Source organism: Nitrosomonas communis (assembly GCF_900114745.1).
In the GTDB taxonomy this organism is placed as follows: Bacteria; Pseudomonadota; Gammaproteobacteria; order Burkholderiales; family Nitrosomonadaceae; genus Nitrosomonas; species Nitrosomonas communis_A.
Window position 1 is genome coordinate 1 of sequence record NZ_FOUB01000020.1, and the last position, 57,671, is coordinate 57,671.

General features: G+C 42.2%; 54 protein-coding genes, 3 tRNA genes and 1 pseudogene. 32 read left to right on the forward strand and 26 right to left on the reverse strand.

Features of this window, described 5'->3' with window-relative positions; translation table 11 throughout:
• Nucleotides 1-294 precede the first annotated feature (294 nt).
• The 4 genes from BM122_RS25960 to BM122_RS09215 all read right to left on the reverse strand — a co-directional run bounded on the left by BM122_RS25960 (nucleotide 295) and on the right by BM122_RS09215 (nucleotide 2,269).
• Nucleotides 295-603, reverse strand: coding sequence for a tyrosine-type recombinase/integrase (locus tag BM122_RS25960; protein WP_074905295.1), 309 nt, complete (start codon nucleotides 601-603; stop codon nucleotides 295-297).
• Nucleotides 604-1,203: 600 nt separating this feature from the next.
• A tRNA-Cys gene (locus BM122_RS09205) sits at nucleotides 1,204-1,277 on the reverse strand.
• A 105-nt stretch (nucleotides 1,278-1,382) separates the two neighbouring features.
• A tRNA-Gly gene (locus BM122_RS09210) sits at nucleotides 1,383-1,457 on the reverse strand.
• 131 nt (nucleotides 1,458-1,588) lie between these two features.
• Entirely contained in the window at nucleotides 1,589-2,269 is a 681-nt protein-coding gene (locus BM122_RS09215; protein WP_074905296.1) for an alpha/beta hydrolase, read from the reverse strand.
• Between the two features lie 72 nt (nucleotides 2,270-2,341).
• On the opposite strand from BM122_RS09215, the gene BM122_RS09220 reads away from it, so the two are divergent.
• On the forward strand, nucleotides 2,342-3,439 hold the full coding sequence (locus BM122_RS09220) for a transglutaminase-like domain-containing protein (protein ID WP_074905297.1): 1,098 nt from the start codon (nucleotides 2,342-2,344) through the stop codon (nucleotides 3,437-3,439).
• Nucleotides 3,440-3,623: 184 nt separating this feature from the next.
• Here BM122_RS09220 and fdxA read toward each other — a convergent pair whose 3' ends face one another.
• Nucleotides 3,624-3,947, reverse strand: a complete 324-nt coding sequence (fdxA, locus tag BM122_RS09225) for a ferredoxin FdxA (protein ID WP_074905298.1) — start codon at nucleotides 3,945-3,947, stop codon at nucleotides 3,624-3,626.
• A gap of 328 nt (nucleotides 3,948-4,275) precedes the next feature.
• Here fdxA and xth point away from each other — a divergent pair, with 328 nt between their 5' ends.
• Nucleotides 4,276-5,070, forward strand: a complete 795-nt coding sequence (gene xth, locus BM122_RS09230; RefSeq protein WP_074905299.1) for an exodeoxyribonuclease III — start codon at nucleotides 4,276-4,278, stop codon at nucleotides 5,068-5,070.
• 215 nt (nucleotides 5,071-5,285) lie between these two features.
• Here the strand turns inward: xth and BM122_RS09235 are convergent, their stop codons facing one another.
• The 12 genes from BM122_RS09235 to BM122_RS09285 all read right to left on the reverse strand — a co-directional run bounded on the left by BM122_RS09235 (nucleotide 5,286) and on the right by BM122_RS09285 (nucleotide 16,348).
• A complete protein-coding gene (locus BM122_RS09235; RefSeq protein WP_074905300.1) occupies nucleotides 5,286-5,666 on the reverse strand; it encodes a VOC family protein in 381 nt (126 codons plus the stop codon).
• A 932-nt stretch (nucleotides 5,667-6,598) separates the two neighbouring features.
• On the reverse strand, nucleotides 6,599-7,039 hold the full coding sequence (locus tag BM122_RS21605) for an AAA family ATPase (RefSeq protein WP_083398427.1): 441 nt from the start codon (nucleotides 7,037-7,039) through the stop codon (nucleotides 6,599-6,601).
• A 38-nt stretch (nucleotides 7,040-7,077) separates the two neighbouring features.
• Nucleotides 7,078-7,449 carry a hypothetical protein gene (locus BM122_RS21610; protein ID WP_143083381.1) on the reverse strand — a complete coding sequence of 124 codons (372 nt, stop codon included), beginning with the start codon at nucleotides 7,447-7,449 and terminating at the stop codon, nucleotides 7,078-7,080.
• A gap of 180 nt (nucleotides 7,450-7,629) precedes the next feature.
• Nucleotides 7,630-7,917 (reverse strand): hypothetical protein, encoded by a 288-nt coding sequence (locus tag BM122_RS21615; RefSeq protein WP_083398429.1) that lies wholly within the window; start codon nucleotides 7,915-7,917, stop codon nucleotides 7,630-7,632.
• A 277-nt stretch (nucleotides 7,918-8,194) separates the two neighbouring features.
• Complete coding sequence (locus BM122_RS09250; RefSeq protein ID WP_074905302.1) at nucleotides 8,195-8,842, reverse strand: DUF2959 domain-containing protein; 648 nt, start codon at nucleotides 8,840-8,842, stop codon at nucleotides 8,195-8,197.
• Between the two features lie 34 nt (nucleotides 8,843-8,876).
• Nucleotides 8,877-9,848, reverse strand: coding sequence for a hypothetical protein (locus BM122_RS25030; RefSeq protein ID WP_074905303.1), 972 nt, complete (start codon nucleotides 9,846-9,848; stop codon nucleotides 8,877-8,879).
• A gap of 12 nt (nucleotides 9,849-9,860) precedes the next feature.
• Complete coding sequence (locus BM122_RS25035; protein WP_074905304.1) at nucleotides 9,861-10,862, reverse strand: diacylglycerol/lipid kinase family protein; 1,002 nt, start codon at nucleotides 10,860-10,862, stop codon at nucleotides 9,861-9,863.
• Nucleotides 10,837-12,060 carry a CDP-alcohol phosphatidyltransferase family protein gene (locus BM122_RS09265; protein WP_074905305.1) on the reverse strand — a complete coding sequence of 408 codons (1,224 nt, stop codon included), beginning with the start codon at nucleotides 12,058-12,060 and terminating at the stop codon, nucleotides 10,837-10,839. The genes BM122_RS25035 and BM122_RS09265 overlap by 26 nt, the downstream gene beginning before the upstream one ends.
• 33 nt (nucleotides 12,061-12,093) lie before the next feature.
• Entirely contained in the window at nucleotides 12,094-13,158 is a 1,065-nt protein-coding gene (gene lptG / locus BM122_RS09270) for an LPS export ABC transporter permease LptG (RefSeq protein ID WP_074905306.1), read from the reverse strand.
• On the reverse strand, nucleotides 13,155-14,231 hold the full coding sequence (gene lptF, locus BM122_RS09275; RefSeq protein ID WP_074905307.1) for an LPS export ABC transporter permease LptF: 1,077 nt from the start codon (nucleotides 14,229-14,231) through the stop codon (nucleotides 13,155-13,157). Before lptF ends, lptG begins: the two co-directional genes overlap by 4 nt.
• A gap of 302 nt (nucleotides 14,232-14,533) precedes the next feature.
• Nucleotides 14,534-15,748: an N-acetyltransferase gene (locus tag BM122_RS09280; protein ID WP_256211975.1), complete on the reverse strand. Its 1,215-nt coding sequence runs from the start codon at nucleotides 15,746-15,748 to the stop codon at nucleotides 14,534-14,536.
• A gap of 135 nt (nucleotides 15,749-15,883) precedes the next feature.
• Nucleotides 15,884-16,348 carry a hypothetical protein gene (locus tag BM122_RS09285; RefSeq protein WP_074905308.1) on the reverse strand — a complete coding sequence of 155 codons (465 nt, stop codon included), beginning with the start codon at nucleotides 16,346-16,348 and terminating at the stop codon, nucleotides 15,884-15,886.
• A gap of 408 nt (nucleotides 16,349-16,756) precedes the next feature.
• Between BM122_RS09285 and BM122_RS09290 the strand changes: the two genes are divergently transcribed.
• From BM122_RS09290 to folE2, 4 genes are all read left to right on the forward strand, one after another.
• Entirely contained in the window at nucleotides 16,757-17,023 is a 267-nt protein-coding gene (locus tag BM122_RS09290; protein WP_256211976.1) for an exodeoxyribonuclease VII small subunit, read from the forward strand.
• Nucleotides 17,013-17,906 (forward strand): polyprenyl synthetase family protein, encoded by an 894-nt coding sequence (locus tag BM122_RS09295; protein WP_074905309.1) that lies wholly within the window; start codon nucleotides 17,013-17,015, stop codon nucleotides 17,904-17,906. Before BM122_RS09290 ends, BM122_RS09295 begins: the two co-directional genes overlap by 11 nt.
• A gap of 46 nt (nucleotides 17,907-17,952) precedes the next feature.
• Nucleotides 17,953-19,797 (forward strand): 1-deoxy-D-xylulose-5-phosphate synthase, encoded by a 1,845-nt coding sequence (dxs, locus tag BM122_RS09300; RefSeq protein WP_074905310.1) that lies wholly within the window; start codon nucleotides 17,953-17,955, stop codon nucleotides 19,795-19,797.
• Between the two features lie 220 nt (nucleotides 19,798-20,017).
• Entirely contained in the window at nucleotides 20,018-20,833 is an 816-nt protein-coding gene (gene folE2, locus BM122_RS09305; protein ID WP_074905311.1) for a GTP cyclohydrolase FolE2, read from the forward strand.
• Between the two features lie 22 nt (nucleotides 20,834-20,855).
• Here folE2 and murJ read toward each other — a convergent pair whose 3' ends face one another.
• Both murJ and BM122_RS09315 read right to left on the reverse strand, forming a co-directional pair.
• Nucleotides 20,856-22,394, reverse strand: coding sequence for a murein biosynthesis integral membrane protein MurJ (gene murJ, locus BM122_RS09310; protein WP_074905312.1), 1,539 nt, complete (start codon nucleotides 22,392-22,394; stop codon nucleotides 20,856-20,858).
• Nucleotides 22,395-23,134: 740 nt separating this feature from the next.
• Nucleotides 23,135-23,210 (reverse strand) — tRNA-Met (locus BM122_RS09315).
• A gap of 118 nt (nucleotides 23,211-23,328) precedes the next feature.
• Between BM122_RS09315 and BM122_RS09320 the strand changes: the two genes are divergently transcribed.
• Nucleotides 23,329-24,501 (forward strand): UbiH/UbiF family hydroxylase, encoded by a 1,173-nt coding sequence (locus BM122_RS09320; RefSeq protein WP_074905313.1) that lies wholly within the window; start codon nucleotides 23,329-23,331, stop codon nucleotides 24,499-24,501.
• A 160-nt stretch (nucleotides 24,502-24,661) separates the two neighbouring features.
• A complete protein-coding gene (locus BM122_RS09325; RefSeq protein WP_371264907.1) occupies nucleotides 24,662-25,498 on the forward strand; it encodes a DsbC family protein in 837 nt (278 codons plus the stop codon).
• A 62-nt stretch (nucleotides 25,499-25,560) separates the two neighbouring features.
• Here BM122_RS09325 and mltA read toward each other — a convergent pair whose 3' ends face one another.
• Complete coding sequence (gene mltA, locus BM122_RS09330; RefSeq protein ID WP_074905315.1) at nucleotides 25,561-26,799, reverse strand: murein transglycosylase A; 1,239 nt, start codon at nucleotides 26,797-26,799, stop codon at nucleotides 25,561-25,563.
• Nucleotides 26,800-27,035: 236 nt separating this feature from the next.
• Nucleotides 27,036-27,782, reverse strand: a complete 747-nt coding sequence (locus BM122_RS09335; RefSeq protein WP_074905316.1) for a Nif3-like dinuclear metal center hexameric protein — start codon at nucleotides 27,780-27,782, stop codon at nucleotides 27,036-27,038.
• Between the two features lie 61 nt (nucleotides 27,783-27,843).
• On the opposite strand from BM122_RS09335, the gene BM122_RS09340 reads away from it, so the two are divergent.
• From BM122_RS09340 to cysM, 4 genes are all read left to right on the forward strand, one after another.
• The gene (locus BM122_RS09340; RefSeq protein WP_074905317.1) at nucleotides 27,844-28,977 is read left to right on the forward strand and encodes a Do family serine endopeptidase; all 1,134 of its coding nucleotides are present in this window, start codon (nucleotides 27,844-27,846) and stop codon (nucleotides 28,975-28,977) included.
• 114 nt (nucleotides 28,978-29,091) lie between these two features.
• Complete coding sequence (locus tag BM122_RS09345) at nucleotides 29,092-30,744, forward strand: MFS transporter (RefSeq protein WP_074905318.1); 1,653 nt, start codon at nucleotides 29,092-29,094, stop codon at nucleotides 30,742-30,744.
• Nucleotides 30,745-30,876: 132 nt separating this feature from the next.
• Nucleotides 30,877-31,173: a ComEA family DNA-binding protein gene (locus BM122_RS09350; RefSeq protein ID WP_074905319.1), complete on the forward strand. Its 297-nt coding sequence runs from the start codon at nucleotides 30,877-30,879 to the stop codon at nucleotides 31,171-31,173.
• 135 nt (nucleotides 31,174-31,308) lie between these two features.
• Nucleotides 31,309-32,193: a cysteine synthase CysM gene (cysM, locus tag BM122_RS09355; protein WP_074905320.1), complete on the forward strand. Its 885-nt coding sequence runs from the start codon at nucleotides 31,309-31,311 to the stop codon at nucleotides 32,191-32,193.
• On the opposite strand, the gene BM122_RS25965 is transcribed toward cysM, so the two are convergent.
• The gene (locus tag BM122_RS25965) at nucleotides 32,170-32,553 is read right to left on the reverse strand and encodes a Bax inhibitor-1 family protein (protein ID WP_371264908.1); all 384 of its coding nucleotides are present in this window, start codon (nucleotides 32,551-32,553) and stop codon (nucleotides 32,170-32,172) included. The genes cysM and BM122_RS25965 overlap by 24 nt on opposite strands.
• 580 nt (nucleotides 32,554-33,133) lie before the next feature.
• Nucleotides 33,134-33,964, reverse strand: a complete 831-nt coding sequence (serB, locus tag BM122_RS09365; protein ID WP_074905321.1) for a phosphoserine phosphatase SerB — start codon at nucleotides 33,962-33,964, stop codon at nucleotides 33,134-33,136.
• Nucleotides 33,965-34,317: 353 nt separating this feature from the next.
• Between serB and BM122_RS09370 the strand changes: the two genes are divergently transcribed.
• The 13 genes from BM122_RS09370 (at nucleotide 34,318) to cyoE (ending at nucleotide 48,794) form a co-directional block, all read left to right on the forward strand.
• Complete coding sequence (locus BM122_RS09370) at nucleotides 34,318-35,808, forward strand: leucyl aminopeptidase (RefSeq protein ID WP_074905322.1); 1,491 nt, start codon at nucleotides 34,318-34,320, stop codon at nucleotides 35,806-35,808.
• Between the two features lie 17 nt (nucleotides 35,809-35,825).
• Nucleotides 35,826-36,263 carry a DNA polymerase III subunit chi gene (locus BM122_RS09375; protein ID WP_074905323.1) on the forward strand — a complete coding sequence of 146 codons (438 nt, stop codon included), beginning with the start codon at nucleotides 35,826-35,828 and terminating at the stop codon, nucleotides 36,261-36,263.
• Between the two features lie 1,036 nt (nucleotides 36,264-37,299).
• Nucleotides 37,300-37,542: a hypothetical protein gene (locus tag BM122_RS09380; RefSeq protein ID WP_074905324.1), complete on the forward strand. Its 243-nt coding sequence runs from the start codon at nucleotides 37,300-37,302 to the stop codon at nucleotides 37,540-37,542.
• A gap of 188 nt (nucleotides 37,543-37,730) precedes the next feature.
• The gene (locus BM122_RS09385) at nucleotides 37,731-37,997 is read left to right on the forward strand and encodes a hypothetical protein (protein ID WP_143083382.1); all 267 of its coding nucleotides are present in this window, start codon (nucleotides 37,731-37,733) and stop codon (nucleotides 37,995-37,997) included.
• 388 nt (nucleotides 37,998-38,385) lie between these two features.
• Entirely contained in the window at nucleotides 38,386-41,145 is a 2,760-nt protein-coding gene (locus BM122_RS09390) for a valine--tRNA ligase (RefSeq protein ID WP_074905326.1), read from the forward strand.
• 969 nt (nucleotides 41,146-42,114) lie between these two features.
• Nucleotides 42,115-42,948, forward strand: coding sequence for a cytochrome c oxidase subunit II (gene coxB, locus BM122_RS09395; RefSeq protein WP_074905327.1), 834 nt, complete (start codon nucleotides 42,115-42,117; stop codon nucleotides 42,946-42,948).
• A 62-nt stretch (nucleotides 42,949-43,010) separates the two neighbouring features.
• Entirely contained in the window at nucleotides 43,011-44,585 is a 1,575-nt protein-coding gene (gene ctaD, locus BM122_RS09400; RefSeq protein ID WP_074905328.1) for a cytochrome c oxidase subunit I, read from the forward strand.
• 119 nt (nucleotides 44,586-44,704) lie between these two features.
• Nucleotides 44,705-45,235, forward strand: coding sequence for a cytochrome c oxidase assembly protein (locus BM122_RS09405; RefSeq protein ID WP_074905329.1), 531 nt, complete (start codon nucleotides 44,705-44,707; stop codon nucleotides 45,233-45,235).
• Nucleotides 45,236-45,289: 54 nt separating this feature from the next.
• Nucleotides 45,290-45,499 (forward strand): DUF2970 domain-containing protein, encoded by a 210-nt coding sequence (locus tag BM122_RS09410; protein ID WP_074905330.1) that lies wholly within the window; start codon nucleotides 45,290-45,292, stop codon nucleotides 45,497-45,499.
• A gap of 31 nt (nucleotides 45,500-45,530) precedes the next feature.
• Nucleotides 45,531-46,379 carry a cytochrome c oxidase subunit 3 gene (locus tag BM122_RS09415; RefSeq protein WP_074905331.1) on the forward strand — a complete coding sequence of 283 codons (849 nt, stop codon included), beginning with the start codon at nucleotides 45,531-45,533 and terminating at the stop codon, nucleotides 46,377-46,379.
• Nucleotides 46,380-46,532: 153 nt separating this feature from the next.
• Nucleotides 46,533-47,246, forward strand: coding sequence for an SURF1 family protein (locus tag BM122_RS09420; protein ID WP_074905332.1), 714 nt, complete (start codon nucleotides 46,533-46,535; stop codon nucleotides 47,244-47,246).
• Nucleotides 47,218-47,799, forward strand: coding sequence for an SCO family protein (locus tag BM122_RS09425; protein ID WP_074905333.1), 582 nt, complete (start codon nucleotides 47,218-47,220; stop codon nucleotides 47,797-47,799). The genes BM122_RS09420 and BM122_RS09425 overlap by 29 nt, the downstream gene beginning before the upstream one ends.
• Nucleotides 47,800-47,900: 101 nt before the next feature.
• On the forward strand, nucleotides 47,901-48,794 hold the full coding sequence (gene cyoE / locus BM122_RS09430) for a heme o synthase (protein WP_074905334.1): 894 nt from the start codon (nucleotides 47,901-47,903) through the stop codon (nucleotides 48,792-48,794).
• Between the two features lie 65 nt (nucleotides 48,795-48,859).
• On the opposite strand, the gene BM122_RS09435 is transcribed toward cyoE, so the two are convergent.
• Both BM122_RS09435 and BM122_RS09440 read right to left on the reverse strand, forming a co-directional pair.
• Nucleotides 48,860-50,227 carry an FAD-binding oxidoreductase gene (locus BM122_RS09435; RefSeq protein ID WP_074905335.1) on the reverse strand — a complete coding sequence of 456 codons (1,368 nt, stop codon included), beginning with the start codon at nucleotides 50,225-50,227 and terminating at the stop codon, nucleotides 48,860-48,862.
• Nucleotides 50,228-50,255: 28 nt separating this feature from the next.
• Nucleotides 50,256-50,840, reverse strand: coding sequence for a BON domain-containing protein (locus BM122_RS09440; protein WP_083398430.1), 585 nt, complete (start codon nucleotides 50,838-50,840; stop codon nucleotides 50,256-50,258).
• Between the two features lie 343 nt (nucleotides 50,841-51,183).
• Here BM122_RS09440 and argB point away from each other — a divergent pair, with 343 nt between their 5' ends.
• A complete protein-coding gene (gene argB / locus BM122_RS09445) occupies nucleotides 51,184-52,077 on the forward strand; it encodes an acetylglutamate kinase (protein ID WP_074905336.1) in 894 nt (297 codons plus the stop codon).
• A 140-nt stretch (nucleotides 52,078-52,217) separates the two neighbouring features.
• On the opposite strand, the gene BM122_RS09450 is transcribed toward argB, so the two are convergent.
• Nucleotides 52,218-52,856: a YbhB/YbcL family Raf kinase inhibitor-like protein gene (locus tag BM122_RS09450; RefSeq protein ID WP_371264909.1), complete on the reverse strand. Its 639-nt coding sequence runs from the start codon at nucleotides 52,854-52,856 to the stop codon at nucleotides 52,218-52,220.
• A 685-nt stretch (nucleotides 52,857-53,541) separates the two neighbouring features.
• On the opposite strand from BM122_RS09450, the gene BM122_RS09455 reads away from it, so the two are divergent.
• From BM122_RS09455 to BM122_RS09475, 6 genes and pseudogenes are all read left to right on the forward strand, one after another.
• Nucleotides 53,542-53,781, forward strand: coding sequence for a hypothetical protein (locus BM122_RS09455; protein ID WP_074905337.1), 240 nt, complete (start codon nucleotides 53,542-53,544; stop codon nucleotides 53,779-53,781).
• Complete coding sequence (locus tag BM122_RS22360) at nucleotides 53,757-54,002, forward strand: hypothetical protein (protein ID WP_143083384.1); 246 nt, start codon at nucleotides 53,757-53,759, stop codon at nucleotides 54,000-54,002. Before BM122_RS09455 ends, BM122_RS22360 begins: the two co-directional genes overlap by 25 nt.
• A 237-nt stretch (nucleotides 54,003-54,239) precedes the next feature.
• On the forward strand, nucleotides 54,240-54,464 hold the full coding sequence (locus BM122_RS09460; RefSeq protein ID WP_256211978.1) for an IS66 family transposase: 225 nt from the start codon (nucleotides 54,240-54,242) through the stop codon (nucleotides 54,462-54,464).
• Nucleotides 54,465-54,597: 133 nt separating this feature from the next.
• Nucleotides 54,598-54,849, forward strand: a pseudogene (locus BM122_RS25970) (IS66 family transposase); the annotation flags it as partial.
• A 452-nt stretch (nucleotides 54,850-55,301) separates the two neighbouring features.
• The gene (locus tag BM122_RS09470) at nucleotides 55,302-55,820 is read left to right on the forward strand and encodes a DUF2780 domain-containing protein (RefSeq protein WP_074905339.1); all 519 of its coding nucleotides are present in this window, start codon (nucleotides 55,302-55,304) and stop codon (nucleotides 55,818-55,820) included.
• Between the two features lie 303 nt (nucleotides 55,821-56,123).
• Nucleotides 56,124-57,455, forward strand: coding sequence for a pyridoxal-dependent decarboxylase (locus BM122_RS09475; protein WP_177198086.1), 1,332 nt, complete (start codon nucleotides 56,124-56,126; stop codon nucleotides 57,453-57,455).
• Nucleotides 57,456-57,671: the final 216 nt, after the last annotated feature.

Below are 57,671 nucleotides of genomic sequence, written 5' to 3' on the forward strand. Positions count from 1 at the left end.
CCCCTTTCTCTGAAAATAATCAGTCTATATCGGCAATAAAGCTAATAACTTTAGAATTTATTTGGCATAAATTAAGAACAGCTATTGCTTTGAATGAGCTATGAATGTGCATCTAATATAAAAAATAATCCCTTATTGATAAAAAGAGAAAATAGTATATGACTATTGAGTAGATAAGCTGATTATTTAACTGCAAAATAAGCTTGTTTTGTTAGAACCAAGCGAAGAAGTGAGATAATAAAATGTTGAAAGTAACTACTTAAGAAGAAATACACGGCGGATTGGAATTTATTTTTATATATGTGTAGAAATGATTGATAGAGCTTCTATTGCTCTGTGTGACAAGGGAAAGGTGCGATTGCTGCCATTTTTGGTATCACCTAGAAAAATAGTACGTTTCACTAAATTCACATGTTGCCATTCTATTTTAAGTAATTCTCCAAGTCTCATTCCTGTTTCGATAGCTACTAAGACAACTAGATAATTAAGAAGCAGGTTTCGTGATTGTTTGCAGGCTATGAGCAGGTGTTCTTCTTCATCCTCTTCTAATCGGCTCGTGCGAGCATTGGATGGGCTTGCGAATATTGGACAATGGATTATCAACTAGTATATTCCATTCTTTCTTGGCAATGGTAAATGCGAAAGGAGAGCAAGTTCTAGCCTGACGGTTCCTGCTGCCACCTCCTTTAAGCGTGTATCTCAATATTTAGTAAAATCAGCAGAAGTTAATGAAGATAAGGTGCATTTAGAAAGCGGATGCTTAAGCCATATATTGATTCGGCCTAGTTCCCTGCTTCTGCCTTTCTTGCTGGGATTACTCATCCCTATAACGAATCAGTACTTCAGCAAGGGTGGTATTTTCTGCACGGCTACAACTTATAAAAATGCCTATATCCATCTCTGATTCTATATTACGAATCCAGATATAAGCATCTTTCTGAACAAGAATGATTTGGAGATAAGTGAATGTCTTTTACGTCTGATTTGAGCATTCTATTTGCCTGATGCAAGCTTACGGACTGTTGCCATATTTCACCTCACTGTGAGTGAAGTATGAATAGCAAAGAATCGAGGAATTTATAATTCAGGTAACTAATTGATAATTAATCAGGAATAATCCGAATACACGTGTGGTACACACGTATTTTAAGTTCCTTATGTCTAACAATTTCAGTATCCTGGCAATCAAAATAAGCTGGATTTTGGAGGCGGGGGTCGGAATCGAACCGGCGTAGACGGCTTTGCAGGCCGCTGCATAACCACTCTGCCACCCCGCCATTCATTTTTTATAATCAGAATGTGGTCTGTATCGTAACACCACGATGAATAATATGATATGGATTATTTATCTATTTGCTAAAAAATCCAATTTATCTCGATATTGGAGCGGGAAACGAGGCTCGAACTCGCGACCCCAACCTTGGCAAGGTTGTGCTCTACCACTGAGCTATTCCCGCAATTTTGAGTTCTACGTACTAACAGCAAACACAATTCAGAAATAAAGAGAGGATTATAAAGATGCTGTATATTTTGTCAAGAAACGCATGAATCAAGTCTTCCTTAAACCGTTATTTTGCGATTCAATGTATCATCGCAAGATTTGCTGTAGCCATTTGCTAATATCGGCGAGCTCCTCAGAACAGACAGAATGCTCCATTGGATACTCATGCCATTCGACTTGGTAGCCGGCCTCTACTAGTTGTTGCCGGGAAGTTTTCGCTAGGCGGATCGGTACAATAGGATCATGGCTGCCATGCGCCATAAAAATGGAGGTGGAGATATTAGCATTATGTGTTTCCTTGGCAAGGGTATGCGCTAACGGTAGATAACTTGATAGCGCCATAATGCCTCCTAATTTGTCTGGGTTACGCAGGCCAACCTGTAAAGCCATGACGCCTCCTTGAGAAAATCCAGCTAATACAATATGGTTAGAAGAAATGCCGCGTTGATTTTCTCGCTCAATCAGTGCTGTGATTGCATGTTGGGAGCGACGAATACCTGCTTCATCTTCATAGTGATTTAAATTTGGAAGCTTAATGTCATACCATGCACGCATAATAAAGCCTTGATTAATGCTTACCGGTTGTTTAGGTGCATGAGGAAAAATAAAACGTATTGCGGTGTCAGGTGGTAGCTTGAGCTCATGTATAATAGGCACGAAATCATTACCGTCAGCGCCAAGCCCATGCATCCATAAAATTGAATGAGTTGGTTGTGCGCCTGTTTCTAGCTCAATTGCAGGAAGTTGCTGTGATAAAGGGGTGGGCATGATAGAGACTGATTGATTCGATTAATAATAAAATTTGTTTTTCAAAAGCTATACAGGTTACAGGAGATGTGCATGAAACGCAGGGATTTTATCAAATTGATCGGTGCAAGTATTACCTTGCTTCCTATCACTCCATCAACTTTTGCGCAAACCACGAGTTCTGGTAAATGGCGCAGTTATCGGTTGTCATATCAAGTGACTTTACCTTCAACGGGCAAGAATGCACGTCTTTGGTTACCACTGCCGGATACCAACGACACGTCTTATCAGTTTACTCAAGGAAGTGTTTGGAATGGTAACGCTAAATCAGCAAAGTTTTATACCCTTCCTCAAACGAATTTTCCAGCATTTTATGCTGAATGGAATAGTGGTGGTGAGCGCCTTGCCACAGTGAGCAGCATCGTCAAGACCGCACAACGACAAATTGATCTACAACATTATAATGTACCAGCCAAAGCAATTATTCATGACAATATCAAACATTTCCTGCAATCTACGCAACAAATGCCATTAGATGGGATTGTGCACCAAACCGCTTCTTCCATTACCAAAGAGAGTAAGAACAGTTCTCCTTTGCAGAAAGCTAGGCTTATTTACGATTGGGTAATTGACAATGCTGCACATGACCAGAGCGTGCGTGGTAGAGGAAAGGGCGATATTAAGCAGATGCTGGCAAGTGGAAACCTGAAAGGAAAGTGTGCGGACATTAATGCCTTATTCGTTGGCTTGGCGCGCGCCTCAGGCATTCCTGCACGGCAGCAATTTGGTATCCGGATGGACGAATCAGTGTTGAACAAAAATTTAGGTAAGTTTGGTGATATCAGTACAGCGCAGCATTGTCGTGCGGAGTTTTACCTTGCCGGTCTTGGCTGGGTACCCGTTGATCCGGCTGGTGTGTGTGAAGTCATCGCATTAGATAACTTGCCTCGCAGTCATGAGCAAATCAACACATTGAGAGAGAAATTGTTCGGCACTTGGGAAATGAATTGGGTAGCTTTTAACCATGGAGAAAATATTACCTTGGGTCAGAATAGCAAAGCAGGAAAAGTACCATTCTTCCTGTATCCACATGCTGAAATAGATGGAAAGCAATTGGATAGCCTTGATCCACAGGCATTTTCATATAAAATTGCGTCAGCAGCATTGATTGGTACAGGAGCAAAACTTTAGATAATCAGAAAAAAACTCGTGCACAGGATAATGAGAAAGTGCCTTTTTGCTAGATAAATTCATTGCCCCTTATAAAGGCTCATCAGGGGCAATGAGTGTTGATGATCTTGAATATTGATTTCTGCTGATGCCGTTGAACAGATAATAATGAGTAAGGCGGCATTAGAGTATACTTAAATACGAGTTAGCGCTCTAGTTTATCCAGTTTGTCCTTAACAGTGGCCCATTCATCAGCATCCAGCGGCGCATCTTTTTTCTCGATGATAGGTTTCCAAATTTTAGATAATTCCTCATTAAGGGCAATGAAACCGCGTTGATTGTCAGGGACATCATCTTCAGCATAAATCGCTTCCACAGGGCACTCAGCTACACATAACGTGCAGTCAATACATTCATCAGGGTCAATTACTAGAAAATTGGGACCTTCGCGGAAGCAATCCACCGGGCATACATCGACACAATCAGTATATTTACATTTGATACAACTTTCGGTTACTACATAAGTCATGATGGAATTCCTTGCGTGGTACTTATAAGATTCAGAATCTTGAATTTTATCAGAAATTGAGGGGGCTCTACTACTCTGTCAGTGGCCTTCTTAAAGAGAGAGTCAGAATAACACTATAAAAGTACATTAATTTAATGTTTCACAAGCAGAACACTTGGTAATTTTTAATATGCAAGGTTATTGCATTGACTCATGTTTATTAAAAATATCTTATACTTATTTGAATAACTTGCTGAATTAATGAATTTTATGCTGTGCATTGTGACAAGTCGCATGCAGAGGATATCATGTGTTCTGCAGAAACAGATGAATAATAAAAATGAAAACTATGAAAATCGTTACTTGGAATGTTAATTCACTAAAAGTTCGCCTGCCGCAGGTCATTAACTGGTTAGTGGCCAATCAGCCAGATGTATTATGTTTACAGGAAACCAAACTGCAAGACGAGTTTTTTCCGGCCGCTGAGATTGCAGCACTTGGCTATCAATCCATTTATACCGGACAGAAAATGTTTAATGGCGTTGCGCTATTAAGTAGGCAAAATGGAGCTGATGTAGTTATGGCAATTCCCAATTTGGATGATAGCCAGAAGCGAATCATCGCGGCGACTTATGGAGGTGTACGCGTAGTCTGTGTGTATGTGCCCAACGGGGAAAGTATTGCATCGGATAAGTATCAATATAAGTTAATGTGGCTAGACGCATTGAACCAATGGCTCAGCAAGGAACTGGAGCAATATCCACGATTAGCTTTGCTTGGAGATTTTAATATTGCGCCGGAAGATCGAGATGTGCATGATCCCGATTTGTGGAAAGGTCAGGTACTTTGCAGTGAGTCCGAAAGAAATGCCTTCCAGGAATTATTGAAGCTCGGTTTCGTTGACAGTTTTCGTTTATTTGATCAGCCAGAAAAGTCATATACGTGGTGGGATTACCGCATGCTCGCTTTCCGCCGCAACAGAGGATTGCGTATTGACCATATCATGCTCAGCAATAAGCTGGCCAGTATCTGTAAAAGCTGCATGATCGATAAGGAGCCCAGAAAATTGGAACGGCCTTCTGATCATAGTCCCGTTATAGTTGAAATTGCCCAAAACTTGGAGCAAGCTCTATCGTGCAGCTAACCGGATAATCCTGTAACTGTTCTGGTCAGGTTCGGTCCGGAAAGATTCGAATAGTCCTAATTGAGTGTTTCCGCGTAAGCTGAATCAGAAATCAATGAGCTGATTATCCTCTGTTGCGAGCATAGTGATATAGCGAGCATAGGGATTTATTCAGAAGCGTTTCAGTGCGCTTGCCGACCCTGAGATATTTCTGAGTTATCTCTTCCAGAATAACACTATTCCATCGAATGCAGACCAATCATATTGCCTTCGGTATCAACCACCAAAGAAATAAAGCCGTATTGACCAATGGATTTCTTTTCTTGCATTATTTTTCCTCCAGAAGCGGCCGCACGAGCGGCCGCAAATGCGCAGTCAGTGCACGTAAAATAAATTAATACACTATTTCCACCGGATGAAACGCCTTCCTTCTTGACCAATGCGCCAGTTATTCCTTTTTCATCCTTTACCATCGGAAAAGCCCATAATTCTATTTTCATTTCCGGAGGAGAGTTAAGCTGTTCCAGCTTAACCTCAAAAACAGCTTCATAAAAACGCTTAGCCCGCTCGAGATCTTGCACGTAGATTTCAAACCATCCAACTGGATTATTGCTCATTTGAATATCTCCTAAAAATGCAAATCATGTGTTAACACAAGAATGAGTTCAGGATCCTTGACTTTTTATGAACTACTGATGCTGTCTGTTATCGAGTACCTTATCTAGACTACTGAAGGTAGTTAAGGATAGCAACTAAAAAATGAGAAATTGATATGCAGCAGGTTTTCATGTCCGTCATTAGAAGAGGTGAGGACCGATTATAAAGTTATCCTCGCAGGTTCCACTTTGCTCTCACTCTTTGATGTTCTTAAAAAGGCGATAGAATTACAGTATATGGCATATTATGTTTTTCTAGGCTCTCTTCCAGAGCAGGATGTATATCTCCGTCTTTGGCTGCTTTATTGCTATTTTAGCTATATTTTAGCATTTATTGAGTCATTGCGGCCGTCCCAATAATTTGCGCAAATAAATACGCTCGCCATTACTGACAGGATAAATCCATGGTTGATTTGGGTTGTTATTTAACAAAGGAAGTTTCCCAGATTCCTTGCGAATGCTGCTCTTGCTAGCGTCGTGGAACACAAAGAACCGTCTCTGCCAATGTCTGCAATCTAATTGGTGGAAATTTTGGAGAATGGAGACCGTGTAATCAACGAAGCACTGCGCACTCTTGAGTTGATCTATGTAATCTTTTTTTGAAGGCTGCCCAGATTTTAAGTCAAAGCAAAGAATGTAACCATCATTTTCTAAACGACAGAACAATATAGCATCACAGGCCTTGCGAACGCTATGTCAATCCGAGAAGGGTGTGTTGTGCCCCGCTTTGTCAAAGCATAAAGCAACTGCGGTAGTTCCAACGCCATCGATTTGCATTTTTTGAGGGAAGCCTGTTTTCCATTTTCTTCAATTATGACACAGCCATCTTTGACTAAGTGTAGGCGGTTCCGCCCAAAAAGCTGACCTAACACAGTAAGTCCTTCGCTAGGCATTTATTCTCCCCCGTAACGTATTTCATCCTGGATTTGATTCATTTCGTCGATACTGTCATCGAAGGTAATTGCTTCAAGCCCTAGGTGGGGGGCGATTTTGGCTCGTTCTAAAGTATATTTTGGCTTACGTTTAGTGCCTATGTTTTTGGTCATGTAAAGGGCTACTTGTTCGGGAGCTAAGATTTGAGCTTCTTGATAGCCGAAATCCTTCTGAATCCGTATGTAATGCGGCAGCCTCCGATTAAGCATTATTAGAGTGTTGAACTCTTTTATGATGTAATCGCTATGGGTTGTGACGAATACTTTAACCCCTGTATTGACTAGCTTGGCAAGGAAACGGGCCATTCTTCGCTGATTGACAGGGTGCAAATTTAATTCAGGTTCGTCAATCATGAGCATACTGCCCTTAGCAGCGATGCCGTTGAGCCAATACCAAAGCACGAGGAGGGAGCGTACCGCGCTGGAGGCCTCAGTTAATGCTAGTTTTGTGTTGCGAGGGGCGCGGGGATAAAATAGGTGTTGCCATCCTTAGTGGTGGTGTAGAAACCACCGGCAATCTCTTTGAAATCCTCCAGTAGATCAGGGTGTTCGCTTATTAGCTTGCCGGTATTATCTTCCAGGGATTGAAGTCGATTGACAAAGCGGACATTGTCGTCCACTGGCAGGGCGTAGCCACGTTTGTAAACTGCATCGAACAATGCGGCTGGAGTAATTTGTTGAGCCTTGTCTTTTTCCAGTTGGGAAAGTAAGCCAACAATTTTATTTTTCGTCAGATTTAATTCGTCCTTGAAAATAGCTGCGCCAGTTCGTTCGGCGCTTGCCATAAAAATATTAGGTAGATAAATATCCAATACTGCATCCAACATGACCTGCCGGACAAACTCTTCCAGAGTGTATTGAGGCCATGGTGACTCTCCGGGTTCACGAAGTGCAGCAACCTCAATTTCAGGTTGTCCCGCGGGTTTTTTTGCAGTGAATATGACCTTTCCTTGGTCACTAATGGATTCTGATTCATAATTTCGATAGATCCATTAGTCAGTTAGAGGGATTTCGAATGACAGAGTAGTATCCACAAATCTTTGTTCTGGCGTTGCTAGGGCAAAGGGCAGATAGGCTTTCCATTTTTCAGATGTTTTTTTTCGTATTTCATCCCAGTGCGCAACAAAATTGTCTTGCAGATTAACTTTTAGTACGCCATTTTCATGCAAACTGCGCATGTCAGTATTCGGGATAGTCCATTCTACCAATCCTCGCCATTTCGCCAATAGAGCATAGGTAGCATAAGTGACGTAAGTCTTGCCAGTATGTTGAGTCCGCATACGATAGTCAGCGGTGACAACTCAAGTATAGCATGATCAACTGCACCAAGATTTTTAAAGGTAAACTTCATTTTTTGCCGCTCCTACAATGCATCTTGTTATCTAATATCTAGAAAAGTTATATCTTGCATTCGTTAAAGAAATTAGAGCTCAGGCTAGCCATAAAGACAGTTGTTCTGGATTTTTATAAAAGAATAAAGCGACCTGTTCAATCTGAGTGAAGTGCAGCTTTGAAATAACGTTACTATTTGTTAATCGTTGATCAGAACTTATTTAATCACTTTTTCTCCATAGTCTTGATAAACGCATTGGCTTCATTAATGGATTTTTCCATCGAACTAATGAGTGAGGATACATCAGACTGGAGTGTACCTAGTTCTCCCTTCAATGAGGCGATTGCTTGTGCGTTCAGGTTATGTTTGAGGTACATGACCTGATCTTTGAATACCATTAGCACCGGTTGAAGTTTGCTTTCTGCATTTTTCATGGTGGTGATCAGCTGTTGGTAGTGCGCTTGGGTGGCTAATAGCTTCTGCTGGCTGCTGCGTTTGAGTGATGCGTTAGAATATTGGGCGATTTCCTGTTCCCATTCGTCAAACAATGCCTGAGAGACATCTTCGATGGCAGCAATGCGATCGCTGACTTCGTTTGCCTTGGCGACGCTGGCTTCATATTCGCTGTTTAATTTCTTGTAGACTACTTCCAGGTCGCCACCTTTGAAGTTGGTCACGGCGGTGAACTGCTCCAGAGCTGATTTGAACTGCTCTTTGGTTTCTTCCTGGGTGTCACGCGCGTTTTCCACTCGATGCACTAGCACATCGCGCTTAGGAATTCCGATTTTTTCCAACCCACTGTAATAGAGGGTGGAGCAAGCAGCCAAAGAAAATAGTAGCAAGCAAGCGAAGAAGCGAGATAAGCTCATCATGATGTTTTCCTCAAAAGAATCAGTCAATGAAAAATTAACGGAGGATCCCCCGCCGCAGCATTTGCCACATGACCTTGAATCCCCACAGGATCGGGTAGCGTCGTAGCATGGGTGTAACTTCAACCCGAACACCGCTATGGCGTTCTATTTTCCACGCAGCGTAGTTGAGGTAGTCATGGAATGTCAATGTGGCTTTACTCAAGCGTAATATCGAGAGAATTCTTCCCTGCCAGCGCCTGAGACGCCAGTACAAGCGGGCTCGTCGGTTATCTGATGGCGTGGCCTGACAGTAATAATGCCCATCGGTTTGAACAGTCAGCAGGCCGCTTAAAGCGGGCAAGGCGGCAGCCGTCAACCGTTCATAATTATTAAGACTAAGCTGAGCGAGGTGACGTGCACGCGTGATTCGTTCGGCGCGTAGTTCTGCTGCGTAAGTTAACATCAGACCCTGAGTCCAGATTTCTTCAGTATTTAATGCGTGTGCTTCAAGTGCTAACAGGCTGGATTTCAGGAATTTTACGACTGCTTGCGCCATAGCCACATTGACGCGTTGACGGATGAAATCATTGCGCGCATAGAGTAATCGCGCCGGTTGAGCGAAGCGTGCCCAGAGATAGGGATGAAACCAGTAAAGATTGCCGTATTCGAAATCGGTGGTTGAGAAGACCGCATACTTGGCACGGAAGATTTTTTCCTGCTGGGTGACTTCCAGATAGAATACATTGGGAGGAAGCCAGGCATTCAGGTAAGCCAGATAGCGCTTAGCGTAGGCATTACGGTAATCATTGACCAGTACGTGGAAATCGGCGATGCCTTCAGATAGATTGCTGGTGTGTAGACAGGAGCCATACAGGATGATGGCATCCAGCGAGTGAGCAAAGCGCTGTTTAATTGCCTCAGCCAGATACTCGAAATCAGGCGAGACTGTTTGGGCATTTTGTGAAGCGATAATTTCTACCAGCGGCGCGGGTGGTTGCTCAGCGTGGAGTACTTTGTTTTTTTTCATCGTTAACTCAAGTTACAGTACGAGAAAGGTAATGGGTCCACTAGCCGAGATACGTAGGGGGCCATGTTGGCGCGAGGCATGAAACAGCTCGCCATCTACGATGTACTCATCATCCAGCGATAATTCCAGCACCTGAGTATTATAACTGACATAGCCGTCTTCCTTCTTGAGGCGATGTCCACGACCTGTGATTAACGGCAAAATCGAGCACCAGAACTTTTTGCTATGTTGTCGAACAAAAGTGACATGCAGAGGTGCTGATTCATATCCCCAATAAGGTCGAATGCCCATCAATAGCTGTTCCAGCGCACTGACCAGAACTAATAAATAGCGCTCCTCGCGCCTTGTTCCTGTTTCGTCTTCGATAGTGATTTGCACCGGTGCCCATTCGGGCTGCGGCTGCCCCAGAAAGGTGCCTAATAAAGAGCGCAATACGATGAGTGTCGTAAAAATATCTCCGGTAATGCCTATTTGTTTGATTGGGCTGCGCGAGAATTTGACTCCGCGCGCAATCAGTCCCAGCCCAAAAAACATGCCATAGATTTTTTCCCGTCCTGTTTGTTCGATACACAATACCGGTCGCTCAACAAGTACGGGAGCTGAACGTGGAGCAGGTTGCTGCAGATAGTGTTTTAAGCGACGCAGGATATGATCCGGTTTGCCGCGGATGCCCAGATCAAGTGCAGTCATATTGGTCGTTCCGCCAGGAATAATAGTCAGAACCGGCCATTGTTCAGACGGTAACCAAGCATAGAGGCGATTGAGTATTCCCTGGAAGGTGCCATCCCCCCCAAGGATGATTAGCCAGTCAATCTTTGCCTGAATGAGTGCTTTTACCGAAGTGTCGAAATCTGCGGCATTCGTGACCACCCACTGGTGAATACCGGGTATCTCCGCCAGTAACTGCTTGATCAGCTTATGACGTTTGCGTGCCTTTCCGCCCAATGGATTGAGAATCAGTCCGACACGGGCTGTTCCTGTTTCCAGGCTATGGATTCGTAATGGCACTATCATTTTTCTCGGCAAGAGGAACGCGGGTGAATACTTTGACAGCCAACTGTTGTCTGTCTCGTATTGGGTCAATTGCTTCCATCCATGATGTTAGTGATCCCTCTAGGCGTCGGGTTTGCCAGGCAACAAGTACCCGCCAGGCGAGAAAAAGTGTGGATAAGCCATGCCAACCAACGACCAATAAGAACCCGATATCTGGTCGGTCAGCAAGCCAACTGGCAGTCATTAGAATCAGATTGGGATTACGCCGGGCAGTAATTAGGCGATTGAACGAATCAATCCGTTGCCACATAAACATGACAAAAGGCGCAAGCCAAAATTCGAATAACCCTTCACAGATACGTCCACCAATGTAACCCACAAATATCAGCCAGACCAATAATTCCAGATTCGCTAGTGGGACTGCAGTTGTCGTTAAACCGACCCCCCAGGCAAAGTACCATAGCGGTGGATGAATAATATCCAGGCCATGATCCATTACATCGCCCAGCCGGCTTGAACTAAGCGTAACGCGTGCCAGTTTTCCATCCACAGTATCTAAGAAAGTCATTAACCATCCCATGATCAGGCCACTTGCATAGTAACCATGCCAGAAGGCAACTCCAGCAAAAATTGCTAATAGCAGGCTGAACAGCGTTACCTGATTGGGCATTATTTTCCAGCGCACACAGAGGTGGGTTGCCCAAAATGCAGGTATTGGCCATAACCATTTGGTGACGAGATCGGTTACGCCTTTATAAGATCCTGCGAACAATTCCCATTCAAGTGCCTCTCGAGCAGCGCAGCTAATCAAGAGTATATAAGGGTGCTCTTTTTTCTTCAGGTTCTGCTGGATACCTAACTGTAAATCTTTCAGAGTGTATTTCTTAATATTAGAGAATGTTTCCATATTTTCCTTACTTAAGGCTTCAAGCAGGGTGGGAACATTTTTTCCGACAGTGCGTATGGCAACGGCCATGCCGCCTTGACTATATAATATGATGTCTTCTTGCAAGTTGATCAAAGCAGCTATCACCCTAGTATCATATAAATGATCGGCGCGTAGCAGCAGTGCAGGCGCATCGCCCGGAATGTCTGCTGGGTTATCAGTCAGATGGGTTTGTTTGAGAGATGCTGCCGTACGTAGCAGCCGTTCGCGGCCACTCAGTCCCCAGAGGCTGGTTTCGCTTTCACCGAGGATATAAATATAAGTTGTCGACATGAACTAAGATTGAAATTGAAATGAGATGAAGAATTAATAAATTCGCCGCAACCACAGAATGGTCAAGGTAATGAGGATTAAACTGGGAAGGATGGATGTCAATACTAGATTCAAATGTAGCAACAAGCCAGCATTAGCAATGATTTGGTCGAGTAGATAAACTCCTACTCCGATCACGGTAGCCAGCGTCAGTTTACCTGCCAACCCCTCACGGACCGAACCGAAAATAAAGGGAATGCCAAGTAATATCATGGCAATGATCATGAGCGCGTTACCTATTTTGCGCCATATAGCCATGAGATATGCATCGGCTTTCTGGCCAGTCTCTTGCAGAAATTCTGTATGTCGTATTAACTCAACCGGGGAAAGGCTCTCGGGAGGCTTGGCCAATGTAGAAATATCTTCCGCTTTAAGAAAGGATTGCCACTCTACGGTGCTGGCAGTGGTTAATGCAATGTTTTTTTCTGTGAATGTTCTGACAGTCACATCATTTAATCGCCATAATTCATCATTGAGATTATCCGCAAACTTTGCGTGCGTATGCGAAGCAAGCAAGTTTTGCTCATTAAAATGCATGATTTCAACATCAACTGCTATATTTCCAGGCAGGATTTCACCGATACGTAATATATTATGCTCATTGCGTGTCCAGATCCCAAGCCCCTTTCCAAGCTCAGCGGTTTTCTCCATTGCGGTAGCCCGCAATGCAATAGCTCTTTGTTGAAGTTGTGGAGCGATGAATTGCTCCATCACAGCGATGATTAGAATTAATGTCATCCCAATGCCAACAGGGACTATACTAAGCCGGGCGGGTGACAATCCTGCGACACGTATGGCCACTAATTCGAGATTAATGGCTAATTTACCTAGCGCACCAACTGTGCCCAGCAGAGCGATAAAGGGCGCAATCTGAATAAACCGGCGTGGCATCAGCATGGCAACATACAGAAAGGCATCTCTCGTCTGATAAGTGCCTTTGCCGACATCATCGAGTTGCTCCAATAAATCGAAGAAACTGAATAACGGTAATAACACTAGAGTAGCGATGGCCATAGCCATTACTATTTGTTTGGCGATATAACGGGAGGCAGTTTTCATCGTTTTCTAAACAATTTTTGTCTTGAGCCAGGCAAAAGCAGTCCAGCGATAATAAAAAGCAGGAGATATAACCACCATATACCCGGTATTGCGGGGACCACACCTTGTTCTACCCATGTTTGAGCCAAGCCGCTGAGATTATAGTAAATAGCAAACACGGTGGCGGCAATCAGAAAGGTTTTGTCGCTTTTGTTTTGACGAGGAGAAAGGCGCGTAAACGAGACAGCAATCAAAGCCAGCAGAATAGTTGCAACTGGACGAGAAAGCCGCCATTGAAGCTCTGCAATATCATGAGCTCTTTCGGATTCCCATAATATACGTGTTGGTGCAGCTTTGCGTCGATGCCACTTTGATTGCTCGTTTTCAGTAAAATAGATCATTTTTTGATATTGAATTGCACTATCGCTATCTTTTGGGTAGGCAAGGCGATAAATATAGCCTTCAAATAATTCGATATGCGGCCGCTGTTCTAGTGATATCTGTTGCCGTTGAATGGCTTCCTTTGCTATTACAATCTCGCTGATACCGTCTTTCTTGATAAAGTGAAATACTTCTTCCAGGCGCATGCTAGAATCATCCTTGGCTTGTACGAAAACCACGCGACCGCTCTTTTCACTGCCATAAAAACGTCCTGCCTGGAAACGATTGGCATTGAGTTCAGCTTCAGCTTGCGCATTGAGAATATAGGTTTCAGCATAAGCCCAGGGGCGTGCATAAAGTGAGAGCACACCACTCATGATGCCTACAGGAACCGCAACCAATAATACTGTATAAAGAACACGGTAATCGCTGAATCCGACAGAACGTAATATGTTCATTTCTTGATCCCTGCTCATTCTACTTAATCCATAAATGACAGAAACATAGAATGAGATAGGGATCAACACTTCTAGAGCAATGATCGTTTTTAGCATCACTAGTTGAAGCATGGCGACCATACCGAGTGTTTCAGTGACCGCGCCAGCCAGTAATCGAGCAATACTGAAGCTAACGAAAAGCCCCACAAGAATGCTGAGTACAGTGAAAAAAGGGAAGAGCAGCTCTCGTGTGATGTATTTCTCGATGATTTTCATTAAATCGGTTTATTTTTGTAAATATTGATCTGGCTTAAATGGAGGGCCGCATAACCAAGCATTCAACCACGGCAGTTATCTAGCCATTCTCTAAATAAGATTTTATCAGCAACCAGTCATCAAGTTTATCAGCATCAATTTCTACCCGTAGAAAGGGTAGAGTAATCGTCTGAACATAAAACCTATTTTCACTGAAACAATTTGCAGCGTGTAAGTATCAAATAAAAAAGCGGATAGTTCTCAGTACTACCTTTTAGCCAAAGGTTTCGTCATTAAAGGCTAAGAGGACTTGCGTTGATCAACTAGAGTGCTTTTTTATAAAGTCGGTATCGCTTATATTCTTTACCACCAATACTTTCGAGGATATTGCGCATAGCTTTGTTATCTTCAAGTATCCAGGACAGTTCGACTTTTTTGATTCCTCTGGCAATCCCGATTTCTCTCGGCGCATTAATCACCGTAAAAGCCAGAGCCATGCCAAGCGGCGTATTGTGGAATTGTTTGCGCACACCCATTAGCGGAATGCGGGCAGTCTGAACCTTGTTGGATTTTAGCTGCCTAATTAAACGAAGCCAGCCTGTCGGAAACAAATTACCATTAAGTTGGGCAAAAATTTCATTAAGGTTGGGAAGGGCTGCCATGAATGCAACAGGAACTTCCTCTACTTCCGCAATTTGGATATATTCACTTGGGACTAGCCAGCGTAGACTGTTACCCAGCTCAGCAAATTCAGATTGGGTAAAAGGGACAAATCCCCAGTTTTCTGACCAGGCATCGTTGAAAATATCACGCAATATTTCCATTTCTTCACTAAATTTATCGCGGCGTAGAGTTCTCAGCTTGATTTGCTTTGAGAATTTCTGAATGACCGTACGCATGATTCTAGGTGGTTCAAAATCAACTGCAATCCAATAGGCTAGGAGATCTTTGGCAGGCTGGTAACCGCATTGTTCCAGTAACGGACCATACCATTTAGGTGAATGCGGCATCATGACAACTGGTGGTGTCTCAAAGCCCTCTACTAAAATACCGCATTCCTGATTGATGGAAAGATTAAAAGGTCCAGTTACATGACGTGTGCCCTGTTCAGCAAGCCAAATTTCGGCGGTATGCATGAGTTTGACAAAGACCTCGCTGTCGTTGACACATTCCAGCGAGCCAAAATGCCCCGTATCTGCGCCATAACGTTGTCTGTGAAGCGTATCCACTTGTGCACTGATTCTACCCACGGGTTGTTTACCTTTATAAGCAATCCAGGCTTGCCACTTTGCATGCTCTAAGAAAGGGTTAAATCTGGAAAAATGCAAGCGTCGTTCCAAGCGAAGGGGAGGTATCCACATAGGATCATTTGCATATATTTGCCAGGGAATGTCAATAAATGTGCTCATCTCACGGTAGGATGTGACAGTATGCATGTAAATAAGGTTATTTTTCTGCCGATCTATTTGTTTACTCATGATATAAAGCGGATCGGCAGTTTCATGCAATATTGCAAGAGCAATGAGCGCATATGGCAATTTCTCATAATGTCAGGTGATGTTGAATGGAATAAACAAAACCGGAGTAAATGTCGGCAAGCTTGCCATTAAAGCTTGTCTGTTTTCAATGATTTGCCTAATTCAGATCAAGTTTATAGAAAACTTTTTTTGCTTTTACCGTTTAAATTGATCAGTATAGGACAACAGATCGGTTACAAGCTGATGAAAGACTTGTTTTGCATCGTGCTCTGCTCCAGATGGCGATGTTGTATCAGCTTGCTTTTCATCAATTGCACCATTCATGCGACAAAAATCATAAAATTTATTCCAGGCGATGTTGTAATCACGCAGCTGATTTTGGGGAATAAAACTTTTCAGACTTTCAAAAGCTTCGCGCATGACAGGTAATCTTGTTCGTAAATGAGCCGAGAGATCTTCCGGCCAGTGCGTGGGAACTGGATATAAGCCAGCAAGTTCCGCTCTGAAAGTAGTGTCATAATAGTCTACGGTATCTGCTCGCCGTCGACGATTAATAATTTCGACGCCAATGGCAATAACGATGATGAAGCCAAGTAATGTAAATGGCCACAACGGTACCATGATGAAATACTTGATAATTTGATCTAGATAATTATCCAAAATTTCCTCGACTTTTAACGTATTGGTTAAATTAGAAAATATAAATACAAAATACTAAATTCTTTGAAGATTAAGCGCTTTGCTCAAGCTTGTTAAGAGAAATTGTAGTCGATATTGCCATAGGATAGCGCACGGATCAATATGATATACCTCGACAATTGCTGTTTGAATCAAGCTATACAAAGATATAGTATACAAAAAAAGCTGGATGGAATAAGTTTTCGAGAGAGATTGATATAGTTTGATTAATCGGGTATTTATTAAATCCTTATGATAAGAACACCAGGAAAGGTTAAAATAGGATTGACCGAGTTATACTGATTGCGATATTTTGTCTGTTTTTAAGCAAAGTAGACCTAACAAACTGTTCTCCTTCGCCCTCCTGGAAAAGTAAAAGAAGAAAGAAGCATGAAAAATAAATCCAACGAAGCAGTTATGACAGCAACCCCACCACAGCCAGATAGTTTTGAAGCAGCATCGACTGAGCTAGAAGCCATTGTCTCCGCAATGGAAGCAGGACAAATGACGTTGGAAGCTTCACTTTCAGCTTATAAGCGGGGAGTGGAATTATTGCATTATTGTCAGACTACGTTACAAAATGCGCAGCAACAAATACGTGTTCTTGAGGCAGATATGCTGAAAGATTTTTCTACATTAGGTATCGATGAACGCTGATTTCCAAGGCTGGGTTAAAAGCCATCAGTTACTAATAGAGTCTTACCTACAAAATCAACTTCCTGCGGAAAATCATGCGCCGAAGCGCTTGCACGAGGCGATGCGCTATGCAGTACTTGGTGGAGGGAAGAGAATTCGTCCATTGCTTTCTTTTGCCGCCGGAGAACTGAATGGAGCAGAAGAATCGCGTGTAATCGTTGTAGCTGCAGCGTTAGAACTGATCCATGTCTACTCGCTAGTCCACGATGATCTGCCTTGTATGGATGATGATACGTTGCGGCGCGGTAAACCTACTTGCCATGTGAAATATGATGAACCAACCGCATTATTAGTAGGAGATAGTCTGCAAAGTTTGGCTTTTCAGTTAATGGCTGAATTCAGTTTGGCAGAGAATCCAAAAAAGCAGCTGGAAATGATCAAGCAACTCGCCCAAGCAGCTGGATCACGTGGAATGGCCGGTGGACAGGCGATTGATCTTGAGAGTGTAGGCAAGATGCTGACTTTGCCAGAGCTTGAATTCATGCATATTCATAAGACCGGGGCACTTATACGTGCAGCAGTGATGCTGGGAGCATGTTGTGGTGATAAATTAAGCGAAGAGCAGCTGAATCGCTTGGATCATTTCGCTAAGTGTATTGGTCTTGCGTTTCAGGTAGTAGACGATGTGCTTGATGCCGAAGCAACGACTGCGGCATTGGGCAAAACCGCAGGTAAAGATGCCGAGCAAAACAAACCAACCTATGTCAGCATTTTAGGCGTGAAGCAGGCTCGTGAATTAGCTAAAGCGCTGCAGCATGATGCTTATCAAGCACTTGAACATCTAGGAAAATCTACTCATCGATTATTGCAGGTAACAGATTTCATTGTTCAGCGTGAGTTCTAATCCTGATTTTTTCTTTTTAATCAGCTAAATTTCTATTTAAGTTTGCATGTACCCATTACTTGATCGTGTTAACGCTCCCACTGACTTAAGAAAGCTGGAGCGTAAACAACTACCACAATTTGCTGATGAGCTACGTCAATTTCTGATTGAATCCGTGGCAAAAACTGGCGGGCACTTGTCGTCGAATCTCGGTACTGTCGAATTAACCATTGCGCTGCACTATATCTTCAATACGCCCTGTGACCGACTGGTATGGGATGTGGGTCATCAAACCTATGCTCATAAGATATTGACTGGTAGGCGTGAAGGAATGGCTAAATTGCGCATGCACGGCGGCATTGCGGGATTTCCGCGACGGGATGAGAGTGTATATGATGCCTTTGGTACGGCCCATTCGAGCACATCTATCAGTGCTGCTTTAGGGATGGCAGTGGCCGCACAATTAGGGGGTATAAAACGGCGCACGATTGCTGTGATTGGCGACGGGGCCATGAGTGCAGGTATGGCATTTGAAGCGTTAAATAATGCTGGCGTAATGGATGCTAATTTGCTGGTGATATTGAACGATAATGATATGTCCATTTCTCCTCCAGTCGGGGCGCTCAATAATTATTTAGCCAAGCTGATGTCTGGTAGATTTTATGCAACGGCTCGTCGTGCCGGTGAGAGGGTATTGGGTGTAGTGCCGCCTGTTCTGGAGTTGGCTAGGCGTGCCGAAGAGCATGTAAAAGGAATGATGACTCCTGGTACGTTGTTTGAAGAGTTTGGCTTCAACTATATCGGTCCAATTGATGGGCATGATCTGGATGTGCTGCTTACGACGCTGAGCAATATCAAACATCTGGATGGGCCCCAGTTCCTGCATATTGTTACGCGCAAGGGTGCTGGCTATCAGCCAGCTGAAGAGGATCCGATTTTATATCATGGGGTTGGGAAATTTGATCCAGGTCAAGGCATTGTTTCCAAATCTGGTAGTAACCCAACTTATACGCAAATCTTTGGCGATTGGTTGTGTGATATGGCAGCTATAGATCCACGCTTGATTGGTATTACACCTGCTATGCGCGAAGGATCAGGCTTGGTCAGATTTTCCCAGGAATATCCGAATCGCTACTTCGATGTGGGAATTGCTGAGCAACATGCGGTGACTTTTGCTGCTGGTGCGGCATGTGATGGGTTGAAGCCGGTTGTGGCTATCTATTCAACTTTTTTACAACGCGCTTATGATCAGTTGATTCACGATGTGGCCATTCAAAATTTACCAGTAGTTTTTGCCATTGATCGTGCGGGATTAGTGGGAGCTGATGGACCTACCCATGCAGGTAGCTTTGATCTAAGCTATTTACGCTGCATTCCGAATATAGCGGTTATGACACCTGCCGATGAAAATGAATGCCGTCAAATGCTTTATACTGCTTACCAAATGAACACGCCCACAGCGGTACGTTATCCACGCGGGACAGGAGTTGGCGTAAAGATACAAAAAGAGATGCAAGTATTACCATTAGGTCGTGGAGAGATTCGCCGTAAAGGTAGCAAAATCGCTTTGCTTGCTTTTGGCAGTATGCTAGCCCCCTGTCTGGAGGCAGCGGAGGAATTGGATGCTACCGTTGCGAATATGCGGTTTGTCAAACCGTTGGATGAAGATTTGGTGTTAGAGTTAGCGGCTACCCATGAATTGCTGGTCACCATTGAAGAGAATACCATTATGGGTGGAGCTGGTAGTGCTGTGATGGAATCACTGGCAAACAAAAAAATGATCGTTAAGCTACTTCAGCTAGGCTTGCCAGATCTTTTCCTTGATCAGGGAGATCCTGCACAAATGCTGGTTGATTGCGGCTTAGACAAAATGGGTGTCATTAGATCCATCCGAGCTAGGCTATCCGAATAGCTGGTAAAGTATATGTCATGACTCCACCTGAGTGAGCTGATGATTTCTATTGATGTTTTTTTTATGGTTTTCATGCTTAGAACCAACTTTGTAAAGGAAGGTCTGACCAAAAAGCACTTACTCAGTTTTGGTTAATTCTTTTAGACCTGACATACGTTGTCATTCTTGAAGGCTTTCAGTAGTGAAGCAGGTTGTCTCTATCTTTCCAAAAGGAATCACCATGAACAAACAAACTGATTTTTCGATTGCTGATGTACAAAGTTCGTTGGATACCCGGCGTATTGCAATCGACAGAGTGGGTATTAAAGCCATTCGTCATCCAGTCAAAGTAGCCGACAAAGATGGTGGCGTGCAGCATACCGTTGCAGTATTCAATATGTATGTCAATTTACCCCATAATTTCAAGGGTACGCATATGTCTCGATTTGTCGAGATATTGAATAGCCACGAACGCGAGATTTCCGTTGAATCATTTGAGGATATCTTGCGGGCTATGGTAACCAGGCTGGAATCCGATTCTGGGCATATTGAAATGACCTTTCCTTACTTCGTTAACAAATCAGCCCCCATCTCTGGTGTACAAAGCTTGTTGGATTATGAAGTAACTTTTGTTGGTGAAATTAAACAGAATCACTATGAATTCACTATGAAAGTGATCGTTCCGGTGACTAGCCTTTGCCCATGTTCCAAGAAAATTTCAGAATATGGAGCGCACAATCAACGCTCTCATGTAACTGTTTCGGTCCGTACCAATAGTTTTGTCTGGATTGAAGATATTATTAAAATAGCCGAAGAGAATGCTTCTTGTGAACTTTACGGTCTGCTCAAGCGGCCAGACGAAAAATATGTCACTGAAAGAGCCTATGACAATCCGAAATTTGTCGAAGATCTTGTACGTGATATAGCCGAAGTGCTGAATAGTGATGATCGTATTGATGCCTATGTGGTGGAATCAGAGAATTTCGAGTCCATTCATAATCATTCTGCCTATGCATTGATCGAACAGGATAAGTGCAACGAGTTGCCCCATACTTAAACTTGCTAATTAACTATCAATATTATTCTTCTCCTTGTCGAGCAAAATCACGCAGGCGGAAACCTAGTATCCATAAGGCAGCGAAATAGGCAACAGCACCAAGGAAAACGACTTGGACCAAGCGTAGTGCGCGCTCCATCGCAGTATTTTGTAACCAGGATAGGTCGCTACCTGCCGCATACCACAGAGTGCCGCTCATTATGGCTAGTGCTGTTAAAATTTTCAGTAAGAATATTGCCCAACCGGGTTGCGGCTGATAAATATCATGATGGCGTAGCTTATAGTAGAGTAACCCTGCATTAAGGCAAGCACCCAGGCCGATAGCCAATGCTAATCCAGCATGCTTCAATGGAAAGATAAAAGCAAGATTCATTAATTGAGTCGCAACGAGTGTGATGACGGCAATTTTGACAGGAGTTTTGATATTTTGTCGTGCGTAAAAACCGGGAGCTAACACTTTTACCAGAATGAGCCCGAGTAAGCCGATGCTGTAGGCGAGAAGCGCTTGGCGGGTCATCCAGACATCTTCAGCTGTAAAAGCGCCATGATAAAAGAGCGTGGCAATAAGCGGTGTAGCTAACAATGCCAGTGCTACGGCTGCTGGTAATGTCAACAGGAAAGTCAATCGTAAACCCCAATCCAGCAGGTACGAGTACTTCTCGTTATTGTGGCTCGCGTAGTGGCGCGATAATGATGGTAACAAGATGGTTCCCAGTGCGACACCGAGGAGGCCAGCGGGAAATTCCATTAACCGATCAGCATAGTAAAGCCACGAAACGCTACCAGTTACTAGCAATGAAGCAAAAATGGTGTTGATCAACATGCTAATCTGCCCTATAGATACCCCAAAAACTGCTGGCCCCATTAGTTTGAGCACGCGCCATGCGCCGGTATCCTTTGATTTCAGATGAAAACGGGGCATTCGTTTTAGGTGTATCAGGAATGGGACTTGAAACGCAAGCTGCAGTATGCCACCGAGGAATACTGCCCAAGCTAGGGCAAGGACGGGAGGATCAAGCAGAGGTGCAAGCCAAATCGCACAGCCGATGAATGATAAATTCAATAAAACTGGAGTAAATGCTGGCACTGAGAATTTGCTATAGGTGTTAAGTATCCCTCCTGCAAGTGCGACAAAAGAAATAAACAAAATGTAGGGAAAAGTAATGCGCAGTAGTTCGATTGTTAATGCAAATTTTTCCTGATCGACTGAAAATCCTGGAGCACTGACATAAATGATGAGCGGTGCAGCCAACACCCCGGCCAGCGTTACTATAAATAGTGCAATTCCCAATAATGTCGCAACATGATCAATCAGGTCGCGTGTTTCATTTTCAGTGCGGCGGTTTTTATATTCAGCAAGAATAGGAACAAATGCTTGTGAAAAAGCGCCTTCTGCAAATAGTCGACGTAAGAGATTGGGAATACGAAATGCCACAAAGAAAGCGTCGCTTGCCATTCCTGCACCAAAGATTCTAGCGATGAGTACATCACGCAAGAATCCTAGGATGCGTGAAATTAATGTCATGCTGCTGACTGCGACGAGCGCCCTAAGTAGATTCAATTGATTGAATGGTATAAATAAATTGACCTTAAATAAGAAGATCAGCTTGTTTGACTATAAAGTGATTCTCTGTCTGATTTAACAATTACCTGTCAACAATAGCCAAAAGATAAAGCACCGTTGGTATTTATTGTTAAAATATTAAAAATTCTGTTAATAATTAACTAGAGAGGTGATAGAAGGTGCTGAAAAAAATTGTCATCATTATTGCAGCTATTTTTGTCATTGGTTATATTTACTTAATGGTTAAGTATTTTTAGTCTAATAAATTTTCTGGTTATGTAATAAAGTCAGTCTGCGAGTTTTGATGTTAATGTGGCAATTGCATATTATTTTTACTTGCATTCATTCTAGCTGATAGTGAGTTTTAGAAGTACCCAAAACTAATGAATTAATATCCCAATAATATAAAATTTTGGCACACCTTATTCCATTTCAAAATCAAAACTAGCTTTGCCGGTTTCACCTTGCCGTATTATTCATACTGTCTGCGACTCGCCTTTGCGTCATTTTTGATTTGGAAGTGGAATTACATCAAATAAGCTGGTATATAGAAGTTATTCTACTGGTTAATGAGCCACTTTTTTACTACTTGTGGAAATTCTGCTGTGTTAGCACGGTGAATACTAAACTAAATTAAATTGGCGAGGCTAGGCACTCTTTAAACGGTCACGTCTGTGTGGTGTTTACGATATCTATAATCTATAGTGGCCGCTTAGCCCTTGTTTATTGATAAGAGATGGTGGCGAATCAGGGATTTGAACCCCGGACCAACGGATTATGATTCCGCTGCTCTAACCACTGAGCTAATTCGCCATATATAGCATAAAACGTGCATTTTGCCTTTGGAGTGGGAATGCTGTCAAGATTGACTTAATGTTTCTTTTACATATTTGCTGTATTCCCAGGGATAAAGCATCTGTATAATTCCATCATGAGATTCGATATTGTTGTGATCGGTGGTGGCTTGGTGGGTGCAAGCCTAGTCGTAGCACTTAAAGGAAGTGGCTTGAAAATAGCGCTGATTGAATCGCGCTTGCCTGCTCCATTGCCAAATGATACGAGCTGGGATAGCAGAGTTTATGCTATCAGTCCAGGTAGTGCTGCTTTTCTTCAAACGCTAGGCTTATGGCAACAAGTAGAAGCTGCACGTATTACACCCGTCTACGAGATGAAGGTGTTCGGCGATGATGGCGCAGCGAGGCTTGATTTTAGTGCTTATGAAAGTGGATTATCTGAGCTGGCGTTTATTGCTGAAAATCGGCAATTACAAACTGCTGTTTGGAACGCACTTACTAGTATAGTTGATGAGAGTGTGACAGTTTTCTGTCCAGCCCAATGTATTTCGCTTGTTTGGCATGAGTCCAGAGTTGATATACAGCTGGCGGATGGCAGCGTGCTACAAGCTGCTTTAGTCGTAGGCGCAGATGGTGTTAATTCATGGGTAAGGAAGCAAGCAAAAATCGAGGCGGCACAGCATGCCTATCACCAAATAGGTATTGTAGCCAATTTTAGTGCTGAAATTTCTCATTTTAACACTGCATATCAGTGGTTCCGGCGAGATGGTGTTTTAGCATTATTGCCATTGCCTGATAAACGGGTATCTATGGTATGGTCAGCAAATGAATCTCAGGCTAGCAAATTACGCGACTTATCCGATGAAGCATTATGCTGTCAGGTAGCGGAAGCTGCCAACCATATACTTGGAAAATTCCAGTTGGTGACTGAGCCAGTAGGCTTCCCGCTGAATTTTGTACATGTCAAAACACTAGCTAAACCACGGCTAGTACTGATTGGTGACGCTGCACATGGTATTCACCCGCTAGCTGGGCAGGGCGTTAATTTAGGCTTGCGTGATGCACGTGAATTAGCTGCCATTCTAATGAATCGAGGCTTACAATCAGATTGTGGTGATTTTATGTTACTGCGTCGCTATGAGCGAGCACGTAAGGAGGATATTCTTGCGATGGAATTTGTAACCGATGGTCTACAAAAATTATTTAGCAGTCCAGACCCTATATTGATTCGTTTACGAAACTTGGGTTTTGAAATTGCCAATCGCTTGCCCTTATTAAAAAACAGACTGATGCAGCATGCACTCAGTTAAACCTAGATCCCTCAATTGGATGGAATGAAGTGTACAGTTTTATGCGTGCAGGGCGAGAAGCTATAAAGTGGAATAATCCCTCTACTCCGAGAAGTTATAACACGGTCATGTGCTCGTAAATTATGCAACTACCTGAAGCGATCGCATCAAAAAGGTGAGTGTGAAAATTTTTTTAAGAGCTAGAATAATCATAATGTTAACACCTAAAATCAGCGATGAGCTGAGGAATTTAGATCAAATGAGCATACCGAATCCTAATTTTTTAAACAGGAGCAAAATAATCATGCGTTTACATCAATTTTTTATGTTTCTGCTGTTAGGCTTTATTTTCAATTACGCCTTCGCTGATGAAACGCAGCTCAGAAAAATGATCCAAGCACATTTTCCGGGTAGCGAGATCGAAAGTCTTCGCAAAACGCCTTATATGAGTTTGTATGAAGTTGTGATTGGGGGAGAAATAATCTACACAGACGAGAAGGCAGAATATTTTTTCGTAGGACATATAGTCGATACTAAAACGCGAGTGAGTTTAACTAGCGAACGCATGCAGGAGCTCAGAGATGCACGACGAATAGCAATGGATACTTTACCATTGGAACTGGGGATCAAGGCAGTTAAAGGAAATGGAAAGCGCACGCTGGTCGTTTATTCTGACCCACATTGCCCTTATTGCAAAAAATTGGAAGCCGAGCTTGCCAAAGTAAACGATATCACCATTTACACACTGCTTTATCCTATCTTAAAAAACTCAATGCAAACAGCAACAGCAATTTGGTGTTCGGCTGACCGGCTAAAGGCCTGGGATGATTTTATGCTACGGGGTATTGCGCCAACGGGAAAAGACTGCGAAACGCCGTTAAATACGCTGCTTCAATCAGGACAGAAAAATAAAGTAAACGGAACACCAACGCTTATCTTTGCCGATGGATCAGTTGTATCCGGCATGATTCCAGCAGAAGAGATCGAGAAAAGACTTAATGACGCGGGAAAAAAATAGAGCCAATGAGAATGCATAATTATATTTCCGTTGCAAGAAACAGTAACTAGCTCATTCTTTTTTTATTTTTTAGCCTGAAGTTGTGAAGAATAATTTTTGGGTAACAATACCCACATTTTTCCTTTTTGTTTCATCTTTCCGGCCTGGCTTGCTGCTTCCGGGCCGAATCCCCAGAAGAAATCAGCGCGTACTCCACCTTTTATGGCACTACCCGCATCCTGGGCTACCATCAATCGATTGAGCGGCTTGTTGCTATTAGGCCAAGTGGTAGAGAGAAAAACAGGGGCACCTTGTGGTATAGCGCGAGAATCGACAGCCAAACTTCTACCCGCAGTAAGAGGTACACCCAATGCACCAATTGGGCCAGACAAATTGTTAGGAAGCTCCCGAAAAAAGATATAACGTGAATTTTGATGCAGTAATTTAGTGAGTTTGTCAGGATTTTGCTGTCCCCATTGCTTGATTCCCTGCATGGAAGCATTTTCTAAGGGAAGTTCACCACGTTGAACCAGGAGTTTTCCGATCGATTGATAGGGATGGCCATTCTGATCGGCATAACCAACTCTGAGAATTTCTCCATTTTCGAGCATAATACGGCCAGAACCTTGAATCTGGAGAAAGAATAATTCAACTTGATCGTTGACCCATAAAAGCTCACGCCCCTTTAGCGATGTCGGTTCATTCTCAATTTCTGCTCGAGTATAGTACGGTACCACTTTGCGTCCTTCTAAACGGCCTCGCAATTGCAGATTCTTAAGTTCTGGATAAACATCAGCTAATTCGATAACAAGAAGTTCATCAGGTTGCGCATAAAGTGGATAACGGTACTGCTGCGATGGGGTGCGGCTTCCTTTAAGCAGTGGCTCATAGTAGCCAGTAATTAATCCCTCAGCACTACCATCCAAATTCAATACCTGGTGAGGAATAAAATGGTGCTTAAAGAAGTGCTTAATGGTGTTATCAGTAGGTTGCTTGATCATGCTGGCTTTTTTGCAAGTTTCCCGCCACAATAGTTGCTTATTTAAGGCATTGCAGCTCTGTAAAAAAGCAGTCCATGCTGGCAAAAGCATGTCTTGCTCCCATACTTTTAATTGAGACCAATCAGTAGTTTTTAGCTGACTGGTGCTAGGAGATATTGGAGATACTTGGGGTACAATGGGAGCAGAAGGGGCTAATTTGCTTGTGCTTGAGGAAGCTGGTGGTTTGGCAGGTATGTGTGCTGACGGAATAGTCTCTGTTTTGCAGGCTGCTAGCAGCCACAATAGTAATGCAAGAATAGATAAGGTTGATTGGCTTTGCATTGAATTCTAATTAAAGTTATATTTTTTTGATAAATTCTGACTATACAACAAGCTGAGAGATATGTGGATATTAGCAGCAGAAGCAGCGTTGGCATTGGGATTGTTTATTTTTATCATCTGGTGGACTCTACCTAAGAAAAAAGATAAGAACGAGAAGAAGGAAGATTGACTGATCTTGGAAAATCTTCACTCATGCTTTTGGCGTCTAAATCTTCTTTAAACTGTAAACGTATTGATCATACCGGGTTATCTAAATCAATGAAGTGATGTTTGATGCCGAATTGCTGAGCAATATGTTCTCCAAGTGCTTGCACACCGAAACGTTCAGTTGCGTGGTGTCCTGCAGAAATAAATGCGACTCCTGATTCTCGTGCAGTATGGACACTTTGCTCCGAAATTTCACCTGTAATAAATGCATCGATATCTAACTGGATAGCTTCTTCGAAATAGCTCTGAGCGGCACCGGTGCACCAGGCGATGCGGCGGATTTGTTTAGTTGGTTCGCCAATGATCAATGGTTTGCGTGCCAATGCCAATGATATTTTTTCACCTAACTCATTAAGAGAAATATTGCACATAACTTGGCCGTATGAAGCAATATTTTGTTGTCCAAAGTGACCGACTGTCGCAAAATGGAGTTTTTGTCCCAATTGAGCGTTGTTACCTAATTCGGGGTGAGCATCTAGGGGGAGATGATAGGCAAAAAGGCTGATTTCATGCTTCATCAATAAGGCTATGCGCCGATGCCTTATACTGCGCAATGTTCTATCTTCGCCACGCCAAAAATAACCATGGTGTACGAGGACTGCGTCAGCGTGCATGACTACTGCCGCTTGGAGAAAATCCATTGATGCTGTAACGCCACTTACTATAGTATGAATTTGATTGCGCCCTTCCACTTGTAGTCCATTTGGGCAATAATCTTGGAAACGAGAAATATCCAGTAATTGATTCAGATAATTCTCAAGTTCATCTTGTTGCATTTTTTATTCCTGATCACTATATATACCTATTGATATTGTAACCTCTGATTAATATGCTGATATGAATAAACTTTGGTTAATTTTTGCACAATCGGTCACGGTATTGTTGGCGATTTTTTTTGTCGTTTCCACGCTCCGACCTGAATTATTGCCATGGACGCCACGTGGCAAGTTGGCGACGGTCAAAGAGGCTGTGTCCGTTGAAGTGACACCTCGGCCTGGTAGCTTTTATGCTGCCGCAGAAATTGCGATGCCGTCGGTTGTCAATGTTTTTACCAGCAAGGAAATTAAGATGCCATCACATCCACTGCTGGATGATCCGATGTTTCAGCGTTTTTTTGGCGAGCGTTTTGAATCCAGGCCAAGGCGTTCTTCCAGTCTTGGCTCAGGCGTGATTGTTAGTCCAGAAGGGTATATCCTGACTAATCATCATGTAGTGGAGGCAGCAAGTGAAATCCAAGTTGCCTTGGTTGATGGTAGAAATGCCAAAGCGCGCATCATCGGTTCTGACCCGGAAAGTGATTTGGCCGTACTAAAGATTGATCTGGATAATCTACCCAGCATCACTTTTGGCCAATCCGAGCAAGCAAGAGTGGGTGACATTGTGCTCGCTATCGGTAATCCTTTTGGCGTTGGTCAGACCGTTACCATGGGAATTATCGGTGCATTAGGACGAACCCAAGTAGGAATCAATACTTTTGAGAATTTTATTCAAACCGATGCAGCGATTAACCCGGGTAATTCAGGCGGCGCACTGACTGATACGGCCGGTAATTTGATTGGAATCAATACTGCTATTTATTCTCGTACGGGTGGATCACTAGGCATAGGCTTTGCTATTCCAGCAATTGCAGCTAAACAAATCATGGAGCAAATTATCGAGACCGGGAATGTGATACGTGGTTGGCTAGGTGTGAGTATGCAGGATATCACTCCTGAGTTGGCGGAGTCATTTAGGTTAAAAAAACCTGGGGGCGCACTCGTTGCCGGTGTGCTGAGAAATGGCCCAGCTGATGAAGCAGGGATAAAACCTGGAGACATCCTGCTTGCTATGGATGGAAAAGCAATTGCAGGTTCTTCCGAAATGCTCAACCTGGTTGCAGCGTTAACGCCAGGTAAAACAATTGTTTTAACGATATTGCGTAATAATTCGGAAAGGTCAGTTAAAGTTAAAGTAGGTAAACGTCCTACTTAATGAATGGGATCGCATGCTTGGATCAATAGCTCATACAAGTTTTTTTGCGTGTGAATTTTAATGTCTGAAGCCATATTTCCGAAGAAATAGATCAGAAGAAACAGGATAATCTGAATGAAGGTTGTACCACCAAATCCAAAAGCATTAGCTGCCTTATATCGTTGGCTCGATATCAATTTATTTGCACTAGGACGTGAAATGCGGCTTTCGTATTTACCTCCATTAATGGTTTACGTTGCTGCTGGTATTTCTAGTTTGACTGGAATCGTTGGCACATTTTACGTTAAAGAACGGCTAGGACTTTCTGCTGAATTTCTGGCAGCGTTGGCATTCTGGATGGCATTGCCATGGGCACTTAAAATGCCGATTGGCCATCTTGTAGACTTGATATGGCGTTGGAAGAGCCTGTTAGTCTATCTGGGAGCGAGTTTGATCATGGTAAGTCTGCTCATCATGATCGGATTGCTTGGATATACCGATACCATGCGAAATGTTGCATCAATAGAAAGCTGGTATGTAGCAGCAGCCTTACTTGCTCCGATTGGTTATGTTTTCCAAGATGTAGTAGCCGATGCAATGACGGTAGAAGCTGTTCCACGTGTAGATGCGAATGGGAAACCATTGTCTTTAGAAAAGCGCAAACAAATGCATGTCACGATGCAAACTCTTGGCCGAGTAGCCATTATTGGCGGTAGTGTCCTTGTTTCCGTTGCTAATGTTATTTTGATGCGCGATGTAGGTACCATGCCAGAAGAAGGTAAAACGGCTGCATATTTATTGGTTTATAAACTCGCCTTGGTGATTCCATTTATCTCAGTTTGTGGGGTGTTTTTTGCTAGCTGGTTGCGGCGGCAAAATATGAGACGTTTTGTATCACAGGGATTGAACCGCAGAGAAGCTGAGGCATTGTTGACTATCCATACCGAAGTACCGCAGGTTAATTGGTGGATATTGGGTGGTGGTGCAGCATTTACAATTGTATCTTTAAGTATCGGACTCGGTGGTTATTCTGCTGCCGAGGAAATTGTATTTTGTTTATCAATGGCCATCATTCTTTTTCTGATCTGGCGTCTTTCCAGTGAGCTTGATGCAGAAGCACGCAATCAGTTGGTAGGTACAGCCATTCTGATATTTATATTCCGTGCACTACCTAACCCAGGAGCAGGCATTACCTGGTGGATGATCGACCAGCTAGGTTTCGATCAACAATTTCTTGCCACCTTGTCATTGATAGGTGCTGTCTTAACGTTGGTGGGAATGTTTATATTTCGCCGTTTTATGGCAGAACGCTCTATGGCTTATATTATAGGTGTACTTACTATCGCCAGCACCTTGTTGTCTTTCCCAATCATTGGTATGTACTTTGGTTTGCACGTGTGGACAGCAGCGCAAACAGGAGGAATAGTAGACGCACGTTTTATCGCCATAATAGATACGGCAATCGAATCCCCACTGGGCCAGATTGCGATGATTCCTATGCTGGCATGGATTGCTAACTCAGCGCCAGATAAACTTAAAGCAACTTTTTTTGCTGTTATGGCATCGTTTACTAATCTTGCTTTATCAGCTTCTCAATTGGGCACCAAATATATCAACCAGATTTTTGTTGTTACACGCGAAGTGAAAGATCCTGTAACCAGCGAAATCTCTGTACCAGCTGATTATAGTGAACTGGGTATGCTATTGATCACAGTGACTATTATTGGCTTTATTCTACCTTTTCTGGCTATTATCCTCATTAGACAAACACGTTTCCGTAGCGCATGAGAGCTGGCTTTACCTTGATCTATCTAAAATTTTCTCAATAAGATTGAGAAAATGCCGATATATTTAATGCTTTATAAGCAATAAAGGCTTGTCAAAAGCAAAACAACACTTTTTCTAATTTTGGGAGTGATTATGGTAAGGTTAAAACAACTGATAATTATCTTTTTTATATTGAGTAGTGATGTTTATGCAGCAGTAGATATTAATACTGCTTCACAAGCCGAGCTCGAAGCGCTGAAGGGAATTGGTCCAGCCAAGGCAAAAGCCATTGTTGAATATCGAAATGAGCATGGCCTGTTTAGTTCGGTTGATGATTTGGAAAAAGTGAATGGTATTGGAGCGGGCACTCTTCAGCAAATACGCAATGATCTGACAGTGGAGAAGGGAGAAAAAATAGCAGTTGAACAGAAAAAAGAGTCCAATCCATAAGTTAGCGAAGTAATACATACCCTCAGAAATACATTTCAGTTTCTGGGGGTATTTTTTTTGCTATTCTGATTCTTTGGGCATTTATCTTTAATGACATATGCGATAATTAATCCTCTAGCAAAAATTGCATTGTCTATGTTCAAAACAATTGAGAATTTTGTTGGTAGCACACCCTTAGTAGAACTTAAACGGATCCCTGGAGAAACCAGTAATACCATTCTGGCTAAGCTTGAGGGAAATAACCCAGCTGGGTCAGTGAAAGATCGGCCAGCGCTTTCTATGATTAAGCATGCGCAAAAGCGAGGTGATATCAAACCAGGTGATACTTTAATTGAAGCTACGAGTGGCAATACCGGTATTGCCTTGGCAATGGCGGCGGCCATGATGGGTTATCGGATGATTCTTGTTATGCCGGAAAATTTGAGTATAGAACGTCGGCAAGCAATGAGTGCGTTTGGCGCTGAAATTATATTAACCCCTAAGGAAGGAGGTATGGAAAAGGCACGTGATATTGCTGAGAAAATGTGTGAAGAAGGTAGCGGGTTTATTCTTGATCAGTTTGCTAACCCTGATAATCCGTTAGCTCATTATGAGGGTACCGCTCCGGAAATCTGGCGTGATACGGATGAAAAAATAACTCATTTTGTAAGTAGCATGGGCACCACAGGCACCATCATGGGATGCGCTCGATATTTTTCAGAAAAGAAATCAGCTATTGAAATTATTGGAGTGCAACCAGAAGAAGGATCGCAGATTCCGGGTATTCGTAAGTGGCCAGAAAATTACTTGCCGAAAATATATGATCCTAAACGGGTGAACCGCATCATACTGGTTTCTCAGCATGAAGCTGAGGCTATGACTCGGCGTTTGGCGCGCGAAGAGGGAATTTTTGCGGGGATCTCATCAGGTGGGGCACTAGCTGCAGCGCTTAAAGTTTCTGCGGAGCTAGATAATGCAGTGATTGTTTTTATTGTATGCGACCGTGGCGATCGCTATTTATCTACCAGCATTTTTAAATAAAAAACTAGGTTTGACAGATGCAGTATTAAACAAAAAGATGGTTATTTTTGTCCACCCTTTTTGATTTATGGAGATACAGTCACTAGTTAATCTCTTTTCACCTGAGAGAGCTGGTAGTAATTGCAGCAAGCTGATAAATAAATTATAAATACTCTGGTAAATACCCAATGTTGCCATTACATAATGAGTCTCACCACCATTTACGATACGACTGACATCAAACAAGATAAACACTGAGCCTGAGAAAAGCAATACTGCAGCAGCAGAGATTGCCCGCGATACAGCGGGCATAGCAAAGGATAAATTAGCCCGTGAAGCGAGAACCAACAAGATTATCCCAACCAATAAGAAATTACGCAAAAAGCCAAAATCTTTACGGGTTACAGTAGCAATTCCTGTCAGAGTAAAAAAAGATAACCCCCGGTTCCAGCTACTGCTGTACCAATCAATTGCGTGTCATTGCTAAAATTTAATGCATATTAAAGCAACGGTCCTAACTACCAGCCAGCCACAAAGGTAAATGCGAAAAGTAGCAATATGCCCCAGGTGCTATTACGGGTAGCGCTTACTGCAAACATTAAACCTATCATGACGGCCAACATGACCAGAGAACTTATGAGCGGTGATTGAGCAAGAAAAGAGAAATTTGTTCTGTTCCGATTGCCGGATCGATGACGGTTAGAATCATTGTTAAGCCGAGCATCCAATAAGTATTCGCAATACCTTATTACGAATAATGCTTATATCTCCTGTTTGAGCAGTAGAAGCTATGTATCGCGCATATTAGATTACATAACTATCCTTTTACCTTTTTTTGAAAAAACAGTACTCGACTATCCACATTTATTAAAAGTTGCGAATAGTTACCAATGCATTTTATTCAAGCGCATCTACTAAATAAATTATCGGAGATATTACTGGTGTAATATTACAGAATTATTTACTCGAAAAGATTGATAATGCCATCCAGTCCCACAAAATTAATGGAATAAGTTGATTTCTCTTGTAAAACGGGTTTTGCGTGGTATGCAATGCCAATGCCTGCAGATTCTAGCATTTTTAGATCATTGGCCCCATCGCCAACAGCAATAACTTGTTCCTTGTTCAGACGTAGCTCATCTCGGATACGCCTTAACAATTCAGCTTTTCCCTCGGCGCCAATAATATTACCAAGCACCTGGCCAGTTAATTTTTTATCCTTGATTTCCAATGTATTTGCAAAGGCATAATCTAATCCAAGCTCTGTTTTGATTCTATCAGTGAAAAAGGTAAAACCTCCTGAGATTACCATGGTCTTGAGGCCTACTGCTTGCATGCGCTGTAGCAGTTTTTTTGCGCCAGGGTTTAATCTAACTTTTTCATCATAAACTTTTTGCAGCGCTTCTTGCGGTAATCCTTCTAGAAGTGCTGTACGCCGAATCAGGCTTTCAGCGAAGTCAATTTCGCCTCGCATGGTGCTCTGCGTAATTTCTGCAACTTGAGGCTTGACATTGTACATGCCAGCCATTTCGTCAATCGATTCAATGGCAATAAGTGTTGAATCCATATCCATTGCAATTAACCCAAAATTAGTTAACTTTGTTCCGCTCGGAATAAAAGCAAAATCGAGTTTTAATTCAGCGCAGTATTCAGGAATATCGGGATGAGGATTCGCGTTTGCCAAGCGGAATGCTTGCCCGGTAACACGCTCAATTTGGTTAGCTTGCGCGAGTTTTGCAAGTGCTCGCAGGTCGCTGTTTTCAATTTCTAGTCCTTGGATGATGAGGTTCATGGTGTATCCGAATCATTATTAATTATTGATAGTGATGTAATAAAGCAAGCGCAAAGCAAGGTACTCCAGATGTGATTCCATTTCTAAATCAAAACTGACTTTGTCGGCTTCACCTTGCCGTATTTATTTATACTGTCTGCGGCTCGCCTTGGCGTCATTTTAGATTTAGAAATGGAATAGTGGAGTACCTTGCTTTGCGCTTGCTTTTAATTCGAAATTAACTTTAAGGTAGAGATTTTACTCCAGTTATCCCCTGTTGCTTATTTTGACTTTATACATAAAGTACAGCGATAATCCATGCAAATTTATTTATAAAGTTCTTTCATCTTAAAATAATTAACAAGGAGTAGAAAGTGGATTTTACAATCAAACTCTGCGCGCCAGAAAAACAGCGCGGAGCCTGTATCGTGGTGGGTGTATTTGAATCACGCAAATTGACCGAGCCTGCCAAAAGTTTGGATGATGCTTCCAAAGGCTTCATCAGCAATATCTTACGCCAAGGTGATATGGAGGGTAAGGCTAATACAACTTTACTGTTACACAACATTCCTGGCATTCCAAGTAAGCGCGTGATGTTGGTTGGATTAGGTAAAGAGAAAGAGTTCAATGATAAGGTGTATCAACAAGCAGTTTTAACCACATTCAAAGCGTTATCTCAAACATCCGCTCCAGATGCTACCTTCTTCTTGGCGGATATTCCATTAAAGCAACGGGATATTGCGTGGAAAATTACCCAGACAGTGATTCTGGTGGCGGAAAGTACTTATCGTTTTGATCGCCTTAAAAGTAAGCCAGAAAAAGAGCAGCCTGCTCTTAGTAAAATTACGATAAGCGTGAATGATCAAGCATCGCTTCAAGCTGGAGAGAAAGCATTACAGCAGGGTCTTGCAATTGCGCGGGGCATAAAGGTAGCTAAGGATCTCGGAAATCTTGCGCCCAATATCTGTACCCCGACATATCTTGCTGAGCAAGCTACCGATATGGCTAAAGCCTATGATCTTAAGGTTTCTGTATTAGGACAGAAAGAGATGGAAAAAGCGGGTATGGGCGCATTGCTTGCTGTTGCACGTGGAAGCCATCAGCCTGCCAAATTAATCGTATTAGAGTACCGCGGCTTGGCAAAAATGGAAAAACCTATTGTGCTAGTCGGTAAAGGCGTCACTTTTGATACGGGTGGTATCTCATTAAAGCCTGCAGCTGAGATGGATGAGATGAAATTCGATATGAGTGGCGCAGGCAGTGTATTGGGCACATTAACAGCGGTAGCAGAAATGAAGCTCCCTCTCAATATTGTTGGTATTATTCCTGCGACTGAGAATATGCCTGGTGGCAATGCAAGCAAACCAGGGGATGTGGTGACAAGCATGTCTGGCCAAACAATTGAAATTCTAAATACTGATGCTGAGGGGCGGCTGATTTTATGCGATGCGCTGACCTATGCTGAACGGTATAAACCTGATGCCGTAATTGATATCGCAACCCTAACTGGAGCTTGCGTCATTGCACTGGGACATATAGCATCTGGTTTAATGAGTAACAATGATCAATTGGCCCAGGAATTATTACAAGCTTCCGAATTAGCGTCGGATCGTGTTTGGCGGCTGCCGCTGTGGGATGATTATCAGGAGTTGCTGAAAAGCAACTTCGCAGATATGGCAAACATTGGTGGACGCTCAGCAGGAACAATTTCAGCTGCCTGCTTTTTGTCACGCTTTACAGCAAAATATCCTTGGGCACATCTGGATATTGCCGGTACGGCCTGGAAAAATGGTAAGGAAAAGGGTTCTACTGGTCGTCCGGTACCGCTTTTGGCACAATTTTTAATTTCGCGTGCGAAAGCATAAAAATAAGCATTTAAACGATGCCACAAATTGATTTTTATTCGGGTGCATCCGACAAATTATTGATTGCATGCCGATTAAGTGAAAAAGTGATTCAACAGGCGACCAAAATAATGGTTTATATACCAGATTCGTCACTTCTGAATCAATTCGATAAATTGCTCTGGACATTCTCTCCCATCAGCTTTATTCCGCATTGCCACGGTGATGACAAAATGGCCAACGTTACGCCGGTGATATTAATTAGTAATAGCGAGGAAATTCAGCAGATCGGGTCGTATGAGGTATTGCTTAACCTGCATGATGAAGTACCTCCAGTTTATGATCGCTTTCAAAGAGTCATCGAAATCGTTGAAAATGTACCCGAGGACAAGTTGGTTGCTCGTAAACGTTATCGTTTCTATCAGGAGCAAGGGCTCAGTGTACACCACCATAAACTTGATCAGAATCAGCATTGATCGATACCAGAACGATTCTTTCTTTTTCGTTTCACGAGGGGGCTGATTATTCTGCGATATCTGTCAAGGTTGATGAAGAGGCATGACTGAATAAACTGGATACAGAGAGCCATAGCGATATCGAAAGGTATCTTCTGCAATGTTTTATCCTAACAAAGTTGTCTTAAGCTTCCAATTTTTATTGGGCTGCTGGAAGTTAATCGGAAAAAACGGCATTGAGAAACCAAGAGATTCTAAGGCTGATTGAAAAAAGCTTGCTTGCTTTGGCTCTTTAATTAATAACGATTTCTCGGTATGTTGCATGCATCATCAGGAAAATTCTTGGGTTTATAACCAAAGAATGCGCAACTAGTGTGCTACGAGGATAGGAAACTGTCCGTAACTATACAAATGATGGAGGAAGGCCCTCCGGAATCACCTTACAGGAGGAGGTTTCAGACCACCTTAAGGGGCTCTTGTCAAAAGCCTGGGTCGTGAGCGTTAAGGAAAAGGCACTTTTAAAAGTGTCAGGTGAGGATTAAGAAGATGAACAATAAGTGTACCCTTGCAAGCATCGAAACGTCTGTAAGTGTAGTCAAAATCAGGAGCTTAATTATCTCCTGAGATAAGTCCAAAGGATACCTGTTTACTGTTTGGATGGCTGCCGGTGTAGAGAGGGCATGAGCTTAATCTGGGCGTTTGTATGCAACGTAGGAACCTTGTACGTGATGTTAAGAGAAAATCTTATAAGCGAAACCCGCGAAGGGGGAAAGTATCGATGCATTTATGAGGGGCGGATCATCCCGTATGAGCGTTGAAATTTCTGTAATGGAAATGGAGTGAAGGGGATGTGTTGGCTCAGGCTAAGTATTTGCCAACCCAGCTCGGGGAAGAGCGTATGCTTTGCCTGTAGTATTTAGCATTGACAGGCGCTGTATGAATCGAGAGGTTCACGTACGGAGTCTGTGAGGAGCTGGAGGTGAAACTCCTTCGGCTTACTCGCGCGGATTGAAGCTTTAGTGGCAAACAAGTCATTGCTTTCTACCTGTTCGGTGTGATGGACAAGTATAGAGTGATCAAAGGTATTTATGAGTATGCGGATCATCTTTTACGCGCTTGGTTTGCGCGACTTCCGAGTAATGTGGCTTATATTCAGCGCCTGAATCGGGTAGCCGATGTGTTTGAGCCCTTATCCTTATTAGCACTGATTCAGCAGGAAGATGAAGCTAGGAAGCCAGGACAAGCCTGGCTGATCGATTTATTGCCGGCAGTCCGGTCAGAGACAAGGCCATCGGTTTAACGCGTGTGTAGCGAAACAGTTGACGGATTTAGGTTATTCCATTTCTAAAGCAAAAATGACTTTGTCGGCTTCACCTTGCCATATTATTTATACTGTCTGCGGCTCGCTTTCGCTTCATTTTTGATTTAGAAATGGAATTACTGCTCAACAAGGAAGCTGTTCTATCATGTGGTATTCAGGTTCCTATCATGGGACGCCACCAGCCAGGTTCATTGCCGATCCCTGCGTACATCGGTGTCATCGGCGTGAGTGACCATGATGGTAAAATATTTGATCAGATTCGATCACAATTGCACGGCAACAAAAACTATATCGCGATAGAGCTTATCAACCCCCTGGTTGCCGAAGACGTCAGACAAGCCCGACATCTGATCGTTTTGACACCGGTTAAAAAACAAAAAAGGCAATTCTATCCGAAACCACAGGATCAATGGCTGACTGCAGCGGTTCACTAGCAGGCTGTTGAAAAGCTATCTGCATTGCCTCTGCGATAATAAAAACAGATTCAAAATGAAAAACAAGTTCAAAATATTCGTTTATCAGCTATAAACACCGCTTTTTTACTGTTTTTACCTATCATTATCATCGACTACTTCCGTTTCCAGTACGTTATTATTTAACAGCTTGCTAGAATCCGATAAGTTTTATTTCTTATTCCATTTCTAAAGCAAAAATGACGTGAAGGCGAGCCGCAGACAGTATAAATAATACAGCAAGGTGAAGCCGAAAAAGTCATTTTTGCTTTAGAAATGGAATAATAATTAATGACCTTGCTACCTGCGATGGTACCTTCCGATATAATGGCGAATTTTCTGTTTTTGCTAATTTAATAATTTAATTTCCATGGAACTTGCAAAAAGTTTTGATCCGAAAGTCATAGAAGCTCACTGGTATTCAATATGGGAGTCATCAGGTTATTTCAAGCCATCAAATAAGGAAGGAGCTGCTGCTTACTGCATCATGTTGCCACCTCCCAATGTAACGGGCACCCTGCATATGGGGCACGCGTTTCAGCACACTTTGATGGATGCATTGATTCGATATCATCGTATGATGGGTGATAACACACTATGGCAGCCTGGGACAGATCATGCAGGTATTGCGACACAAATAGTCGTTGAGCGTCAATTAGATCAAGAAAATATTAATCGGCGAGAACTCGGACGTGAGGCGTTTCTCGAGCGTGTTTGGCAATGGAAAGAGGAATCAGGTTCAACTATTACGCGTCAGATGCGGCGGATGGGTACTTCTTGCGATTGGTCGCGTGAGCGTTTTACCATGGACGAAAAGCTTTCTCAAGCAGTGACAGAGGTATTTGTACGGTTATATCGAGAAGGATTGATTTATCGTGGCAAGCGTCTAGTTAACTGGGATCCTGTCCTGCAAACTGCAGTGTCTGATTTGGAAGTCATATCGACAGAAGAAACAGGTTCACTTTGGCATATTTATTATCCATTCGAAGAGGATTGCGGTACTGGATTGCAGGAGAGTGGCTTAATTGTTGCGACAACACGGCCAGAGACGATGCTAGGAGACATGGCAGTGGCTGTTCATCCAGAGGATGAACGCTATCGTCATTTGGTTGGGCGGCATCTCCGATTACCCTTGTCTGAGCGTACGATTCCTATTATTGCTGATGAATATGTCGATCCGACTTTTGGTACGGGCTGCGTGAAAATCACACCCGCGCATGATTTTAATGATTATCAAGTCGGCTTACGTCATAAGCTGGTTCCACTTAATATTTTTACCTCCAACGGAAAAATTAATGATTTTGCGCCGGTCGAATATCAAGGATTGGACCGTTTTGAGGCGCGAAAGAAGATTATTAGTGATCTGAAAGCACAAGAATTGCTGGTCGAAACGCGACCACACAAGCTGATGGTGCCGCGAGGAGATCGTACGCAAACTATTATTGAGCCGATGCTAACTGATCAGTGGTATGTGACGATGGAAGGGATGGCCAAACCTGGTCTGGAAGTGGTAGCCAATGGTGAGGTCAGATTTACACCGGAGAACTGGACGCATGTTTATAACCAGTGGTTGGAAAATATACAGGATTGGTGTATTTCGCGCCAATTGTGGTGGGGCCACCGGATTCCTGCCTGGTATGATGAGGATGGCAATGTAACGGTTGCGCATAATCTTGAGGAAGCACAGCGGTTATCAGGTAAAGAAAATCTTAGGCAAGATGAAGATGTGCTTGACACCTGGTTTTCTTCCGCATTATGGCCATTTTCAACACTTGGATGGCCACAGGAAATAGCCGAGCTCAAGACCTTTTTACCGACCTCGGTGCTGGTAACAGGCTTTGACATCATTTTCTTCTGGGTGGCACGCATGATCATGATGTCACTGCATTTCACTGGGAAAGTGCCATTTCGTGAAGTTTACGTGACTGGATTAATCCGCGATTCGGAAGGCCAGAAAATGAGTAAATCCAAGGGAAATGTATTGGATCCACTTGATCTGATCGATGGTATTTTGCTGCCCGAAATGATCAAAAAGCGCACTACAGGCTTAATGAATCCTAAACAGGCCGAATCAATCGAGAGAAATACACGTAAGCAATTCCCGCAGGGAATACCTGCATTTGGTACCGATGCCCTGCGTTTTACTTTCGCCAGTTTAGCTTCACATGGACGGGATATTAAATTTGATCTGCAGCGATGCGAAGGCTATCGAAATTTTTGTAACAAACTGTGGAATGCTACTCGGTTTGTCCTCATGAATTGTGAGGAGAAAGACGTCGGTTTGGATGAAACGTTGCCTTTGGCATTTTCTCACGCTGATAAATGGATTATCGGTCGACTGCAACTAGCCGAGCAGGGCGTGAGGCAAGCTTTTAATGATTATCGCTTTGATATTGCCGCACGCGAACTCTATGAATTTATCTGGGATGAATACTGCGATTGGTATGTAGAGCTTGCTAAGGTTCAGTTAAGCTCAAGAGAAGGTATTGAACAGCGTACTACACGTCGCGTGCTAGTGCGCGTACTTGAAGCGGCTCTCCGGCTGGCGCATCCTGTGATCCCCTTTATTACTGAAGAATTGTGGCAAAGAATTGCACCTCTGGCTGATAAAAAAGGTAAGAGCATCATGCATCAATCTTATCCACTAGCCGATTTCACGCATATTGACAAAGAAGCCGATAGACGCATTGCGCTACTCAAAGAGATTGTAAATGCATGCCGAGCATTACGTGGAGAAATGAAATTGTCGCCAGCAGAGAGAATCCCCTTGTTAATTGAAGGCAATCAATCCGCCTTGGCAGGTTTTTCTAGTTATTTAGTAGCACTGGCTAAGTTATCTGATGTGGAAATTATGCCAGATGGTTTGCCTGATGCAGATGCGCCTGTTGCTGTTGTCGGTGAATTTCGATTGATGCTTAAAATTAAAATAGATGTATCAGCAGAGCGCGTGCGACTTCAAAAAGAAATTCTTCGTCTGGAAGGGGAGATCAATAAGGCAACAACAAAGCTTGATAATCCGGATTTTGTGCAACGCGCACCAGAAAAAGTAGTTACACAGGAGAAAGAGCGTTTGGAAAATTTTAAGGCAATGTTGACTAAATTGATAGAGCAATTACAAAAATTAAGCTGATTTTTAAGTATGTATTTTTAAAAAACATTGCTTAGTGTGATTGATAGTGATGCTATAGTTGGCAACGGAAAATACTTTGTTGTTTTCTGATCGCCCAAATCTTATTATTTGCTTGCTGATACTCGAATCATTTTCGATATCGTAGGCGGTGTAAATAGAGCATAAGATATTTTTGTCACGAGTGAAGCTCTTCATTGATGCCAAGTGAGTAAAAAGGATAGGCAAAAAATGCAAAGACTGTGTAATGGGCGTAAGTAGTGAAGCATTAGATAATGCGCTTGTAGCTTAATACATAGTCCAGTTCCGTTTGGAAGGAATAAAAATACGGCTGGGTATAGGGATATTGACGATAATTCGTCTGAGTAATTCGTCTGAGTTTATTGAAAAAGTATTACAGCAGAAGGGGAGATAGATTTATTTTCTATTTCAATAATCTGCTATGGTACTTACTGGTTGAATTAACGTTTGTTTATTTTTCTTTAAGTAATTAGATTGCATTAATATCGCTTTTTTGGCAAGAGTATCAAGGGTAATAATAGATTTTCCAGTTTTTTTTGTGTTTTTTAACATGAGAGAGCACTTGCTTATATCTAATTTTTTCTTTGCGATGATATTAAATAAGATTTGAAAAAGCTATTATTGCAACGGTTAATTAGGGTCTTTTTTTGGTAAAAAAACATGCCACTTTTAAACTAAAAGTATAGTAAATAAAAAAATCACCACATTCAAAACAGGGGAATTTTTCTATAAAAATCATGATTTTCCCTTGTTAGCACAAATCTGACATGCTAGAATTCTTGCCAGTATTATTGGGTAATTTGGTAGGATTAAAAACTATCAGAGATCAATAGAAGTTTTAGCATGAAGTAATCTGTAGTCAGGTAGTTTGTGTAGCCATTTGATTCAAATGGTCGTGTTTTTTAAGTATGTAAATTAGTCTTAAATTTGTAATTTATGTGGGGGGAATATATGAGCAGTAAATCAGTAATGACCCTACTGGGGTCCGCAACACTTGCTTTATACTCAAGTATGGCGTTTTCGCTAGATGAGACCAGTAAGTATTTTCATCCGCAGCCACAATCTGTAATTGCACAAGAAACCTATGATCAGCATATATTGGCGCTATGGATTTGTTTGGCAATTTTTATTGTTGTTTTTGGTGTGATGTTTTACTCCATCCTGAAACACCGTAAATCAACTGGATATAAGGCTGCCAATTTTCATCATAGTACTGTTGTAGAGATTATCTGGACGGCTATTCCACTTCTGATTCTTATTGCTATGGCATTTCCGGCCACTAAAACTGTCGTTGCGATGAAAGATACTAGTGAGCCTGATATTACTATTAAGGCCACAGGTTATCAATGGATGTGGGGTTACGATTACCTTCAGGGAGAAGGGGAGGGGATCAGCTTCTTCAGTAAACTATCTACGCCAGTTGCTCAAGTGAAAGGCACAGAAGCTAAGGGAGAAAATTATTTGCTGGAAGTGGATAATAATGTTGTCGTGCCTGTGGGCAAAAAGATTCGGGTAATCACAACAGCTAATGATGTTCTTCACGCATGGTGGGTGCCTGCTTTCGGAGTCAAGCAAGATGCAATCCCAGGATTTATACGTGATACGTGGTTTACGGCAAATAAACCGGGTGTTTACCGCGGCCAGTGTGTTGAGCTATGTGGCAAGGATCATGGATATATGCCAATAGTGGTTGAGGTGATGGAGGCAGACAAGTACACGCAATGGGTTGCTGATAAGAAGAAAGCGTCAGCAGCAGTCGTTAACACGGCAGCAGTTGGGAATTAATATTTCAATCGCATGAGATGTAATTTCAGAAAACAAAGAAGTAAGTACTAAGGAGAATAATCATGGCAGTAGTTCAAGATGTTCATGGTCATCACGACCATCATCCCAGCGGCATAATGCGCTGGGTAACAACAACCAATCATAAAGATATTGGCACGATGTATCTGTGGTTCAGTTTTGCCATGTTCTTGGTTGGTGGTTTCCTGGCAATGGGAATTCGTGCAGAATTGTTCATGCCGGGTATACAAATTTTAGAGCCGGAGCTTTTTAATTCGTTCACCACACTGCATGGTTTAATCATGGTGTTTGGCGCGATTATGCCGGCATTCGTGGGATTAGCTAACTGGCAGGTACCTCTGATGATAGGTGCTCCCGATATGGCATTTGCGCGGATGAATAACTGGAGCTTCTGGTTGTTGCCGGTAGCAGGTATGTTATTGGTGTCCTCGTTCTTTGTGCCGGGTGGTGCTGCTGCAGGAGGCTGGACATTCTACCCACCGCTTTCTGCGCAAGGTGGCATGGGGGTCGACATGATGATTTTTGCTGTTCATATTCTGGGGGCTTCTTCAATTATGGGCGCAATTAACATTATCACTACCATTCTCAACATGCGCGCACCCGGTATGACGTTGATGAAAATGCCGATGTTTGTATGGACATGGTTGATTACTGCTTATCTATTAGTATTGGTAATGCCTGTTTTGGCCGGTACAGTAACTATGTTACTGACAGATCGTCATTTTGGTACGTCATTCTTTAATGCGGCAGGTGGGGGTGATCCTGTTCTTTTTCAGCACATCTTCTGGTTCTTTGGACATCCTGAAGTTTATATCATGATTCTGCCAGCATTCGGTATTGTGTCCGAAATCATTCCAACATTCTCCCGTAAACCATTGTTTGGTTATTCATCAATGGTGTATGCAACCGCATCAATTGCTATTTTATCTTGTATAGTATGGGCACACCATATGTTCACGGTTGGCATGCCAACGGTCGGTCAGTTGTTCTTCATGTATGCCACTATGCTGATTGCTGTACCTACCGGTGTGAAAGTTTTTAACTGGACTGCGACAATGTGGCGTGGATCGATGACTTTTGAAACGCCAATGTTATTTGCAATTGGGTTTATCTTCCTGTTTGTGATTGGTGGCTTCAGCGGCGTAATTTGTGCAATTGTGCCAATTGATATCCAAGTACAAGACACTTACTATGTCATTGCACATTTCCACTATGTGCTGGTATCGGGCGCGTTGTTCGCTATATTTGGGGCAGTATATTACTGGTTGCCGAAGTGGTGCGGACGTATGTACGATGTTAAATTGGCTAACATGCATTTCTGGTTATCCATGATTTTCTTTAATGTTGCTTTCTTCGTGCAGCATTTCCTTGGATTAGCCGGTATGCCACGCCGAATTCCGGATTACTCATTACAATTTGCTGATTTCAATATGATCTCCAGTATTGGCGCTTTTGGATTTGGATTGACACAGCTTTTCTTCCTTTATATTGTAATTAAATGTATCCGAGGTGGGGAAAAAGCTGCTGATAGACCATGGGAAGGTGGAAACACATTGGAATGGACGTTGCCTTCGCCAGCACCCTATCATACTTTTGAAACACCGCCAGTAATTAAATAAAGCGAAGCGTGTATGTCGCAAGATAATGATAGAGATCTAAAGCGTAAAAAACTGAGGACTGCTTTTCTGTTGCTTATCCTAATGGCTGTAATATATTTTGTAACGGTGCTAATAAAACAATGACACAAGGCGTAACTAAGATCAATTTGGAAATGTTGAAGAAGCTGCTGATTTTTTCAGTGATCATGTTTGGTTTTGGTTACGCGCTTGTTCCGATGTATGAAAAGTTTTGTGAAGTCACCGGAATAAATAATCTGTTACAACCGGATGTGGTAGATAAAAATATTAAAGTAGATATGACGCGCACAATTGCGATAGAGTTAGACGCAAATGTGCGCGGCTTGCCTTGGCAATTTAAACCGCTACAATCAAACGTAAAAATACATCCTGGAGAATCATTAGAAGTGATGTATGAAATTAGTAATGTCTCGGATCAAGAAATTAGTGGACAGGCAATACCAAGTTACAGTCCACGTTTCTTGGAAAAATACATGAAGAAATTTGAATGCTTCTGCTTCACTAAACAGGTGCTTAAGCCTGGTGAAACAAGGCAAATGCCTGTGAAGTTTGTCATTGATCCTCAAATACCTGTTGATGTCAATACAGTCACTATTTCCTACACTTTTTTTGCATTACAACCAGGTAAATAGAAAATGTATGATCAAATAAGAAACTTGTAAGTTAATTAACAGTGGATTGGATTAATGAATAATACAGAACAACCAGCTGAGAAAGCATCAGCAATGCAAGTAGCAAAAGCAGTATTCTGGTCATTTCTAGGTATACGTAAGAAAGACGATCTCGATCGAGATGCAAAAATGATAAAACCACACCAGGTAGTAATTGGTGGGCTTATTGGTGGAGTAATTTTTGTATTGAGTATATTGACGTTGGTTAAAGTAGTAACGAGTTAATTTATTAGAAAATAAATCAGGAGGGTTGGTAATGAGTCAAGGAACTGGACACTACTATGTGCCGGCACCATCTAAATGGCCAATTGTAGGATCATCGGCACTATTCTTTTTAGGGTTTGGTGCAGCATTTACAATGAATAAAATACCCGCAGGCTATTACATGTTGGGTATAGGTTTTGCTATTCTCATCTATATGCTGTTTGGCTGGTTTGGTGATGTGGCGAGAGAAAGTGAAGCTGGTAAATATGGAAAAGTGGAAGATAAATCATTCCGCTGGGGGATGAGCTGGTTTATTTTCTCAGAGGTAATGTTCTTTGCAGCCTTTTTTGGTGCACTTTATTATATGAGGGTACTTACAGTTCCAGAATTAGCTGATGCAGAACATGATTTATTGTGGCCTAGTTTCACGGGTGGATGGCCAACTGCAGGGCCTGGTATTACTGAGAAATTTACCCCTATGGGTGCCTGGGGTTTGCCAGCCTTTAACACCTTTTTATTACTTTCTTCTGGAGTAACGGTGACGCTTGCTCACTGGGCACTTAAGGAGAATCGACGTCCCGCACTCAAAATGTGGCTGCTTGCAACCATAGTACTAGGCTTTACCTTCCTTGCCTGTCAGATCTATGAATATAGCCATGCATACGCTGATTTGAATCTTAAACTGACCAGCGGCGCATATGGTTCAACATTCTATATGTTGACTGGTTTTCATGGTTTCCATGTTACCTTAGGGGCCATTATGCTGACTGTCATCTATTTTAGATGTGCTGCAGGACACTTTAAACCTGAACATCATTTTGGGTTTGAAGGTGTTGCTTGGTATTGGCACTTTGTTGATGTGGTCTGGCTTGGATTGTTCATATTTGTTTACTTAGTATAAGCAAAATTTGAGTCATAGCTAGCTAGTTATATACCAGACTCTTGATTCCTTAGTTAAGAATGTCAAGAGTCTGGAAACAAAGCTGAGCCAACTAGTCTGAGATACAAGCCATGTGCATGTAACCATTCGAGGTAAGAGTGATAAATAAAAAATATGAATTATCAATTCAAACCACGATGGTGGGTAGTTTTATTAACCATAATTTTCATATTAATCTTTACGCGACTTGGCTTTTGGCAGCTCTCGAGAGCAAATGAGAAAGAGTTACGGCACGAAAAGATTGAGCAATATACGCAGGAAGCAGTTGTAACCTTACCTTCAACATCGATTAAATTAGAAGATTTTCAATATCGACAAGTTGAAGTGACAGGTAGGTTTATTGAGGATCATGCCATCTACCTCGATAATAAAATACATCAGGGGGTAGCCGGTTACGAGATTCTTGCACCTCTTAAAATTGCAAATAGCTCTCTGCATATTTTGGTGAATCGTGGCTGGATAGCCTCGAACAAAGATCGCACACAACTTCCTGTTGTTTTTTATCCACAGGAAGAAGTAAAAGTGACTGGGATGGTGACTTCGCCAACAATAAAAACGATGCAACTTTCGAGAGAAAAAGCAGCGGGTAAGCTTTGGATAAATTTAGATTTTGATCTTTATCAACAAACAACAGGGCTTGCACTACAACCAATTTTATTGTTGCAGCAGGATAATCAAATTGATGATGGATTGATACGTCAATGGGTACGGCCTGATTCAGGTGCCTCAAAGAATATCGGATACGCAGTTCAATGGTTTCTGTTAGCTGTGACAACATGTATTATATTTTTAGTATTAAATGTCAAACGAAATAGCTCGAAAAAATAAAATTAAATTCCTTCTGTTAGCGTTAGTGATGCTGTCTCCGGTCATTGCATCATATTTCTTTCACGTTCTAGAAATTCGCCCAGAAGGTACGGTCAATTACGGTGAGTTGCTGGAAGTAAAACCATTAAAAGGTCAGGCACTTAATATCGAGAATAATACTATTTTCCGTGCACGAGATATGCACGGAAAATGGTCATTAATTACTATCGATTCTGGACAATGTAATGAGTATTGTCAAAAGAAGCTTTATCAAATGAGGCAAGTTCGTCTAGTTCAGAATACAGAAAAAGATCGGATTGAAAGAATCTGGTTAATTGATGATCATTATGTTCCTGATCAAGATATTAAGAATGAATATGAGGGTACGGTACTTCTAAGTGCAAAAGATAGTGAGTTGCTAAATGAATTTCCTGCTGCACTGTCGCAGCACGATCATATTTATGTGGTCGATCCAATGGGAAATTTAATGATGAGATTCCCAAAGGATGCTGATCCTTCGAAAATTTCGAAAGATGTAAAGCATCTATTGAAGCTTTCTCATTTCGAACACTGAGTTTGTTATCCATATATTTTGGTGCGTGGCAGTGTTAACAAGAGTATGTAGTAAGTAATTTAAAGAATAGATCAAACATGATTGTTTAGGAGGTGTATGTAATGAGTGCTAGTTTAGTATGGCGACAAACAACATCAAGAATAAATCAATTTTACCGGCTTACAAAACCTCGGGTAGTCTCACTAATAGTTTTTACAGCAGTAATAGGTATGTTTTTAGCTGTTCCTGGCGCGGTACCAATCGATATTCTATTTTTTGGAACGCTCGGTATCGCTTTAGTCGCTGGGGCAGCTGCTGCATTAAATTGCCTGGTAGAACAAAAGTTTGATGCTGTGATGGCGCGAACTCGTGGACGCCCTCTCCCACAGGGCAAAGTCAGCGTTCCAGAAACATTATTTTTCCTAGGATTGATAGGTGGCTCAGGATTATTCATACTTCATCAATGGGTAAACCCTTTAACTATGTGGCTTACTCTGGGGACATTTGTCGGCTACGCAATTATTTATACATTAATACTTAAACCACTGACTCCTCAAAATATTGTGATAGGTGGAGCATCTGGCGCAATGCCACCTGTTCTTGGTTGGGCCGCAGTAACTGGTCAAATTTCTCCTGATGCGCTATTGTTGTTTTTAATCATTTTTGCTTGGACACCGCCCCATTTTTGGGCGTTAGCATTATACAGAAAGCATGAATATGCTCAGATCGGTATGCCTATGCTTCCTGTGACGCATGGCGATAACTTCACTCGTCTCCATGTTTTGTTGTATACGCTCATACTTTGTGTAGTTACGATACTTCCCTATATTTCCCAAATGAGCGGATTAATTTATTTGGCAGGGGCATTAGTATTGGATGCCATTTTTCTGTACTACGCTTTGCAAATTTATCTCAAATATAGTGATCAGCTTGCACGTACTACATTCAGATATTCGATTATTTATCTAGCTTTGTTATTTGTCGTTTTACTTGTGGACCATTATTATCATTTCTAAGTTAGAATTGATATATCGTTTCTAACGAAGATAAAACCCCCATCCTAAAGACGGGGGTTTTTTATTCAAGGAAATAATTTGCCAGGATTAAGAATATCGTTGGGATCAAATAGCTGCTTGATCCTTTTCATCAAGGTCAACGTGGTAGAATCAATTTCTTTGGGAATATAAGCACGTTTCTCACTGCCAATACCATGTTCACCAGAAAGCGTTCCATTAAGCCTGATGACGAGATCAAAAATTTCATTTAAGCATCTTTCGGCACGGTAGTTTTCATCTATATCGTCTGGATCAATGAGTAAGTTAACGTGAATATTGCCATTACCAGCATGACCAAAATTTACATTAACAATGCGATACTGGGTTGCAAGTTGGGTTAATTCATCTAAAAACTGAGGTAGCGTATTAACGGGTACGACTACATCTTCATTAATTTTCTTTGGTGCAATATCACGCAATAGAGGCGATAAAGCTTTTCTAGCTTTCCACAAGCTTTCAGAATTAATGACTTGTTCAGCCTGCAACAGGCCAGAATTGCGGCAAACAGATAAGATGCCGTTGATGGTTTCAGAAATTTCATTTTGCGATCCATCTACTTCGATCATGAGCATTGCTTGGCAATTGGTTGGCAGTAAATCAGGAAAACGTGCCCGGATAAGGCTTAACGAGCCTGCATCCAGAAATTCAAGCGCACTGGGCCCTCTGGGTATCCCCATAATCGCCACGATGGCAGCTGCACAACTGATAGCATCACAATAATAGGCAACCAGACCTCCTTGTTTCTCGGGTAAAGGAGTCAGCTTAAGAGTAGCTTCTGTAATAACAGCTAAGGTTCCTTCAGAACCGATGAGTAGTCTCGTTAGATCATACCCAACGACCCCCTTGGTTGTATAACAGCCTGTCTTAATTACTTCACCGGCACCAGTTACTCCTTTTAGCCCCAAAACGTGATCACGAGTTGTACCATATTTCACAGCATGAGGGCCACCAGCACTGGTGGCAAGGTTTCCACCGATGGTTGAAAAAGCTGCACTTGAAGGGTCAGGAGGCCAGAAAAAACCGTATGGCTTAACTGCATTCTGTATCTCTTGATTCAATACGCCAGGTTCTGCGACAACAACTCGATTTGCTGGATCAACACGAATAATGCGCACCATTCGTTCTAAGGATAGCGCAATCCCACCTTTCTCTGGGAGGCTACCACCTGCTGTGCCTGTCCCTCGCCCACGAGGTGTCAGAGGGATTTTATTCGTATTACAAAGCGAAACGATAGCCACTACCTCTTCAGTGGTAAGTGGAAAAACTACGGCTTCTGGTGGGAAAATTTTTCTACTATTATCGTAGGCGTAGGTATAACATTCTACGGGATCGGTATAAATTCGATCGGCGGGGAGTAACTCAGACAGCTGATTGATAAATTCTAATGGCAACATCTACTTCAATGATTGATGATTAGCAATCTTAATTTAAATATTCAAATACCTTAACGACTTTCCTTGCCCCTGCAGTAGTACTGGCAATTTGCGCGGCATTTTCTGCTTCTTCGCGCGTAACAAGCCCAAGCAAATAAACGACGCTATTTTCAGTGACTACTTTCACGTAATTAATTTGAAATTTTCTTTCATTTAGAAAACGTCCGATAACCTTAGAGGTGATCAAAGTATCGTTAGTGCGCGCAGATAAGGCACTTTTTTCGGATATGGAAATTTCATTATAAACGTTCTGAACATTATCCACTCCCTTAGTGATTTTTTCTGCTTCACTTTTTATGGATTCATTGGGTGCTTCTCCGGTCAAGAGTACATTCCGATTAAAGCTGGTGACATTAATACGAACATCGTGCCCGAGCTGCTCAACGATTCTCCTATTCGTTTTAAGTTCAATTGTTTGATCATCTATAAATGTACCACTACTTCTACGGTCTTCACTCATAAGGGCGCCTGTTCCTGCTCCTACACCCACGCCAGTAACTACAAGGGGTACACAGCCGCTCAAGATAAATAAGAATAACATCAGTAGGAAAGGATAATATTTTATATTATTCATTAGCTTCGCTTTAAGTATGAGTAAAATTATGCTTGATATTGCAGTAAAATAACGTTAAATCAGAAATTTTACTGACCCATAAAATAACATAAATCTAAACCCGATAATTGATTACTACCTACCAATAATACGCTTCCTTATTTTATATAAAGCGTACTCATAAAAAATAGATGTGACGCTAAAAGTGGGTAAGCATCTAAAAAAAACAATTTATAAAGCCGCAATACAGTTCAGTTCTCGATAAAAGCTTTATATGATCCGGTTCGAATTGATGTAATAAATACTGATTGATATCTTCTCTATACTAAAAGCATCTTACTAAAAATATTTATAGGAATATAAAATGACGTTATCTTTATCTTCATCTACTGCAAAAGAGAAAGCCAAAATTCTTGCAGAAGCACTTCCTTATATACAACGCTTCCATAATAAAACCATCGTTATTAAATATGGTGGTAACGCAATGGTTGAAGAAGATCTCAAACAGGGTTTTGCACGTGATGTGGTGTTACTAAAACTAGTTGGGATGAATCCTGTTATTGTTCACGGTGGCGGACCTCAGATCGACCAGATGCTAAAGCGTGTTGGAAAAGAAGGCGTTTTTATTCAAGGAATGAGGGTAACCGATGCAGAAACCATGGATGTCGTCGAAATGGTGCTGGGGGGATTGGTCAATAAAGAAATCGTCAATCTTATTAACCGCCATGGTGGTCGTGCAGTGGGTCTGACCGGTAAGGATGGTGCTTTTATCCGAGCAAAAAAAATGTTGATTCAAGATAAAGAGAAAGCAGGCGAATGGATCAATATCGGCCAAGTAGGTGAAATTGAACAAATCGATCCTTCCCTCATCGCATTACTTGATACACGTGATTTCATCCCAGTTATAGCCCCGATTGGTGTCGGTGAAGATGGTCAATCCTACAACATCAATGCGGATTTAGTTGCAGGCAAGCTTGCTGAAATTTTGAAAGCTGAAAAACTGATACTCCTCACTAACACATCCGGTGTACTGGATAAAAATGGCAATCTACTTACTGGACTGACTGCTAAAAGAGTCGATGAATTATTTGCAGATGGAACCATTTCAGGAGGTATGTTGCCCAAAATCGGTTCGGCACTCGATGCAGTAAAAAATGGAGTGAAATCCTGCCATATTATTGATGGGCGCGTAGCGCATGCACTTTTGCTGGAAATATTGACTGATGAAGGTGTGGGTACATTAATCATGGGAAATTAAATAACCTTAATCTTTTTGGGCACAGTTTCCCGCTTCCTCGGGGGCGTTAGAAATAGCCCAGTAGGTGTCCTGTAGGAAAAAAACGGCATTCGTATTCCGTTGCTTGCAGCGGAGGTAGCCGTTTTTAGGTCGCCGCAATTTTATTTGCGATGACTCCGTTGATAGCGGCCAATCAATTCTGCCTGCATAATAATATGACCGTGCATGGCTTTTTCCAGCTCCGATTTAGTAGGATGCTTCAAATCAGGCAGTACAGTATCGAGTGCATAAAGTTTATGAAAATAGCGATGAATGCCGATGGGTGGACAGGGCCCGCCATAACCTGTACGCTTCCAATCATTAATTCCCTGTAAGGTTCCTGCTGGCAGTTCATTCACTGCGACATTTTCGGGTAGACCATTAGCCTGAGGAGGGATATTGTATAGCACCCAATGCACCCAAGTCATTTTAGGAGCAGCCGGATCAGGCGCATCTGGATCATCAACGATCAGCACGAGACTTTTGGTTTGATCAGGTACGCCCGACCATGAAAGGGTTGGGGAAATATCTTGACCGTCACAAGTGTATTGACTTGGAATCATGTCATTAGGGGAAAAGGAAGGAGATATCAGTGAGAGTGTCATAATATTTTCCTTGTTAATTTGAGACGTGCTCGTTTCTGCACGGCTAGTTTGAATAGGGATGAAAAAAAGCATGATTGTGAATATTGTTATTATTACCAGATGGAAAAAATAAATACAACCGGTGTTTCCTGGATTAGCTTCACGAAAATGTTTCATGTTCTTGTCTCCTTCTGCAAATTATCAATTAACAACTATCAATAACTGACTCAATGAGAAAAACTGACATCCTACTTTTATAACGCATATATGAGTAAAGAAAAAGAGTTTATTGATCTAAAAGAGTCGCAATCAAATACTAATCGGGTGCTAGAAGTTAATAATTTTTTGAGTCTGCGTCTGCCTAATTTAGTGTAAAAGGATATAAAAGCCATGCGATAAAGCTATAAGTGAAATTCGATGACTTGAATCCTAATAAATCTACAAATGATTTATTGCTACTGTACTCCATAATATTCCTATTCGTAACGACTTACTCCCCCGAAATCATTAAAAATAATCGCAAAAACACTTCACAGGTTTTTGGACGACAAAAATTCAATTTTGTGCCGTACTGGTAAATATCCACGGTAGTCACCTTAGAACCAGTGATGTGCCATTTTCAGTATGGTTTTGCTGTTTTGTCTGGATGAGTTTAGTTTATCCTCACTGACTTGCTTACCGGACGCCAAAAAAAGCCGTGTTATGATGGTGTTATCGATAATAATCCATATACATCAACATGGCGAACTTGGATAAAACTTCAGTTAGAGATGAAGTCAGCCGTTTAAAAGCAGACTTTGATCGTCTTGGTGCTGAAGGTAAATGATCTTCTGAAAGCCAGGCGATCATAAATAGCCTGTTTATGATGGTCGGACTGATTCTGGCGATCTTTCTTGAGTGCAGTACTAAAAAAGACAGTAGCCATTCCAGCCAACCCTCTTCACCAACCTCGAAAGATGAATCCGTGTTAAGTCATCCTGGAAGTAACAGCAAAAGCAAAAGTGAGAACAAAGACCAGGCCAGCAATACCCGCGTTAACGAAACCGTTACGGTTTCTCCAGTGCTCGCCTACGAAGCGTGCGCACAAGATCACAAGATCTGAGTAATATTCCCTGTATCAATTATGCAAGGCGCATCAAGATCGATATGGTATTTGAGAAAGTCATTGATCATGTGGACGCTGAAATCACACGCTGTCCAGCTTGTGGTGCTACGGTAAAAGGTGTCTTCCTGCCGGACATGCACGGCCCGTTACAATATGTCGATGGTTTAAAGGCTTTAGTGATTAATTCCATCTCTAAATCAAAAATGACACGAAGGTGAGCCGCAGACAGTATAAATAATACGGCAAAGGAAAGCCGACAAAGTCAGTTTTGATTTAGAAATGGAATAACTTACTGATCGGTCGGATGGTTGTTCTAAACCGGGTGCAGAAGTTGGTGAAATCGATGATCAGGGTCGTAATTGCTGGAGTCAGCTTATTAAAGTTCGTGCTGCGTCTTCATCAGGTACTGACAAGCTGGGAGCAGCGAGCTTCGAGAAGATAATCAATTCCCGACGATCAACGTCGATGAAACGTCTTTCCGGGTTGACATGAAGAACGACTGGATGCATGCCTATTCGTCAAATGACATCACCCTCAAGTTTTTGCACCAAGCTCGGGGTGAAGCGGCGATCGAAGCAATTAACATCCTTCCACGCTATGGCGATGCCATTATTCATGATGGCTACTCATCCTATTTATCATACCCCGACTGCAGCCATGGACTATGCGGTTCACATTAGTTGTGCGAGCTTACTTTTATTGTTGACGCGCACAATTATGCCTGGGTACGCAATATGAAACGCCTGCTACCGGAAGCCTGCAAAGAAGTCTCCAGTAGTACAGAAAAGCGTTTGAGCGACAAAGCGTTCGCCCATCTGGAAAAAACGTTACCGGCATATCTTAACGCGTGCTGAAAAAGAACTGCCGATCAGCCGACCTAAACCCCATGGGAAACGCGGCAAACTTGCCAAATCTGATGCATACAATCTTTGGGAAAGACTGAAAATTCACGAGGCAGCGGTGCTGCTGTTTGCGAAAGACCCACATGGGTCGTTTACCAATAACAGAGCAGAGCGGGACCTGAGAATGTCAAAGGTTAAACAAAAGATCTCGGGTTGTTTCAGAGTCAGCGAATAGGTTCATGCCTATTGCCGAATTCTGAAATTCTGAGCTACCTGCAATCCAGGCCAATAGAGGGGATAACCCACTTATCGCTATTCAAATAGCGCTGGCCAGTGAAGCTCATAAAGTATGGGGTGAGTAGTTATTATAAAATCAATCATTGGAATAGGCGTGCATGATGATGGTCTTGAACTTGTTGGATTTGTGAGAACGAAATTTTATTATATAAATCAAATGAAAATAGCCGACGCCTAACCTTTAAATAGTATTGTTACCGTGTCAGCGCAAATCATTCTTTCTCAAAAATCCAAAGAATCAGTGGTAAGCTAATAATTCCCATAAATTTTTGATCATTACGAAAATAGAGGGAATAATATTTATCTAACTATCTAAATTATTTATGTGATTCTGATTTCATATCAAGAACAGTCTTTTTATATAGAGGAGTGTGAGTGATGAAAACAATCAGATTGATAAGTGCATGTTTTTCATTCAGTATTGCGTTATTTGTGCCCGGTCATGCAAGCGCGATCGATTTGGGGGAGCTTCCAAGTGCTAGTGAAACTTTAGAGCAGGGTAAACAAGTTTTACCAGGCAGCGAGGCTGCAAAAACGGCCGTGCCAGCCGAAATTCCGGCAACTGGACTGACCAAAGAGTTAATGCAGCAATTTGGCATCAATCAGAGGCAGGCTGAAGCGGGAGCAGGTTCTCTGTTCCAGTTAGCCAAAACCAAAATGTCAGCAGAGGATTTTACCGCGCTGACTGATGCAGTTCCTGAAATACCTCATTTATTGACGGTTGCACCTCCGCCAAGTCCACTTGGAGGAGGTGGTATGGCAGCTACTTTCTTGGAAATTGGCTTGAAGCCTGAAATGGTCCAAAAATTTATACCTACCATAGTGCAATATGTTGAAAGTAGTGGCGGCAGTACCGTTGCGGCCGCACTTAAATCCGCATTGATGGGTGGCATGTAGCTTTTTCAATGAAAGGAGATCTGCCCGGCTGATGCTATTTTCTGCAGTAAGCGGACGGATCTCCTGATCTTCTTAATACAAGCTGTGGTAATGCTGTTCTTGTGTTATTCCATTTCTAAATCAAGCCTGATTCTGTCGGCTTTGCCTTGCCGTATTATTTATTGTCTTCAGCTCGCTCTACGCGTCATATTTGATTTGGAAATAGTATGAGTTAATTAAAAAGAAGAAACGAAAAAAATGAATCTCCTTTTTGCTTCATTTTCTTATTTATAATTACAATTCATTTAAATGATTGTCCAGGAAATGAAACCTATATTGATGAATCGTCGGCAATTCCTTGGTTTGAGTAGCGCTACCGCCCTGGTGGCAACCTGCTACCCTAATATAACACTGGGTCACGCTCTTTTGTCCCATCCGCAGCAGTCCTCTGCTGAAATGCTAAAAAGCATGCAAGGGCTGTCACAGCAAAAAAATTTGCTTCTGGGGTATCCAATCAATATGACTACGCCATCGGAGGAATTTTTCGCCTGGCGCAAAGAGTTATTTGCAGTTGGTCTTAATCAGTTTAGTTTTAACAACGTGGGCAATCCCTACGCTCATAGCCACATCCCTTTTAATGGTCATCTGTTTGAAAGAGAGCTTATAAACCGGTTTGGAGCAGTGTATGGTTTTTCACAAGACAATATCTGGGGTTTTCTTTCGAATAGCGGTACAGACAGTAATATGCATGGTTTGTATATGGGGCGCACAATTCTTAAAAGCCAAACAGGGGAGATGCCTAAAATATATTTTACAAAAGAAGCGCATTACTCAATTCAGATTCTCAGGGATTTGTTAAATCTGGAATGGGTGGTAGTCGGCACCAATCATGATGGCAGCATGGATACTGACGATCTGGAACGGCAAATGAATGCCAACCCCAATCATCCAGCTTTGGTGGTGGCAACGATTGGCACAACCTTCAAAGGTGCTGTCGATTCCATAGAAGGTATTCGAGCAAAGCTAACAGGTCGCACATCTTATCTACATCTGGATGCAGCGCTGTTTGGTGGTTATCTGCCACATACCCAATTTGCGGCCGAGCTGTTACATGAAGTCCCAGATGAGGGAACAGGGAGAAAAGTAAATCGTTATGATTCTATTGCCGTCTCATGTCACAAATTTTTTGGATTCCCTGCACCAGCAGGCTTATTTATCACGACCAGGGCAAATTTTGAGACATTTCTTACCCAGTTTGGCCATATTCATGATCCTGAATATATTTTGCAGATACCTGGAACAATTACTTGTTCGCGCGATGCGGTAAAGCCTGCTGAGTTTTATTTTTTTAGTTCGGAATCGGCCTTTAGCAAGCAAGTTGCTGATGCCAAAAGCATGCTGGATAATACTACCTATTTATTTAAGGAAGTGGTGGCGCACTACGATTATTTACAACCTATGAGAGCCAATCGCCAATCCAATACGATTTATTTCAGAAAACCAAGTGATACCGTGGTTAATCGCTATAGTTTGGCGGCCATGGGGGTGGAGATCGATAAGGAACGTGTTCCTTATGTGCATGTGGTCGTGATGCCTCATGCCAGCAAGGAAATTCTGGATCGATTTCTAACTGATTTGGGGAAAAAGGAAGGTTAACTTTGTTCCCGATAGGGCATTAATATGAAATTTTTTTAAAGTATATTAATGAGGCGTTGTCCACAATGATCGGTAAAAAATCACGATCGTAATACTCAGAGGGGAAGCGAAGATAAGTTGGCAAAATTTCCGGAAAGAATAGTTTTTTGATTGTTTTTTAATGCTTTCACGATTTATTTTATTGGTATTCTCAAAGCACCCAAATTTTAGGAGATT

What these genes read in the sequence shown, in the direction of transcription:
- BM122_RS09215 (WP_074905296.1), bottom strand. Translation starts at nt 2,269, where the DNA reads ATGCCCACCCCTTTATCACAGCAACTTCCTGCAATTGAGCTAGAAACA.
- BM122_RS09220 (WP_074905297.1), top strand. Translation starts at nt 2,342, where the DNA reads ATGAAACGCAGGGATTTTATCAAATTGATCGGTGCAAGTATTACCTTG.
- fdxA (WP_074905298.1), bottom strand. Translation starts at nt 3,947, where the DNA reads ATGACTTATGTAGTAACCGAAAGTTGTATCAAATGTAAATATACTGAT.
- xth (WP_074905299.1), top strand. Translation starts at nt 4,276, where the DNA reads ATGAAAATCGTTACTTGGAATGTTAATTCACTAAAAGTTCGCCTGCCG.
- BM122_RS09235 (WP_074905300.1), bottom strand. Translation starts at nt 5,666, where the DNA reads ATGAGCAATAATCCAGTTGGATGGTTTGAAATCTACGTGCAAGATCTC.
- BM122_RS21615 (WP_083398429.1), bottom strand. Translation starts at nt 7,917, where the DNA reads ATGCGGACTCAACATACTGGCAAGACTTACGTCACTTATGCTACCTAT.
- BM122_RS09250 (WP_074905302.1), bottom strand. Translation starts at nt 8,842, where the DNA reads ATGATGAGCTTATCTCGCTTCTTCGCTTGCTTGCTACTATTTTCTTTG.
- BM122_RS25030 (WP_074905303.1), bottom strand. Translation starts at nt 9,848, where the DNA reads ATGAAAAAAAACAAAGTACTCCACGCTGAGCAACCACCCGCGCCGCTG.
- BM122_RS25035 (WP_074905304.1), bottom strand. Translation starts at nt 10,862, where the DNA reads ATGATAGTGCCATTACGAATCCATAGCCTGGAAACAGGAACAGCCCGT.
- BM122_RS09265 (WP_074905305.1), bottom strand. Translation starts at nt 12,060, where the DNA reads ATGTCGACAACTTATATTTATATCCTCGGTGAAAGCGAAACCAGCCTC.
- lptG (WP_074905306.1), bottom strand. Translation starts at nt 13,158, where the DNA reads ATGAAAACTGCCTCCCGTTATATCGCCAAACAAATAGTAATGGCTATG.
- lptF (WP_074905307.1), bottom strand. Translation starts at nt 14,231, where the DNA reads ATGAAAATCATCGAGAAATACATCACACGAGAGCTGCTCTTCCCTTTT.
- BM122_RS09290 (WP_256211976.1), top strand. Translation starts at nt 16,757, where the DNA reads ATGAAAAATAAATCCAACGAAGCAGTTATGACAGCAACCCCACCACAG.
- BM122_RS09295 (WP_074905309.1), top strand. Translation starts at nt 17,013, where the DNA reads ATGAACGCTGATTTCCAAGGCTGGGTTAAAAGCCATCAGTTACTAATA.
- dxs (WP_074905310.1), top strand. Translation starts at nt 17,953, where the DNA reads ATGTACCCATTACTTGATCGTGTTAACGCTCCCACTGACTTAAGAAAG.
- folE2 (WP_074905311.1), top strand. Translation starts at nt 20,018, where the DNA reads ATGAACAAACAAACTGATTTTTCGATTGCTGATGTACAAAGTTCGTTG.
- BM122_RS09320 (WP_074905313.1), top strand. Translation starts at nt 23,329, where the DNA reads ATGAGATTCGATATTGTTGTGATCGGTGGTGGCTTGGTGGGTGCAAGC.
- mltA (WP_074905315.1), bottom strand. Translation starts at nt 26,799, where the DNA reads ATGCAAAGCCAATCAACCTTATCTATTCTTGCATTACTATTGTGGCTG.
- BM122_RS09335 (WP_074905316.1), bottom strand. Translation starts at nt 27,782, where the DNA reads ATGCAACAAGATGAACTTGAGAATTATCTGAATCAATTACTGGATATT.
- BM122_RS09340 (WP_074905317.1), top strand. Translation starts at nt 27,844, where the DNA reads ATGAATAAACTTTGGTTAATTTTTGCACAATCGGTCACGGTATTGTTG.
- BM122_RS09345 (WP_074905318.1), top strand. Translation starts at nt 29,092, where the DNA reads ATGAAGGTTGTACCACCAAATCCAAAAGCATTAGCTGCCTTATATCGT.
- BM122_RS09350 (WP_074905319.1), top strand. Translation starts at nt 30,877, where the DNA reads ATGGTAAGGTTAAAACAACTGATAATTATCTTTTTTATATTGAGTAGT.
- cysM (WP_074905320.1), top strand. Translation starts at nt 31,309, where the DNA reads ATGTTCAAAACAATTGAGAATTTTGTTGGTAGCACACCCTTAGTAGAA.
- serB (WP_074905321.1), bottom strand. Translation starts at nt 33,964, where the DNA reads ATGAACCTCATCATCCAAGGACTAGAAATTGAAAACAGCGACCTGCGA.
- BM122_RS09375 (WP_074905323.1), top strand. Translation starts at nt 35,826, where the DNA reads ATGCCACAAATTGATTTTTATTCGGGTGCATCCGACAAATTATTGATT.
- BM122_RS09380 (WP_074905324.1), top strand. Translation starts at nt 37,300, where the DNA reads ATGGACAAGTATAGAGTGATCAAAGGTATTTATGAGTATGCGGATCAT.
- BM122_RS09385 (WP_143083382.1), top strand. Translation starts at nt 37,731, where the DNA reads ATGGGACGCCACCAGCCAGGTTCATTGCCGATCCCTGCGTACATCGGT.
- BM122_RS09390 (WP_074905326.1), top strand. Translation starts at nt 38,386, where the DNA reads ATGGAACTTGCAAAAAGTTTTGATCCGAAAGTCATAGAAGCTCACTGG.
- coxB (WP_074905327.1), top strand. Translation starts at nt 42,115, where the DNA reads ATGAGCAGTAAATCAGTAATGACCCTACTGGGGTCCGCAACACTTGCT.
- ctaD (WP_074905328.1), top strand. Translation starts at nt 43,011, where the DNA reads ATGGCAGTAGTTCAAGATGTTCATGGTCATCACGACCATCATCCCAGC.
- BM122_RS09405 (WP_074905329.1), top strand. Translation starts at nt 44,705, where the DNA reads ATGACACAAGGCGTAACTAAGATCAATTTGGAAATGTTGAAGAAGCTG.
- BM122_RS09410 (WP_074905330.1), top strand. Translation starts at nt 45,290, where the DNA reads ATGAATAATACAGAACAACCAGCTGAGAAAGCATCAGCAATGCAAGTA.
- BM122_RS09415 (WP_074905331.1), top strand. Translation starts at nt 45,531, where the DNA reads ATGAGTCAAGGAACTGGACACTACTATGTGCCGGCACCATCTAAATGG.
- BM122_RS09420 (WP_074905332.1), top strand. Translation starts at nt 46,533, where the DNA reads ATGAATTATCAATTCAAACCACGATGGTGGGTAGTTTTATTAACCATA.
- BM122_RS09425 (WP_074905333.1), top strand. Translation starts at nt 47,218, where the DNA reads ATGTCAAACGAAATAGCTCGAAAAAATAAAATTAAATTCCTTCTGTTA.
- cyoE (WP_074905334.1), top strand. Translation starts at nt 47,901, where the DNA reads ATGAGTGCTAGTTTAGTATGGCGACAAACAACATCAAGAATAAATCAA.
- BM122_RS09435 (WP_074905335.1), bottom strand. Translation starts at nt 50,227, where the DNA reads ATGTTGCCATTAGAATTTATCAATCAGCTGTCTGAGTTACTCCCCGCC.
- BM122_RS09440 (WP_083398430.1), bottom strand. Translation starts at nt 50,840, where the DNA reads ATGAATAATATAAAATATTATCCTTTCCTACTGATGTTATTCTTATTT.
- argB (WP_074905336.1), top strand. Translation starts at nt 51,184, where the DNA reads ATGACGTTATCTTTATCTTCATCTACTGCAAAAGAGAAAGCCAAAATT.
- BM122_RS09450 (WP_371264909.1), bottom strand. Translation starts at nt 52,856, where the DNA reads ATGAAACATTTTCGTGAAGCTAATCCAGGAAACACCGGTTGTATTTAT.
- BM122_RS09455 (WP_074905337.1), top strand. Translation starts at nt 53,542, where the DNA reads ATGATGGTCGGACTGATTCTGGCGATCTTTCTTGAGTGCAGTACTAAA.
- BM122_RS09470 (WP_074905339.1), top strand. Translation starts at nt 55,302, where the DNA reads ATGAAAACAATCAGATTGATAAGTGCATGTTTTTCATTCAGTATTGCG.
- BM122_RS09475 (WP_177198086.1), top strand. Translation starts at nt 56,124, where the DNA reads ATGAAACCTATATTGATGAATCGTCGGCAATTCCTTGGTTTGAGTAGC.